Origin of the sequence: Duncaniella sp. (assembly GCF_029054785.1) — a bacterium.
Lineage (GTDB): Bacteria > Bacteroidota > Bacteroidia > Bacteroidales > Muribaculaceae > Duncaniella.
In genome coordinates, this window is record NZ_JAIDEN010000091.1 from 1 (window position 1) to 55,089 (window position 55,089).

Here is a 55,089-nt window from a genome sequence, read left to right on the forward strand (position 1 = left end):
ATATGACTTCCTGCTGAAGATCTACACCCGCAACATGCACGCCTATCAGGACTTCCTCCTCAGAATTCTCGGCGATCTCGACTGCATCGGCTCGCTCAACAGCTGTTTCGTGCTCGACGAAGTGAAAAGCACCCGTGAACTCCCCCTCAACGGACTGAGTAACGGATGATTCAGCAATTCTCAGTATATATTATAACGTAGACACATCCAATTTTAGAATATTATTCTATGGTATATTCTAACTAAAATCATTACATTTGCAAATCTCCTCACCGAAACCTGAAAAACTACCAAAACACTTAACCATTTCCATGGAAACACGAATCATCGAATGTGTCCCCAATTTCAGTGAGGGACGCGACAAGGCCGTCATCAAGTCAATCACTGATGCCATCGAAAGCGTCAAAGGCATAAGCCTTCTTGATGTCGATCCGGGCGAAGCGACAAACCGCACTGTGGTCACCTTTGTCGGAGAACCTGAAGCAGTTGTCGAAGCGGCTTTCAGAGGTGTCAGACGTGCCGCCGAACTGATCGACATGCGCAACCACCACGGCGCACACCCCCGAATGGGTGCCACTGACGTCTGCCCCCTCATCCCGATCTCAGGAATCACTCTTGAAGAATGCGCCGAGCTTTCCAGAAAACTTGCCAAGCGCATAGCCGACGAACTCGAAATCCCGACTTACTGCTATGAGGCGGCTGCCTTCACTCCCGAACGCCGCAACCTCGCCGTCTGCCGCGCCGGAGAGTATGAGGCTCTTCCCGAAAAAATGAACCATGAAGGCAAAGGTCCGGACTTCGGCGACCGTCCTTTTGACGAAAAGGCAGCCCGCACCGGCGCTACCACCGTCGGAGCCCGCGATTTCCTCATCGCAGTGAACTTCAACCTCAACACGACTTCAACCCGCCGCGCCAACGCGATCGCATTTGATGTCCGCGAAAAAGGCCGTCCGGTCCGCGAAGGCGGAAAGCCCAACGGCAAACCGCTGAAAGACGAAAACGGCAATACAATCATGCAGCCCGGAACCCTGAAAGCCACAAAGGCCATCGGATGGTTCATCGACGAATACGGCATCGCCCAGGTGTCAATGAACATCACCGACATCTCCACCACTCCCCTTCACGTCGCCTTTGATGAAGTCTGCCGCGCGGCAAACGCCCGCGGACTCCGAGTGACGGGCACCGAGATCGTGGGCCTCGTCCCGAAGCGCACACTCATCGAGGCCGGACGCTACTTCCTCCACAAACAGCAGCGCTCCACCGGCATTGCCGAAAGCGAGCTGATCCGCATGGCCGTGAAATCAATGGGCCTCGACGAACTCAGCCCCTTCCGCCCCGAAGAAAAAGTCATCGAATATCTCATCGCCCCAAAAGGGGAGTGCCGGAAACTGACCGACATGACCTGCACAGGATTCGCCGAAGAGACCGCATCCGAATCACCCGCTCCCGGCGGAGGCTCTATCTCTGCCTACATGGGTGCCCTGGCCGCCGCACTCGGCACGATGGTGGCCAACCTCTCAAGCCACAAGGCCGGATGGGACGACCGCTGGAAAGAATTCTCCGACCAGGCCGACAAAGGCCAGGAACTGATGCAGCGCCTGCTCCATCTCGTCAACGAAGACACCGAAGCCTTCAACCGCATCATGGACGCCTTCAAGATGCCGAAATCAACCGATGAGGAAAAAGCCGCGCGCGCCGCAGCCATCGAGGACGCGACCCTCTATGCGACGATGATCCCGCTGTCGACAATGGAAGCCGCAGCCGAGACCTTCCCGCTTCTTGAGTCTATGGCCCGCACAGGCAATCCCGCCTCAGTCAGCGATGCCGGCGTAGGCGCTCTGGCAGCCCGCTCGGCAGTCCTCGGCGCACAGCTCAACGTCCGCATCAATGCCGCCTCGCTGAAAAACCGTGAGGAAGCCGACCGACTGACAGCCCGCGCTGCCGAAATCGCAGCCAAGGCCGTGGCCGCAGAGGCAAAAGTGCTCGAAGTTGTCAATGAGGTCCTCTCAGCAAACAAATAACCCCCTCTTTCGCCTAATATATACCATGACTAAAGAAGAATTTCGTGCGGTCGTAGGCGCCGGTATCCCCGACACGCTGCCTCCCGCACCATCTTATGACACAAGCGTCAACCATGCGCCGAAACGCAAGGAAATCCTCACTCCTGCCGAAAAGCGCCTGGCCGTAAAAAACGCTCTGCGCTACTTCCCCGAACACCTCCACGCCGAACTTGCGCGCGAATTTGCCGGAGAACTTGAAACCTACGGACGCATCTACATGTACCGCTTCCGCCCGACCTATGAGATGTATGCCCGTCCGATCGAGGAATATCCTGCGCGCAGCCGTCAGGCCGCAGCCATCATGATGATGATCCAGAACAACCTCGATCCGCGTGTGGCCCAGCATCCGCATGAGCTGATCACCTACGGAGGCAACGGCGCCGTGTTCCAGAACTGGGCCCAGTATCTTCTGGCAATGAAATATCTCTCCGAGATGACCGACTCCCAGACTCTGGTCATGTACTCAGGCCATCCCCTCGGACTCTTCCCCTCGCATCCCGACGCGCCGCGCGTGATCGTCACAAACGGCATGGTGATCCCCAACTACTCCAAGCCCGATGACTGGGAACGCTTCAACGCTATGGGTGTGTCACAATACGGCCAGATGACCGCCGGATCATATATGTATATAGGTCCGCAGGGCATTGTCCACGGCACCACAATAACCGTGCTCAACGCAGGCCGCAAACGCCTCAAGGAGGGCGAACACGATCTGGGCGGCATGCTCTTTGTCTCCGCCGGTCTGGGCGGCATGTCGGGAGCACAGCCAAAGGCAGGCAACATAGCCGGAGTGGTCAGCATCGTTGCCGAAGTCAATCCAAAAGCCGTAGAGACACGCCACAGTCAGGGTTGGGTCGACGAAGTCTACACTTCGCTTGACGAACTCATGGCCCGCACCGAACAGGCCCGCAAAAACCGCGAGGCCGTCTCCCTGGCCTATCAGGGAAATGTCGTGGACCTCTGGGAGCGTCTGGCCGCCGACGGTGTCAGCGTGGACCTCGGCTCAGACCAGACCTCGCTCCACAACCCCTGGGCCGGCGGCTACTATCCCGCAGGACTCGGTTTTGAGGAAGCCAAGGTGATGATGGCTGAAAATCCTGAGGAATTCAAGGCAAGAGTGCAGGACTCGCTGCGCCGTCAGGTAGCCGCGATCAACACTCTGACCGAAAAGGGTATGTATTTCTTCGACTACGGAAACGCCTTCCTGCTCGAATCATCACGCGCGGGAGCCGATATAATGAAAGAGGACGGAACTTTCCGCTATCCGTCATACGTGCAGGACATCATGGGTCCGAGTTTCTTCGACTACGGATTCGGCCCCTTCCGCTGGGTCTGCACCTCAGGCGATCCCGCCGATCTTGCGAAAAGCGACGCCATTGCCGCCGATGTCCTTGAGGAAATTCTCCGGGAGGCACCGGAGGAAATCAAGGGCCAGCTGCGCGACAACATCCACTGGATACGCGAAGCCGGACGCAACAAGCTCGTGGTCGGTTCGCAGGCCCGCATCCTCTATGCCGACTCCGAAGGACGCACAAAGATCGCCCTGGCCTTCAACGACGCGATTGCCCGCGGAGAAATCTCGGCTCCTATCGTGCTCGGACGCGACCATCATGACGTGTCAGGCACCGACTCTCCCTATCGCGAGACCTCCAACATCTATGACGGATCGCAGTTCACGGCTGACATGGCCGTCCACAACGTCATCGGCGACTCGTTCCGCGGCGCGACATGGGTTTCGATCCACAACGGCGGCGGTGTCGGCTGGGGCGAAGTGATCAACGGCGGTTTCGGCATGGTCATCGACGGTTCCGCCGATTCCGGACGCCACATCGAAGAAATGCTCCTTTGGGATGTCAACAACGGTATAGCACGTCGCAGCTGGGCCCGCAACAAGGGTGCGATCTCAGCCATCAGACGCGAGATGGAGCGCACACCGCTTCTGCGTGTGACCCTCCCCAACATTGCTGACGACAGCCTGATCGACCGGGCATTCAGCCAGCTCTGATCCTAAACCGCTGTCTTTGGCCGGTCATATAGGACAGCTTGTTCTCCTCTCTCCTCCCAATAGCCTTAAAATCTAAGAAACCGGTCAATATCCGGTTCCAAAAAGCTGAAAAAGCTGTTAAATCCACTTGAAAAAACATCAGATATGGTTCATTATATCAGCCCCGAACGCCTCACCATCCAGCGTGTCGGCGAAATCATCGAAAACAACATCAAGATCGCGCTCAGCGAAGAGTCCGCAAACCGCATCAAGCGTTGCCGCCAGTATCTTGACGACAAAATCAGCGAATGCGACCACCCGATCTATGGCATCACAACCGGTTTCGGCTCGCTCTGCAACATATCAATCGACAGCCAGGACCTTTCCAAGCTCCAGGAAAACCTTGTAAAGTCACACGCCTGCGGCTGCGGTGACAAGGTTGATCCGCAGATCGTCAAGATCATGCTGCTGACCAAAATCATGTCGCTGTCATTCGGCAATTCAGGAGTGCAGCTCTCCACTGTCCAGCGCCTGGTCGACTTCTTCAATGAAGACATCCTCCCTGTCATCTATCAGCTCGGCTCATTAGGGGCATCCGGCGACCTCGCGCCTCTGGCCAACATGTGCCTGCCGCTTCTTGGTCTGGGCGAAGTGCTTTACAAAGGCGAGATCCGTCCGGCAGCCGAAGTGCTCGCCGAAAAAGGATGGGAGCCTGTGAAACTCGTCTCCAAAGAAGGCCTGGCACTTCTGAACGGCACCCAGTTCATGTCGTCACACGCAGTCCATGCGATCCTGCGCGCCCGCCGTCTGAGCGCTCTGGCCGACAAGATCGGCGCCCTCTCGCTCGACGCGTTCGACGGCCGCATTGATCCGTTCGGCGACTCTGTCAATGCCGTCCGCCCTCATCCCGGCCAACTTGCCACAGCCCGCGCCGTCCGCTCCCATCTTGAAGGCAGCGAACTGATCAGCCAGCCCAAAAAGCATGTGCAGGACCCCTACTCGTTCCGCTGCATGCCTCAGGTCCACGGGGCTGTGAAAGATGCTCTGACCTACGTCGGCAATGTGATCGAGACCGAAATCAACTCGCCGACCGACAATCCAACCATCTTCCCGGAAGAAGACATCATCGTATCGGCCGGCAACTTCCACGGCGAACCGATCGCCCTGCCGATGGACTATCTCGCACTTGCAATCGCCGAACTCGGCAGCATCTCCGAACGCCGCATCTACCGACTGATCTCCGGTGCCCGCAATCTGCCCCCCTTCCTCGTGGCAAATCCCGGTCTCAACAGCGGCTTCATGATTCCGCAATATGCCGCCGCCTCGATCGTCAACCAGTCCAAAGGCCTCTGCTGGCCGACAAGCTGCGACTCCATCCCCTCGTCGCAAGGCCAGGAAGACCACGTCTCTATGGGCGGCAACTCGGCAACCAAACTCTGCCGTGTGGTCGACAACACAGAGCGTGTGCTTGCCATCGAACTTTTCAATGCCGCCCAGGCTCTCGACCTGCGCCGTCCGATGAAATCCTCGCCCGAACTTGAAGCCTGGCACAAGGAATACCGCAAGTCAGTGCCTTTCATCGACAATGACACCGTCATGTCGCCCTACATCGCCGCATCAGTAGAATTTCTCCGCACTAACCATTGATTCATCCCATGCTGATCACCAATATCGGAGTCCTCGCCGGAATCGACGGCGGGGACACCCTTTTCCTCCGCGGAAAAGAAATGAACCGGCTCGGCCTCATCGAAAACGCATGGCTGCGCACTGAAAATGACCGTTTCAGCAGTTTCGGATCAATGGACAACTGTCCGCAGCCATTGCGCGGCGAATTGTGTGTCGACGCCAAAGGGGGCTACATCTTCCCCTCGTTCTGCGACTCCCACACCCACATCGTCTATGCCGGAAGCCGCGAACGCGAATTCATCGACAAGATCAACGGCCTGAGCTACGAAGAGATCGCCAGACGCGGCGGCGGAATCCTGAACTCTGCCGATCTCCTGCACCGGACTTCCGAAAAGGAACTCTACCGTCAGGCAATGGAGAGAGTCCGAGAAATCATGGGCATGGGTACCGGCTGCGTGGAGATCAAGAGCGGCTACGGTCTGACAACCGCCGATGAAATGAAAATGCTGCGCGTCATCCGCCGCATTGCCGAAAGCTCCCCGATGAAAGTCAAAGCCACATTCCTGGGCGCCCATGCCGTAGGCCGTGCCTACGCCGGACGCCAGGCCGATTATGTCACTCTGGTCTGCGAGGAGATGATCCCCGCCGCAGCCGCAGAGGGTCTGGCCGATTTTGTGGACGTCTTCTGCGATGCGGGCTTCTTCACGGTCGAGGAGACCGACCGCATCCTGACAGCCGCAGCCCGCTACGGCATGCGTCCGAAGATCCACGCCAACGAACTCGCCGTCTCAGGAGGAGTCCAGGTCGGAGTGGCCCGCGAGGCTCTCTCGGTGGACCATCTTGAACGCATCGGCGAGGAGGAGATCGAACTGCTCGCCGCAAACCGCACTGTGGCCACGATGCTTCCCGGTGCGTCGTTCTTCCTCGGAATGCCCTACGGACCGGCAAGAAAAGCCATCGACCGTGGAGCTGTCGTGGCTCTCGCTTCCGACTATAACCCCGGCTCATCGCCCTCCGGCAATATGCGCATGGTCATGTCGCTCGGCTGCATAAAGATGAAAATGACCCCGGCAGAGGCCTTAAACGCCACTACCATCAACGGAGCCTTTGCAATGGACGAGAGCAAGAACTATGGGTCGATCGCTCCCGGCAAGGTTGCAAATTTCTATCTCACGAAGCCTATGTCGTCGCTCGATTTCTACCCCTACGCCTACGCCACCCCGCTCATAAGCCGCGTGTGGCTACGAGGCCGCGAAGTCGAGGTCTGACAGAAGATCATATAATCCAGATTGCCAAGATTATACTATCTCTTAAGAGATTGCCGAAAAACAACCTCTGAATCCGGTATCGGGTTTCAAGCGTACACCCTGTACGGTCTTGGCCCGATGCCGTTTTTTTTCTGAATGAATTCCCACTACAAAGATAAGCACTCACCCCATGGGATCAAGTGCGATAATGCGGAGGAAGGGCAAAAAATTTTTCTTAGCGGTTGTTGAGCGACGGCAGAAAGGCGTCAGGAATGTGCTCGATGGTGTATGACTCAGGCGAACCGATGATGACCACTATGTCAAAACGGGGTTCAAGCGGGATCTCATACTGACGCATATAGGAATCTGCGGCTCTGACCAGCCGGCTGCGCTTGCGGCTGTCGACAGCCTCGGCGGGATCCACAAAATCGGTCGAGCGGGTTTTCACCTCGACAAAACAGATGAGATTGTCTTTGGTCGCTATGAAGTCAATCTCCACTCCTCCGATGCGGATATTCTCGCCGCATACGGCATAGCCGTCAGTGAGGAGAAGCTCGCGGGCTTTCTCCTCACCCCATCTGCCCAATTCGTTATGCGTGGCCACAGGACAAGATGCTCAGAATGTCAGAGACTGTAAAAAAACGGCTGGATGCAGACTGAATCCGGAGATACGGATCAGACATCAAAGTCATCTTCGTCAAGCATTTCATAGCCGTAGTCCTCACCGTCAAAATCCTCGTCGTCAAGGAATTCCTCTTCATCCTCAGCCGGAGCAGGCACATTTTCGAAGATAAACTCATCTTCCTCGCGCACACGGTGATGACCGTCGAGCGGACGATGGGTGATCGGTGCGACCTCAATGCGGTTGCGCTCGTCGGTGATCTCGCGCCAGAGCATGTCTTTGAGCTCTGTGAGCCCCATTCCGGTCACGGCAGAAATGAAAATGTGGGGCACACCCTCCGGCAGTGTGGCCTCGATCTCCGCCATGAGTTCCTCGTCAAGCATATCGCTCTTGGAGACAGCGAGCACACGGGGCTTGTCGGCCAGCTGGGGGTTGAAACGTTCGAGTTCGCCGACAAGGATGTCATACTGAGCCTTGATGTCATCGGCATCGGCAGGCACCATGAAAAGCAACACGGCATTGCGCTCGATATGGCGCAGGAAGCGCAGGCCAAGTCCCTTGCCCTCGCTCGCACCCTCGATGATACCGGGGATGTCAGCCATCACAAACGAGCTGTCGCCACGGTAGGAAACAATTCCGAGCTGCGGCTCCATTGTGGTGAAGGGATAGTCGGCGATCTTCGGACGCGCGGCGGAGATTGATGACAGAAGGGTCGATTTGCCTGCATTCGGAAAACCGACAAGACCAACGTCGGCAAGGAGCTTAAGCTCAAGAATGATGCTTTTCTCGATGGCCGGCTCGCCGGGCTGTGCATAGCGCGGAGTGCGGTTTGTGGCACTCTTGAAATGCCAGTTGCCAAGACCGCCGCGACCGCCGCGAAGCAGCTTCACCTCTTCGCCGTCGGAGGTCACCTCACACAGAAATTCACCGGTTTCGGCATCAAAGACAACAGTGCCGCAGGGCACGTCGACAATCACGTCCTCACCGTCCTTTCCGAAAGAGCGTCCGCCGGAACCGCTCTGGCCGTTTCCGGCAAAAATATGGCGGCGGTAGCGCAGAGGCAAGAGAGTCCACATGTGGCTGTTGCCACGGAGTATTATATGACCGCCACGGCCACCGTCACCTCCGTCAGGGCCTCCTTTGGGAATATATTTTGCTCGGTAGAAATGACGCGAACCGGCGCCACCCTTGCCTGAACGGCAGAGGACTTTGACATAGTCTATGAAGTTTGAATCAGCCATGGCTATACTAAGTAACTTATTATTTTTCTTTGATTAACAATCTTTGTCGGAAAACGTTTAACGAGTCTGACGCACATGGGCCATCAGCTCACGGGCATGGGCGAAATCGGCAGGAGAGCCGATGTCGATCCAGGTGCCGTTGATCGGACAGTAGGTCACCTTCCGTCCCTCCGCTATGGCCTGCTCGATCAGGTCTGTGGCATCCATACGGATGTCGGGGCTCAGGCCTGAGAGAAGACGGTTGGAGATGATGTAGATCCCCGCGTTGGCATAGTAACTGTAAGAAGGCTTTTCCACCAGCCCCGTCACACATTCTCCTTCAGTCGAAAGGATGGCATAGGGGACGGAGACATTGTAGGAGACAACGGCAATCGTGATGTCGGCCTTCTCGGACCGGTGACGCAGGTAAAGATCCTCGAATGAGACAGTGGTCAGCAGATCGGAGTTCATAACGATGGTGTCACCCTCGGCAGGCAGCCCGACAAGAGCGACGGAACCGATGGTACCGAGGGGCTTTGTCTCACGCACACACCTGACAGACACACCTCCGACCGGCGCTGAGAAGTGATCCTCAAGCTGTTCGGCGAGATAATTGACGGTCACGCTTATATCTGTGACACCAACCGCGGCCAGGGCCTCGATATTATAGTCTATAATTGCTTTGCCGCCGATCTCCAGCAGAGGCTTAGGGGTCTTGAGCGTCATCGGACGAAGACGCTCACCCTTTCCGCCGGCCATCAGAACCGCACTGACAGGCAGAACGGTACGGGTGACACAGGTGTCGATGAGCCTCACCACACGGCCATCACTGTCAAGAACCGGGATGAGTCTTATGCCGCGCTTGCGGATCTCACAGACCCTCAGCGGATCTATCTCACCTTCGCGCAGTGCGTGGAAGCCGCGGAACATGGCCGAGGCAACCGGGGCATCAAGAGCGATTCCGCCAAGGAGCGCCCGGCGGACATCTCCGTCGGTAAGAGTGCCTGTCATACGCCCGTCGGCGTCTATGACAATCAGGGTCATCACTCCGCCGGAAAGTTCGTTGAGCATACGCAGTGCCTCTGTCAGAGAGGCCTGTTCGGAAATGATGTGTCGGTCAATCCGCATGGCTTTCAAGAGTGTTGGTTATCGTTTCGGCTATTGTCCAGTCCAGCGGAGTGTCAAGGTCCACCGAACGCGAACGGGGCATTTCGTAAGGTATGCGCTTCGGGAACTCGCCAAGAGCCATCCGGCGGATTGACTCAGGGTTGATCACATAGACAGCGCCGTTGAACTGCCAGGCTTTCGGGGCGTCCTGACGCCTGGTCAGGCGACCCTCACCCTTGGAGACATGCAGAGTGCCGTCAGGCTGAGTCTCGAAGCAGTCATAGTATGGATTGCATGGAGCTTCAGCCACGCTGACCACCATGTCGCAGTCCGGGGTATAGAGTTTCAGACAGTCCTCGACATCACCGACAGTGCGCAAGGGGGAGGTCGGCTGGAGAAGCACCACCTTATTATATGTGATTCCGTTTCTGTCAGCCCAGTCCATCGCATCAAGGATCACCTCACGCGAACCGACCGTGTCGCCGCCAAGCGAGGCAGGACGCCGATAGGCGACCGGCAGGCCTGTACTTTCGGCACAGAGACGGATCTCCTCATCGTCAGTCGAGAGAATCACATTCGAATCCGGCGCGACGGCTCTGGCCACATCTATCGAATAGTGGATCAGAGGGCGCCCGCAGAATTCCTTTATATTCTTGCGCGGGATCCCCTTGCTGCCGCCACGGGCGGGAATTATTACAAGAGCCTGCTTATCGGTCATAGAATTTCTTTGTCTGAAGTGTTTGAAGAGGCGTTTCGGCAATGGCCCTGACAATCAGATCGAGAGTGTCGGGGCGGAAATATGGATTTTCGGCCTCGCGGGCAATGCGACGGCCTTCGTCGCCGAGCGCCCAAGCAAGAGCCGAGGCAATTTCATCTTCGCTGTCACCGCAGTGGATGACACTCTCGCCGCAAAGACGACCGCGCTGCCTGATGCCGATGTCGACAGTCGGGATGTGCATCGACGGAACCTCGACAATGCCACTCGAAGAGTTTCCGACCACGGCGCAGACACAGCGCAGAGCCGACAGGTAGCGGAGTTTGCCGAGCGAGGGGACAATCTTCACTCGTTCGGGCCGGGCGGCGGCATAGGCCTCGATCAGATCTATTATAACGCGTCCGCGAGGATCGTTGTTCGGGTAGGTCATCAGGACCTTGAAATCCGGGAAGCGGTCAAGGGCGGCGAGCAGCGCACGGCAGCGCACGGCAGGGTCTTCGTCGTCGAGCGTGGCGGGATGGTAGGTCACCAGCAGAGATTTCTCCGTCAGGCTGAAACCAATCGAATCTTCCAGCTCCCTGCATGACATCAGAGGCTCGTGAAGGATGTTATAAACACCGATGGCCCCTGTGTTGATAACCCTGTCTGGAGCCTCACCCATCGAGATCACTCTCTGTCGGTAAGGCTCTGTGGCCGTCAGATGAAGGGAGGCCATTTTTGTGATGGCATGACGGATGCTGTCGTCAATGGCACCCTCGGAGATCTCGCCTCCGGCAATGTGCACGATCGGCACTCTCGTCATCAGTGCGGCAGTCGCCGTGGCAAGCATCTCGAAGCGGTCACCCAGAATCACAAGCAGATCCGGACGCAGACGGGAAAGCTCATGAGCCATTCCGGTCATGCAGACTGCCATAGCCCCGACAGTCGATGTGTCGGTATCGGCAGCATCAGGCATCTCGACCCTCACGGGGTCGGCAAAGCCGTCGTCCACGATCTCGGAGATAGTGTTGCCGTAACGCTCGGACAGGTGCATGTTGGTAGCCAGAACCGTGACCTCACAGTCCTGACGGGCAGCCAGTCCGCGGGCTATCCCGCTGAGCAATCCCCAATCGGCACGTGTGCCAGTCGCTATGGCTATTTTCCTGCGCTCTGTCATTATTTTAATTAATAAGAGGGTTCAATATTCTCTTTCGCCGAAGATCGAGGTTCCGACACGGACCATCGTGCTCCCCTCCTCGACTGCAATGGGCCAGTCATGGCTCATGCCCATGCTGACGGTGTCAAATCGGGAGGAAGAAGCAAACACGGTTGTTTTCAGCCGGTCGAAAACGGCGCGGATCTCACGGAAATCCGCTCTGATGCGCTCGTCGTCGTCGACATTCGAAGCCATCCCCATCACTCCGCGGATCTCGACACCTTTCAGGGACTCTACAAGTCGGGGAGTGACAAAATCAAGGAGTTCAGCGGGAGTGAAGCCGAATTTTGTTTCCTCGCGGGCCACATGGAGCTGCAAGAGCACACCGGTCCGGCGACCGGCTTTCACCGCTTCGGCATCAATCGCCTGCAACAGACGGTCGGAGTCGACACTGTGGATCATCGCGGCGCGGGCCACCACCTTCTTCACCTTATTGGTCTGAAGATGGCCGATGAAGTGCCATTCGATATCCTCAGGCAGCTGCGCGGCTTTGGCATCAAGTTCCAAAGCCCGGCTTTCGCCAAACACACGCTGTCCGGCCTCATAAGCCTCGGCCAAGGCTTCCAGAGGATGAAACTTTGAAACAGCCACAAGGGTCACCCCTTGGGGGATGATCCGGTTGAGCTTTTGCAGATTTTCTGTTACTGAGCCTGCCATACGTGTGGGGAGTTTGTGGATGATATGTGAACAGATGTCAGACAGAGGCCCGATCAAGCTTCAGCGGGCTTGCTGTCGCCTGAGAGATCAGCGTCATAGACATCCATGATCAGTGTTTCCTGAATGGTGTTGATCTCGAAGTCGGCCATTGTGCCCTTCATGCCTTCCATGAAGTTGTCATAGGCCTCCTTGAACGAATCGGCGCAAACGAGGATCTGCGAGATGGATTTCTTCTCAACCGCAGTCTTCTCGTCGAGGGTGATGAAAGCCACCTTGACAAGATACCACTTGTCACCTGTCCTTTCACGGAAAATCTCGGCGATCTTTGTGCGCTTTACAGCAGACACAGAGAAATCAGAGGTGAAATGAGCGATCTCCTCGGAGATACGTGCCTCTGCCTCGGTGAATGAGAGAGCGTCAACCATATATGCTTCAGTCACTTTCTTGATAGCACCGTTGTCCATTGTCTTATCGTAGCGGACTTTCGTCTCGAACCAATTTGCCATTTTCTTATTTTTTTAATTAACCTATTGTTATAAATCATGCAAAATTACTCAAAATCCCTGAGCTTTCCCAAAAGAATCAGAAGGGGGAGTGATTTTTATTTCACATTGTTGACTGATATGTGAATTTTTGTTACCTTTGCATTATACCGAAAGTAGAGATAACCATTTTTTTCATAAACTTAACATTAATACTTTCTTACAATGTATCAGCTTCAACTTCCTTTCGGCGAGGCCGTGAAACGCGCTCTCACCGTCAACTATTGCAATTTCCAGGGTCGTGCATCACGTTCCGAATACTGGTGGTTCATTCTTTTCGCAGTCATTGCAAACATCGCTGCCAATGTTGTCTTCTGCTGGAGCTCAACACTCAGCGCTATCGCCAGCGGTATCGTGTGCCTCGGTCTGCTTCTCCCGAACCTCGGCCTGGCAGTACGCCGTCTGCACGACACCGGCCGTTCGGGATGGTGGTTCTTCATCAACCTCATTCCTCTGGTCGGCGGCATCATCTATCTCGTATTCGTAATCAAGGAAAGCGAACCCGCGCCCAACAAGTGGGGTGATGTTCCCAACCTTGTACAATAAGTCTATTCCCAATAAACCTGAATGACAAACGGATCATTTGACAGCCAACGGATCGACAATCCCGAAATATGCAACCTGCTGTTGCGTATAAGCAAGGATACAATCCACGCGGCCATATACTCTATCGTCGAGGACAATTCGCTGATCTACCGGCGGATTGTCCTCGATCCTAATACCTCTTCGAGACTTCAGGCCATCGAGAGCGTGATCTATGACAACCCGATACTTCTGAGCGACTTCCGCCAGGTCATCTGCGTCATCGAGACTCCGGAACTGACCGTGATCCCGGCTGAATGCAGCTGCGCCGCCGACCGCAAGCTGCTGTTCAAGGCCGCTTTCCCGGATTCGGAACTGACAATGGAGACCGACGAGACGGGGACACGCAACGCCACGATCCTCATGGGCATCGAGCCTGAGCTGAAAGGCTTCCTCACACGCACATTCCACCGGCTCAGAATCACGAGCCATCTCGGTGCGCTCTGCCGCTACTTCGCGACCAAAGGCGGACAGGGCAACAAGCTGAAAATGGTGGTGAACACACGGCAAAAATCGCTCGATGTGATCGTGCTTGACGGACACCGCCTGCTGATGGCCAACACATTCGAGGCCGACACAGCCGAAAACGCAGCATACTACATCCTTGCCTGCCGCGAGCGCCTCGGACTCGATCCCGCCACGGACGAGCTTCTGCTTTCCGGCGATCAGGGTTCAAAAGAAAGTCTCACAACAATACTCCGCACTTACATCGCGCGCGTGATGCCCGTGATCTTCCCCCCTCAGATGTTCAAGGCGGGAAAAGACTCGATGCTCGCGCCGTTTGATCTTATCGTCACACCAATATGCGAATAATCAGAGGAAAATACGGACGCCGGCGCTTCAACGTCCCGACCAATATCACCGCCCGTCCGACCACCGACTTTGCACGCGAGAACATTTTCAACGTGATCGAAAACATGGTAGACATCGAGGGGCTTCGCTGTCTCGATCTCTTTGCCGGGACAGGCGCCGTCAGTTTCGAACTGCTCTCACGCGGGGCGGCATCGGTCACGTCGGTTGAAAAGTCGGCCACACAGGCCCGTTTCATCGAGAAGGTGAAACAGGAACTGGGCGACCGCAACCTCTATCTGCTGCGCACTGACGCACTGCGCTATATCCGCGACTCGTCGACAGCCTTTGACTTCGTGTTTGCCGACCCGCCATACGATCTTGAGGGGTTCGGCGAAATCCCTGAAATGGTTCTGAATTCCCGGCTGCTCCATCCGGGAAGCATCTTCATCATCGAGCATTCCAAAAAGTTTGATTTCTCAGACCTGCCCCATTTCAGCGAACACCGCGCCTACGGCTCGGTCAATTTCTCGATCTTCGAAATTCCGGAAGAGTCCGATGACTCTGAAAACCAGGATCAGGAATAACCCACACTCAAAATCCGTCCGAAACAGGATTAAAAAGACAAAAAAACAGACACAGTTTCCCGGACTGACGCCGCGTTGTGACGGCAAGTTGGGAAACTGTGTCTGTTTTTATATCCTAAATGTCCGGCAGTGCGGAACTATTCGAAATTACGCGGGACTATTTGAAATTATAGGTGATGGTACCTGTCTGTGAGGCCGGGGCATCATTATCGACAGAGAATTGCGACATTCTGGCCGCGTTTATGCAGCTCTGGCGAGTGGCCTGGCTTGCGGCGGCGGCTCCCGTACCGGAGGCATAGGAGGCAGATGTCACCTTACCCTGACGGTTGACGGTCACGCGGATGGTGATGGTGCCGAGGGGTCCGGCCGAAGGTGTGTGCCAGTCGGCAAGCGAACGGCCTTTAAGGTTGAAGCCCGGACTGCCGCTGACAGCGCCTACCGAAGCATTTCCGTTTGGGCTTCCGGCTTTTCCTGAACCGCTGCCGCCGGTGCTTTTCTGTCCGAACTGAACTTTATTGGCAATCGCCTGACGGGCTTCCTGCTCACGCTTGGCCTTCTCGGCAGCCTCGATCTCGGCTTTCGTCGGACCGGACTTTTCAGGAGCCGGTTTAGCCTCGACCTTGGCAGGAGATGGACGCTGGCTGCTGATGACAGGAGCGGGCTGGGCCGGCTCGCCGGAATTGACCAGCGACTCGGCTTCAGGAGAGGGAGCTTCCTGAGCCTCGGCTTCGGCAGGAGCGGGTTCTCCGGTGTTCTGCGCGATCTCCGGGCGGTCACCTATCATCACATACTCGCCTCCGAACAGCACTTCGGAAGAGTCGACAGGGGGCCATGTGCGCTCGTTGCGCTCTGCGCCGGGATAGCGGAGGCAGAGAGTGAGCAGCACCACCACAATCACTGCGTGAAACAGGACCGTGGCCAGGAGGGCTATGAGCTGATTGCGGCGTGAACGCGCTGAATCGTCAGACATCTGTTTATTATTTGGGATTGAGAGTAGAGTTAAAGAAAGGCTTCCAAAACATCAGGATAGTCATTCCGAAAAGAAGCCCGGAATCACTGTTCCTGAGCCGCCGGACGTGCCGAAGCGGGAGCCGGTTTGGTGGCAAGCACCATCTTCAGGTTGTTCTGAGCGCCGAGATCGAGCACTCTGACAAGCGCACCATAGGTGACCTCTTCATCGGCATAGACTGCGATGTAGTTGTCGCCGTCGGCGGCTGCGGCGGCCTGACCGCGGAGGAAGTCAAGGAGCGATTTCTCATCCATCGCAACCGGTTCCGACTGGTCGGCAGTGGCATAGATCACACCTTCTTTATCTATATAGACCCTCGTCGAAGGCTTCAGGGCTGTCTGTTTGGAACTTTCCGGAAGATTGACTTCGAGAGCCGTCGGGAACACGAATGTGGATGTCACCATGAAAAAGATGAGCAGCAGAAAGATGACGTCGGTCATCGAAGCCATCGAAAAAGCGGCCATCATGGTGTTTTGTCGTTTCAGAGCCATAGCGTCAGTGTGGAGTGATGTTGGGGTTAAGCAGGCTCGTTGAGCAGGTCCATGAACTCCATTGTGCGGGCCTCAAGAGCGTTCATCACCTTGTTGATGCGGGCCACAAGATAGTTGTAGGCAAAGAGTGCGATGATACCCACGATCAGACCGGCCACTGTGGTGACAAGTGCGGCATAGATACCGTCGGCAAGCACGGCGATATTGGCGCTGCTTCCGGCAGAGGCAAGGTTATAGAAAGCGTTGACCATACCGATCACGGTTCCGAGGAAGCCGATCATCGGGCCGCCTGCCGCAGTAGTGGCAAGCCAGGGAAGACCTTTTTCGAGAGCGGCGATCTCGATATTGCCGGTATTCTCGATGGTTACAAGCACATCGTTCATCGGACGACCGATGCGGCTGATGCCCTTGCCGATAAGACGCGCATAGGGAGTGTCGGTCTTCTGGCAGAGACGGCGGGCGCTTTCAATCTCGCCCTCATGGATGTATTCGCGGATGCGTTCCATGAAAGAGCTGTCTTCCTTCTGCGCACGGCGGATGACCAGGCAGCGCTCCACGAAAATATAGATACACACGATAGAAAGGACAGCCAGCGGGATCATGATCCAGCCGCCACGCATTGTCAGATCCCAGACTGAAAGTTCCTGGACCATATCGGCGGCCTGGGCCTGCGCTGCATCATTGTAACTCATGGCAGCAGTGGCTACCGTGTCGACGAATTCTTGTTGAAACATATTTGAGAAGTGTTGTTTGAGTTTGAGAGGTGTTGTTTTTGGATTTCAGTTAATCAGATTCCATCAGTCAGACCAGAGGCGGAAGCGGCTCAGCCCTTGAGACATTCCTTGTAGCGGCGGATTGTCTCCTCCAGCCCCAGATAGAGCGCATCGCAGATAAGGGCATGGCCGATGGACACCTCGCTCAGACGCGGAATGTTGCGGTGGAAAAAGGCCAGGTTGACAAGGCTCAGGTCATGACCGGCATTCACTCCGAGACCGGCAGAGAAAGCAGCCTGTGCAGCCTCGACAAAAGGAGCGACGGCAGCTTCGGGATCTTTCGGATAGAGATCGGCATAGGGCTTGGTGTAGAGTTCGATGCGGTCAGCTCCGGTGCGGGCTGCAAGATGGATATTCTCCACATCCGTGCCTACAAAGATCGAGGAGCGGATTCCGGCCTCACGCAGACGGTCGACAACCGAGGTCAGGAAGTCCATGTGGTCAGCGACGTTCCATCCGGCGCTTGAAGTCAGAGCGTCAGGCGCATCCGGCACGAGGGTGACCTGTTCGGGCTTCACCTTCAGCACAAGATCAAGGAATTCGTCAGAGGGATAGCCCTCGATGTTGAACTCAGTTTTCACCAGCGGGCGCAGACGGTAGACGTCGTCGCGACGGATATGACGCTCGTCGGGGCGTGGATGCACAGTGATGCCGTCGGCACCAAAACTCTCACAATCGGCAGCCACCTTCAGAAGATCAGGCACATTCTCTCCACGCGCATTGCGCAAAGTGGCGATCTTGTTGATATTTACACTGAGATTTGTCATTTTTTAATAGTTCTGTAATCTTTTTGTCGGTCCGAGCAGTTCATTATATAGATGATTATTTGTAATTTTGTGGCTCATTCCGACCGATTTTGACCGCAAAATTAGTCAGAAAAACTAAAAAATAGAAATATTTTGCTCCGAAAAGACAGCACATCCATCCAAAACCTCGCCTTTCCGGCAGGCGCAGAGGCGACGCTTGAGCGGCTCTTTCCGAATATGGAGGAAAGCAGCACTCTGGTGGTCACCTGCCGCCGCGGCGATTACAGCGCCTCGCGGATAGCGCGCGCGGTGGAGGATGCCGACGCCCATCTGCTCAATCTCAATGTCACCGCCGACAGCGAGCGCAACGAAAACCGGATCATAGCCGAACTCCGCATCAGCCACCGCGACCCGGAAGCCGCCGCCCGTTCGCTCGAACGCTACGGCTATGAGGTCATCGGCGCCGAAGGGACTGCCGACACCGACGATTCCGTCATGCGCAGCCGCTATGAGGAACTGATGCGCTATCTCGGAGTATAATCATCCACCCCCTCACATCCTCCCCGCCAAGCCTATGAAAGTCGCTGTTTTCGGCAAACGCCGTCAGAGCCCGGATGACATCCCCCACATTCTTTCACTTCTGAACTCACTTGAGGCCGAAGGGGCCTTCATCAGCATCGACCGCCACTTTTTCGAGGCTATGTCGAGGATGACAGGCGAAACTCTCCCGGCCGACGACGTCTTCGAGGACGATGATTTTTCAGCCGACTTCTGTTTCAGCATCGGCGGCGACGGCACCTTCCTGCGCACTGCCCGGCGCGTGGCCTCCAAAGAGATTCCGATCCTCGGATTCAACACCGGCCATCTCGGTTTTCTCGCCGAACACTCGATTGCCGAAGGTCCCGGACTTGTGCGCCGGCTTTCCGAGGGGGACTACACGGTCGAATCGCGCTCACTGCTCGAAGGCAAAGGCATCGGCGAGGGGGTCAAGGCCGGGATTTCCGGCTGGGGCTTCGCCCTCAACGAAATAGCCATCCTCCGCCAGGACACTGCCTCGATGATCACAGTCAACACCCGTCTCGACGGCATGCCTGTTGCCTCCTATCAGGGCGACGGCCTGATTGTCAGCACCCCGACCGGATCGACAGCCTACAATCTCTCGGTCGGAGGACCGATCGTCCAGCCGACCGCTCCCTGCTGGGTACTCGCCCCGATAGCGCCCCACTCGCTGACCATGCGTCCGCTGGTCGTGGCCGACAGCCATGTGATCGACATCGAAGTCGAATCGCGCACCGACACCTACCGGGTGACGCTCGACGGCCGTTCGCTCATCCTCCCGATCTCAGTGCGTCTCCGTCTGCGGCGCGCACCATTTGTCACCAAGATCATCCACGCACCGGACCACAATTTCATCGACACCCTGCGCACCAAACTTCTCTGGGGCATCTCCAAACGCAACGAATGACGCGGCTTCGTCACATACAAGCTCAAACAAGAGCATGAGCAGTTTCCGCATCACTCATCCCACACTCGGACCGATCATCGTTGTCCGCCGCAGCGGCTCGCGCAAACTGTCGGCCCGATGGATCAACGGGCAGCTTCACATCAATATCCCCGCCGGTGTTCCTGACTTTGAGATCGGAAGAGCCATCGAGCGCCACAGACCCGACTTCGAAGCCATCCGCCCAAAGCCGCGCTATTCTGTCGGCCAGACAATCGACTGCCACAACTTCTCATTCTCCATAGCCAAAGCGGGCAAGGGCCAAGACGAGTTACAGATATATGTAGCATCAGATTCCACCGGGACTCACCCCCGCTTTGTGATCAGCGTTCCCGGCTCGGAGCCAACAGACACACCAAGAGTACAGCAGGCCATAAGCCGCTGTCTCCATCTCGCAGCCCGCAAACTCGCCCCGGCAATACTCCTGCCCAAAGCGCGGGAAACAGCCGAAAGACTCAATCTCAAAGTCGACAAATGGGAAATAGCCTCCGGAAAAACCACCCTCGGCACCTGCTACCCAAGCCAACGCCGCATCAGGCTTTCATACATGTGTGTGTTTCTCGATCCGGAACTCCGCAACTATATCATCTGCCATGAACTGGCCCATCTGACAGAACCGGGCCACACTCCGGCATTCCATCGGCTCTGTGACAGCTACTGCTCAGGCCGCGAATCAGAATTCATCAGCCGCCTCAGGAACTATCCCTGGCCGGTCGACCGCTAAAACGCACAGAAAATTTCCACCTTTATATATATAAGGATATATAGTACGGTTGGAATTTCGACTCATGCCACCGTCAGTCTGTCAAAACAATTATTAACACCAGCCTGGCAATTTCGCAAATTTACGTTAACATGCGTTAATAAGTTGGGGGGGGTAAAATTTTTTCTTATATTTGCCTCCGGAATTCCGTCAGACGGTATCCGCCCCCCTTTCCGGGAACATTGCTTCAAAAAATTTTTAAGGCAATGGCTTAATGTAGAGAGATATTGAAATAAGGACTTTTTGATTTGAAATTTGTAGAAATCGCCCTTTCCTATCTGTTTTGGGCACTATAATTGACGTGTGCACACTGTTAAAGACATCTGCAACCTAATTGTGCACCTTAAATCATCACCATCACCCTCCCCCTTTATTTCACAACGCTCCCCGCAGTCGGCCACTTGATCCCGACGGAAAGACGGCGTTGCCTCAACTGACGATCCGGATTTCGCCTCGTAGAACAAATATTTTTTAGAGATTTATCATATTTACTTAATTTTCAAAACAATTCGTGCATGAAGAACATTTGTTTTCAAATGACTCGGAAAGCGTGGTTAGTAGCCTTTATGGTCCTCTGCGCCGCTTTCCCCGCTTTAGCGCAGACAATTACGGTCAAAGGTTCCGTAGTTGACAAAGAGGGTGAGCCTCTGATCGGCGCAAGTGTAGTGGTCAAGGGCGAAACCCTCGGAACAGCCACTGACTTTGACGGTCTTTTCACCATCAGCGCCCCCTCAAACGGCACCCTCGTGGTATCTTACGTAGGCTACGAGACTCAGGAAGTCCCCGTCAACGGACGCAATGAAATCAACATCACATTAGCCGACAACTCAGTTCTCCTCGGCGAAGTCGTGGCTATCGGCTACGGTGTTGTCAAGAAAAGTGACGCCACCGGATCGGTTGCCACAATCAAACCGTCTGAAATCGAAGCCGGCCTTGCAACTTCGGCCCAGGATCTTCTCGTCGGCGCCTCTCCGGGCGTTGTCGTGACCACTTCAGGTAACCCCTCCGAAGGCGGCAACATCCAGATCCGCGGCGGTGCCTCGCTCGCTGCTTCAAATGCACCCCTCATCGTGATCGACGGTGTGCCTATGGACACCAAAGGCATCACCGGCTCTTCCAACCCCCTCGCACTCGTATCGCCGGAAAACGTTGAGTCGATGACCATCCTCAAAGACGCATCGGCAACAGCCATCTACGGTAGCCGCGCGTCAAACGGCGTCATCATCATCACCACCAAGACCGGTTCCAAAGGCAAGCCGCAGGTCAACTTCACCATGAACGGCTATGTCAACACCACCCGCAAATATCTCGACATGATGAGCGCAAGCCAGTTCAGCGACTTCATTGCCGAAGAATACGGAATCGAATCGGCTCAGTACGGACAGATCCGCGACTATGACACCGACTGGCAGAAAGCCCTCACACGCACCACTTTCTCGTCTGACTACAGCCTCAGCGTGGGCGGCACTGCCAAATGGCTCCCCTACCGAGTGGCCGTTTCCTACACCGACAACAACGGTATCGTCAAGAACACCGACATGGACCGCGTGTCGGCATCAATCAACCTCACTCCCAAGTTCTTCAACGATCTTCTCTCTGTCAACGCCAACCTCAAAGGCGCATACATCACCAACACCTACGGCGCCAACACCCTCCGTGCGGCAGCAGCCATGAACCCCACACTCCCCATCAAGGACCCTGACGGATCTCCCCTCTTCGGCTACTGGACCTCATTTGTCAACGGCGGTGTGCTCGCAGGCCCTGATGACGCAGGCGAGACAATCAACTCCACCGATGCCCCGCTCAACCCGATTGCCGACAACCAGGGCGCTATCTCCAAAGGCAAGGCCTATCAGTCTGTGGGCAACCTCCAGCTCGACTTCAAGATGCCCTTCCTCACCGACCTCCGCGCCAACCTCAACCTCGGCTACGACTATCAGCACGGTGAAAACCACAACAACCCCTTTGTGAACACCCCCAAAGCCTGGAACGACGGCTACTCAGTGCGTGAAGACGGCTCAACACGCATAATCAAGGACGGCGGCGTTTCACGCACCTATGAATTCCAGACCCGCACCAACCTGCTTCTTGACTTCTACCTCAACTACAACCACAACTTCAAGGACATCAGCTCGACCCTCGACGTGACCGCCGGTTACTCATGGCAGAAGTTCCACAACAAATACCGCAAATACAGCCGCGTCTACGAAGTTGTTGATCCCGAAAACGAACAGTTCCTCGGCAACCAGGCCAACCCGACCGAACGAAGCATCCATCCCCATCAGCTCGTGTCGTTCTTCGGCCGTGTCAACTTCACATTCCTCGACAAATATCTCGTGACAGCCACCGTGCGTCAGGACGGAACCTCACGCTTCTCCAAAGACCACCGCTGGGGCACCTTCCCCTCCGTGGCCCTCGGCTGGAAGATTCTTGAAGAAAGCTTCATGGAACCGGCCCGCGGCTACATGAACGAGCTCAAGCTCCGCGCAGGCTACGGTGTGACCGGCCAGCAGGATCTCGGTGACGACTACTTCCCCTATCTCCCCGTCTACAACCAGTGGACCGGCAGCGGCGCAGTCTATCCCTCGATCACAGGCAACCCCGAAACCGGCTCTTATCCGCTCTATCCCTCGGCCTACAACACTGAGATCAAATGGGAAGAAACCCACACCTGGAATGCAGGCGTTGACTTCGCATTCCTCAACAACCGCATCCTCGGTAGCCTCGACTACTACAAGCGCAAGACCAAAGACCTTCTCACCAAGTCGCCCTATCCCGCCGGATCAAACATCTCCAACGCCGGCAACATGAACCTCGGCGACCTTGAGAACACCGGTATCGAATTCAACATCACAGCCCGCCCCGTGGTGACCAAGGATTTCCGCTGGACATCATCATTCAACGTGGCATGGAACAAAAACAAGATCACCCGTCTCGCCGACGGAGCCGACACCGTGGTCGATGATTCAGGCATCTCGCTCGGCAAAGGCAACAAGATCCAGAAACACCAGGTAGGCTACCCCGCGTTCAGCTTCTACGTCTACGAACAGGTCTATGACGCCGACGGCAACCCTCTTGAAGGAGTCTACGTTGACCAGAACGGCGACGGCGAAATCAACGCCTCTGACAAGATCCTCTACCACAGCAGAGACCCGAAAGTCACAATGAATTGGTCAAACACCTTCAACTACAAGAACTGGGACTTCGGCATCACTCTCCGCTCAAGCCTCGGCAACTGGGTCTACAACGACGCCCAGGCAACCACTTCTGTGAAAGAGGTCAACAACACCCTGCCTCTCGCCAATCTCAACAACACCTCATATCTGTTCGAAAAGACCACCAACGAACTCGCCTGCAGCAGCTACTTTGTGCAGAACGCATCGTTCCTCCGCTGCGACAACATCACTCTCGGCTACACCTGGGACAATCTCCTCAACAACAATCTCCGCCTCCGTCTCTACGGTGCATGTCAGAACCCGTTCGTGATCACCAAATACAAAGGCCTTGACCCGGAAATCTTCTCCGGTATCGACAACAATGTCTACCCCCACCCCGTGACCTTCTCTTTTGGTATCGTGGCTTCATTCTAAACAGTTCATCACCCATATAAAGAAGAATCAACATGACATTTTCAAAATATATACTTTTCGGTGTCATCGCCCTCTCTGCGCCTGCTTTCACAGCCTGCGTCGGCGACCTTGATGTAGAACCGGAAAACCCGACAACCAAAACCGAGATCACAAGCGCCGACGATCTCTACAACGAACTTGCCGGCGTCTACGGAGGCCTGGTTTTTGAAGGCGGCATCACCGTTGACGACGGCGGCGCCGGTGTCTACACCCGCCAGCTCTGGAACCTCCAGGAACTCTGCACCGACGAAACCCTCATCGGCTCCAACTGGGGCGATGCAGGTCTCAGCGAACTCATCTACTCCACCTGGTCGACTGACAATCACTGGCTCTATGAATGCTTCTCGCGTTTCAACTACCAGATCTCCATCTCCAACCAGTTCCTGCGCGACCTCAAGAAGCACGCAGGCCTGCTCCCCGAATCAGGCAACCTCTCGGCTGAAGTGCTCGGAGCTGAAGCCCGCACAATCCGCGCCCTTTCATACTACCACATGATCGACATCTTCGGAAGAGGCCCCTGGTCTACTGAAGACTCCCAGGTAGGCATCACCCCTCCCACCTATGACAGCAAGGAACTTTTCGAAGCCGTGGTGAAAGATCTCAAAGATGCCATCCCAAGCCTCGTTCCCGCCTCTCAGCAGATCTACGGACGCCTCTCGCGCGAGGCCGGCTATATGCTGCTCGCCAAGCTCTACCTCAACGCCGAAGTCTACACCGGCGAAGCCCGCTGGCAGGACTGCGCCAACGCCTGCAACGAGATCCGCAAGACAATCGACAATCTCGCTCCCACTTACAAATACCTCTTCTGTGCCACTAATGACAAATACGTAGGCAACGGCGAGATCCTCTGGGCTATTCCTCAGGACGCAACCAGCCTCACAACCTACGGCGGCACCACCTACCTCTCAGGCGGCAGCTACCGCGGCGACTCAGATCTGCTCAAGACTCTCGGAGTGGCGGTTTCTGGCTGGGCCGGTCCGCGTGTGCGCGAAGAACTCGCCAAGGCATTTGCCGACGGTGACGAGCGCTGTCTGATGTACGAGGGCGACTACACTGCCGAAATCAAAGACCTCGGCGACCAGAATCAGGGCTACATGTGCGTCAAGTATGTCTACACCCCTGAAACCGACTACAAGAACGAAGCTCAGGATGCACCCTACTGCAACACCGTGTTCAACCCCACCGACTATCCCCTCTTCCGTCTGGCCGACGTATATCTCATGCTTGCCGAATGCGAGCTCAACAAAGCCACCGGCTGCAACGGTCTTGAGATGATGAACCGCGTTCGCCGCCGCGCCAATCTGGGTGATGTCAGCTCACTCACTGCCGAAAACATCCTTAAGGAACGCATGTGTGAACTCTATTGGGAAGGCCATCGCCGCTCCGACCTCATCCGTTTCGGCAAATTCGCCGGCTCTGACTACGTATGGTCATGGAAAGGCGGCACTCCCGCCGGCTCCAACACCCAGGCCTACCGCAACCGCTATTGCATCCCCACCCAGTTCATCTCAACCCTCGGACAGAACCCCGGCTACTAATCTCATAATACGATTCTATCAATGAAAAAGTTATATATTTTAGCATCACTTGCAGTAGCCGCTGCCTCCCTCACCTCATGTGAGGCTGACAAGGAGCCGGTCTACGTAGAACCCGCCGAAAAGGTATTCAGCCTTTCAGCTCCGGCAGAAGACGACAACATTGTCCTCGCCCCCGGCCAGGTTGTAGAACTTACAGCCGTAGCTCCTGACTATGGAGTCCCCCTTGTGACCACCTACTCTGTTGACCTCACCCTCGCCGACGAATTCACCGAAGCCAACGAGGAAACCGGCACAGAGGCCAACTACATCACACTCACCCCCAAGCAGCCCACCAAGACTGCAATCGAACTTGATGACAAGGACGTGACAACCGCCATCTGCCAGCTTCTCGGCATCAATACTTTCAATGAATTTGAAGATGCTGACGTTCAGCCGCAGAAAGTGACTGTACGCGCGAATGCCCGCATTCCATCGATCGCATCGAGCAACTGCGTGTCAAACAATGTGGTTCTCCCCTCCGTGACTCCCTACAATCCATTCCCGCAGGTTCCCGGCTATTGCTATCTTGTCGGCACCAACACAGGCTGGGCAGCTCCTGATGCGGCAAGCGCTGCGACTTATGCCAACTGGAGCATCGAAGAAACCGGCGTGGGTACCAACATCTACATCGGATCGCTCAACGTTCCTGCCGGCGAACAGTATTTCCGCATCTACACCGAACTTATCGGCTGGGACGGAGTATGTCTCGGAACTCCTTCAGGAGGTAATGAACTCATTACATTCACCGATGAGGAAACTCAGATCAACGTTGCCTATACTCAGGGTTGCTGGATGACAGATGCCTCATGGGAAGGCGGAGATGTTACTTTCACCATCGACCTTACCGACAAAGAAAATCCGAAACTTGCTGTGAAGAAAGGCGAATATCTGAAAGAGACATACGTCTATCTGATCGGAACTCCCAGCAACTGGACCGGTCCTCTGCCTGAAAACGAAAAGGCGCTTGAAGCATGGCGTCTGGTGGACCGCGGCGGAACAGGCATCTATTCTGCCACCTTCGATGTCCAGGCAAGCGATGTCTACTTCCGCGTATATCCGGAGCTTTCCGGCTGGGGTGCCACTCCTTATGCCGCAGAAGCCGGAACCGGAAATGTCAATATGACTCTCGGAAGCGCTTACAACTGCGTTGAAGGCGAAGGCTGCTGGACATTCCCCTGGGCAGGAGGCAAGCTCTCCTTTACGCTTGACACCAATGCCGGTACAATGACTGTCACTGCCGCAGAGGAATAATCAGCATCCTCAAGGAAATTACAAAGTCCCTTATTTCAATCTCAGCGCCGCCCGGTCCGACCCCTCCCAAGGGGAAAGGCCGGGCGGCCATATTCTGAGACATGGTGAAATTTCATCACCCTCGGCACTCCGCTCAAAGCCGACGGCAATCCGGATCTCGACTGCGACAACAGTCTTGAAGACCCGTCGCTCATCGTCCCGCCGGAAAACATTCTTTCTGTAAGCGGCAACCGGGTTCCGGTCACCATCCCGGCCAAAACATTTGCCGTCTGCCGCATCGGTGTGGCAGATACCCGGAAATAGTCTGACTGACGGCCACAACGGCCAACCCACAAAAAGCACCGGGCCTGATTCCGATTGTATGGAATCAGGCCCGGCGTTTTTAGAGGTTGTTAAAAAACAACCTCTTAGACATTCTGGCAACGGATTATTTCAGAGGCTGAAGCGTTCCGCTGTTGATCTTTAGATTGGAGAAGCGGACATCAGCGGTCTGGCCATTGAGAAGGAAAGCACCGTCTGTCACACCGTCGAACACCGAGTTCTTGACCTCAACATTGTAGACATTGCAGATGTCCTTGAAACCGTCGATACGCACACCGTATTTGCTCTTGCGGCAGTTGACATTTTCAAGGAAGACATTGCGCACTGTCGGGTTGAAGTCGCGCTGGCAGACCTCACGCTGTTCGTAAACCAGATTGATTTTCAGAACGGCTTCCTTGCACTGGCCGACTTCTACGTTGCGGACATAGATGTTCTCGATCACACCGCCGCGGCAGTTGTTGGTCTTGATGCGGATCACACGGTCAAGCTGCGGGCTGTCCATCTCGCAGTCCTCGACAAAGAGATTGCGGAAACCGCCTGAGATCTCGCTGCCGACAACCACACCGCCGTGGCCGTTTTTCATCTTGCAGTTGCGCACAATGATATTTTCAGAGGGGATGTTGGCGGTGCGTCCGTCGCGGTTACGTCCGCTCTTGATTGCGATGCAGTCATCGCCGGTGTCGAAATAGCAGCGCTCGATCAGCACATTCTTGCATGATTCGGGGTCGCAGCCGTCACCGTTGGGACCGTCGTTCTGGATGTGTACGCCACGCACTGTCAGATTCTCGCACAGCAGGGGATGGATCACCCAGAAAGGCGAACGCAGCAGAGTGACATCCTCGATCAGCACATTCTTGCACTTGACGGGGTTGACCAGCTGGACGCGCATACCGTAGCCGTCGCCCATACGGCGCTCCTCGACAGGTACGCCCTTTTCGTTCCACTCCATGAGCAGCGGACGGCCGATACGCTGCGAAATGATGCCTTTGCCGTCTTCCCAGCCGTAGCTCTTGGCACCGCACATGCGCCACCAGTTTTCAATCTCGGCACCACCGTCGATTGTACCCTTGCCGGTGATGGCGATGTTCTCCTGCTCATAGGCATAGATCATCGGCTGATAGTTGTAGCAGTCCATACCTTCCCAGCGGGTGCGCACAAGGGGATATTCCTTGAGATCGGGGGTGAAAAGCAGAGTCGCACCCTCTTCAAGGTGGAGATTGACATTGCTCTTGAGTGTGATGGGGCCTGTCAGCCATGTGCCGGCAGGAATCACGACGCGGCCTCCGCCCTCACGGGAGCAACGGTCGATCACCTTATTGATAAGCTGAGTGTAGAGATAGCCCTGAGTCTTGGACTTCTTGCCGTATTTGAACAGCGGATAGTCCTTCTCGCGGAATGTCGGAGCTTTGATTGATTTTTCAATCTCAGGATAAAGTTCGTTCCAGGCCTTTGCAACCTCGTCGGATGCTGAAGCCTTCTTCTGCGCCTGTGCAGGCACACTGACAAAAGCCAGTGCGAGCGCAAGCGCCATCAAAGTTTTCTTCATGGTCTTCATATAAATTAAATTCAACAATTATTTTTCTCAAAATCGAAACATGATCGGCCTACAAAGGTACTCAGAATTGACCACAATGCAAAATCCGTGTCATTTTTCATCTATCTTGCAGATATTTAGAAAAAAATGCTTACCTTTGCAGCCTGAAACGAAAAACTACATAGTAATTAAAGAATGGACAAAACACCTGCTGTATCACAGGTCGATCTCCTCTTCGAAGTAAGTTGGGAGGTATGTAACAAGATTGGCGGCATCTACACCGTCTTGTCCACAAAGGCCAAGACTCTCCAAAAGCTATTCAAAGACAAAACTATCTTCATCGGTCCCGATGTCTGGACCGCAGAAAATCCCTCTCCCTGGTTTTCAGAATGCAAGATCCCCGGACTCTCCGAGTGGGCGCTCGACGCCAAACTGCCTGACGGCGTGAACGTCAGAGTAGGCCGATGGGAAATCCCCGGACGCCCGATCGCAGTCCTTGTGAAATTTGACGGCATGTATGCCGTAAAAGATGAATTCTATGGAGAAATGTGGAACCGCTTCGGAGTGGACTCGCTCCACGCCTATGGCGACTATGACGAAGGCTGCGCTTTCGCCCACGCATCCGGAATTGTTATCGAATCGATCATAAAATCCGGCTACGGACAGCCCGTCCAGCCCGCCGGAAAGCGCGGACGCAAAAAGCAGAGCCGCATCGTGGCCCACTTCGACGAATGGACAACCGGCATGGGACTCCTCTATGTCCGCTGGAAACTGCCTAAAGTCGGCACGGTCTTCACCACCCACGCCACAAGCATCGGCCGCAGTATCTGCGGAAACAACAAACCGCTCTACGACTACCTGAAAGGCTATAACGGCGACCAGATGGCCCGTGAGCTGAACATGGAAGCCAAGCACTCTCTCGAAAAAGCCGCGGCCCACGCCGCTGATGCGTTTACAACCGTCAGCGAGATCACGGCCACCGAGTGCGAGCAGCTGCTTGAACGCCGACCGGACGTCGTGACCCCCAACGGTTTTGAAAAGAACTTTGTTCCCGCCGCGACCAAACTTCCGGCTGCCCGCAAAGCCGCCCGCGACAGAATGCTCTCGACAGCATCAGCCCTGACCGGCAAGAAAATAGATCCCAACACATTTATTGTCATCACCAGCGGACGCTGCGAATACCGCAACAAGGGACTCGACCTGTTCCTTGATGTCTGCGACGAGCTCAAACGCTGCAAACCGGCACGCAACATCCTCGCATTCGTAATGGTTCCCGCATGGCCCAAAGAAGCCCGCGCCGATCTGGCCGGACGCCTCGCCGATGTGGAAAAAACTCCGATTGTCAGCGATGAAACACCGCTCTGCGATCCTATAATCACCCACTGGCTCAACAATCCGGACTCCGACGCAGTCAACTGCCGTATCCACCAGCTGGGCCTTAACAACCTTGACAGCCATGTGGAAGTCATCTATGTCCCCTGCTATCTCAACGGGACTGACGGCATCCTCGACATGAGCTATTATGATCTCCTACCCGGCGCCGACGCCACAGTCTTCCCCTCTTACTACGAACCTTGGGGCTATACACCACTTGAAAGCGTTGCCTTCGGTGTACCGACTGTGACCACCTCTCTTTCGGGATTCGGCCAATGGGTTCTCCAGGCGTTCGACAACTACTTTGACGAATGTGGCGTCAATGTCATCGGCCGCGGTGACTCCAATTACCGTTCGGTTGTTGAAAATATCGCCCACTCGATCGAATATCTTGCCGGCATTGACCAGAAAGAGGACAAAAAGATCCGTAAAGCAGCCATGCAGACCGCATCCGAAGCCGCATGGTCAAAATTTATCAGCTACTATGACACAGCCTATCAGCTTGCCCTTGACAAAGCGGCCAAGCGAAAGGTCGGCCAATGACAACCTGATTTTTAAGACTGACTTACCTTAAGTTAAATAATTCAATTTACACAAATATGAAACTGCCTGTAAGCAAAACTAATGCCCCCGTATGGCGCGACATCACAGTGAAGTCCGTGCTCCCTGAGGCATTGAAACCTCTCGAAACACTCTCCCGCAACCTCTGGTGGGTATGGAACAGCGCGGCCAAGAACCTCTTCCGCGACCTCGACGCCGATCTGTGGCGCGCCACCGGCGAAAATCCCGTCATGCTCCTCCAGCAACTCTCTTCCGAACGCCTCGAAGAGATCATGAACGACAGCGAACTGATGGAACGCATCAAGGGTGTGTTTGCAATGTTCCAGGAATACATGGCCAAACCCATGCGCAAGGACATCCCTTCTGTCTCTTACTTCTCTATGGAGTACGGTCTATGCAACTGCCTCAAAATCTATTCCGGCGGTCTTGGTGTACTCGCCGGCGACTATATCAAGGAAGCATCCGACAGCTGCGTCGACATGACCGCCATCGGTTTCCTTTACCGTTACGGCTATTTCACCCAGTCACTGAGCGTTGACGGCCAGCAGATCGCCAACTACGAGCCTCAGAACTTCAACCAGCTCCCCATCGAGCAGGTCACTGACGAAAACGGCCATCCGCTCATCCTCGAAGTCCCCTACCCCGGCCGCATCATTTACAGCCACATCTGGCGCGTCAACGTAGGCCGCATGAAGCTCTACCTCCTCGACACCGACTTCGACATGAACAGCGAGTTTGACCGCTCAATCACCCACCAGCTCTACGGCGGCGACTGGGAAAACCGCATCAAGCAGGAATATCTTCTCGGCATCGGCGGTGTGCTCGCGCTCAAGAAACTCGGCATCAGCAACACCATCTATCACGCCAACGAAGGCCACGCCGCACTGCTCAACCTCCAGCGTCTTGTCGACTACGTACAGTCAGGTCTTGATTTCAACACCTCGCTCGAACTCGTACGCTCGTCAAGCCTCTACACAGTCCACACTCCGGTGCCCGCAGGCCACGACTATTTCGACGAAGGCCTCGCCCACAAATATCTCAACGAATTCCCCGCACGCTTAGGCATCAGCTGGCAGGACCTCATGAACATGGGCCGCGAAAATCCCGACAGCCAGGACCGCTTCTCGATGAGCGTATTCGCCCTCAACACCTGTCAGGAAGCCAACGGTGTCAGCTGGCTCCACGGCGAAGTCTCCAAGAAGATGTTTGCCGGTGTCTGGAAAGGCTACTCATGGGAAGAAAGCCACGTCGGCTATGTGACCAACGGCGTACACATGCCGACCTGGGCCGCAAGCGAATGGAAGGCCTTCTACACCGAGAAACTCGGCGAACAGGTGTTTGACCACCAGAGCGACCCCAAGGCATGGGACGGCATCTTCAAGGTCAAAGACGAAGAGATCTGGGATCTTCGCACCACAATGAAGAACAAGTTCATCAACTTCGTCAAGCGCGATTTCAAGGCCAAGTGGCTTGCCAACCAGGGCGATCCCTCAGCCGTGATCAAGATCCTTGAAAAGATCAACCCCAACGCTCTCATCATCGGTTTCGCACGCCGCTTCGCAACCTACAAGCGCGCACACCTGCTCTTCACTGACCTCGACCGTCTGGCCCGCATCGTCAACAACGAGCAGTTCCCCGTACAGTTCATCTTCTCCGGCAAGGCTCACCCCGCCGACGGCGCAGGTCAGGGTCTGATCAAGCGCATCATGGAGATTTCGCGCATGCCTCAGTTCCAAGGCAAGATCATCTTCCTTGAAGACTACAACATGATCGTCGCCAAGCGTCTTGTCACCGGTGTCGACATCTGGCTCAACACCCCGACCCGTCCGCTCGAAGCATCTGGTACTTCAGGCGAAAAGGCTGAAATGAACGGTGTGCTCAACTTCTCAGTGCTCGACGGATGGTGGTATGAAGGCTACCGTCTCGACGAAAAGGCCGGCTGGGCTCTCACCGACAAGCGTACTTTCACTGATCAGGGCCAGCAGGACAAGCTCGACGCAGCAACCATCTACTCGATGCTCGAAAACGAGATCATCCCCCTCTACTTCGCCAAGAACTCGAAGGGTTACTCTCCCGAATGGATCCAGTATATCAAGCGTTCGATCGGCCACATCGCTCCGCAGTACACAATGCAGCGTATGATCGAAGACTACATCGACCGCTTCTATCTCCCCGAATCAAAGCGCTTCGAAAAACTTTCGGCCAACGGCGACAAGCTTGCCAAAGAGATCGCCGCATGGAAAGAAAAAGTCGCTGCCGCATGGGATGGCATCCAGGTTCTTGAAGTAAACACCAACGAGGATCTCAACCAGAACAACCACAGCGGTCAGACGTTCGTCACCACTGTCAAGATCGATGCCAACGGCCTCGCCGATGACCTCGCACTTGAGCTCGTCATCGACAAAGTCCAAGACAATCAGGAAAGCCGCGCCGGTTCAGTGCCTTTCAAAGTTGTAGCCAAGGAAGGCAACACCGTAACCTACCAGCTTGAAGACAAACTCCGCGATCCGGGTGTGTTCCGCTACTCTTATCGTCTCTATCCTTCGAACCCGAACCTGCCCCACCGTCAGGACTTCGCGTTCGTCCGCTGGATCTAATAACAGACCGTTCACAGACATCCGATATAACTCCGGGGGCTCACGAGCCTCCGGAGTTTTTCTTTACATACAAAGACTCCGGCACCGGGAACCGCCCCTTCCGCTGCCGGATATGAAAGCGGTCCCTGCCTCAACACCAAGCTGAAGCAGGGACCATTACAGATAAGTATAAGAATAGATGAATATACCTGAGAAACTGACTGACCGCAGGCAGGCGTTCCCGTCAAAAAGCTGAGTGCCGCCGTGGATCAGATGAGTTATTTTGAAGTCATTATCTTGAGAACCAGACGGTCGGTCTCATTCATGGCCTCACGTCCGATGGATGTCAGATTGCGGATTGTCGCGTCAACGTCGTCACTGATGATGCCTTCGGTCGAGGTCACGCATTTGCCGTTCATGGCAAGCATGGCCGACATCATGGCAGTCGAGACTCCTGAGGATATCTTCAGGGCACATGAGGGTTTGGCGCCGTCACAGATCATGCCGGTCAGATTGGCGACCATGTTCTTGACAGCGGCACACACTTCGGGATATTCGCCGCCCATGAGATAGACAATCGCCGCAGAGGCTCCAGTCGAGGCCACCACACATCCGCAGAGCGCCGACAGACGGCCAAGACTCTGCTTGATGTAGATGCTTGTCAGATGGCTGAGCACAAGCGCACGGATGGTCTGCTCTTCAGAGGCCTCCATGTCGGCTGCGAAGCTGACAACGGGCATTGTCGCAGTGATGCCCTGGTTGCCGCTGCCTGAGTTTGACATCACAGGCACAGGCGCTCCGCCCATGCGGGCGTCGCAGGCCGCGGAGGTGTAGGAGATCATGTGTTCGACGGGGGTGTCGCCGTAATATTTCAGACCGTATTTCTTTATCGTAGCGCCCAATGAATGTCCGTAGTCACCGGAGAGAGCTGTCTGGGCGGCTGCCATGTTGAGTTTCTTAGCTTCCAGAATAAAAGAGATCTCTTCAAGCGGAGTCTCAGTTGCAAATTCATAGACGGTGGCAAGATCAAGCGCTATGTCGTCGGTTGCTTCCGCAGCATCGCCGGCAGCGCTTTCTTCAAACATGGTCTCGCCATTTTTCTGGAGAAGGATGAAGTGGGTGTGCTCACAGGAGATCACCGCACGGGCGCTTCCGCCATCCTCAGAGGTTGCGAGCACATCTATATGGAGTTTCGAGGGTGCGTTTTCTTCAAGTCTGATAGAGATACGGCCTTCGTCAATGAACTTGCGGCCACGCTCTACGGCTTCCGGATCCACATCGCGCAACACTTCGAGACCATAGGCCGACTTGCCGACCAATGCACCGAGAGCCATAGCGATCGGAAGCCCGATCATACCCGTGCCGGGAATGCCGACTCCCATTGCGTTCTTAAGCATGTTGCTGCTCAGGGCCACTTCGATACGAGAGGGGAGCGAGCCGAGAATCTCGGTCGCCTTGGCGACACAGAGCGCTACGGCAACCGGCTCGGTACATCCGATGGCCGGAACTACTTCCCGATTGATGAGAGCTATGATTTTCTCTCTTTTAGACTTGTTTACCATACACTGTTTTTCTTAAATGGGTAGCAGAATTTAGAGGTTAGATGTTCGGAGAGAGCAAAGTTACAGCATTTGGACTGCTTCTACAAGCGAATCGGGAGAGAATATTTTAGCAAACAATAAAAATTTACGCATCAAAAACGCGATGCCGGGAGGAGAAATCGCCTCGCGACATCGCGTTTTGATGCAGTCATACTCATGTCAGCCCTGAGGACGCGACATGTGTCCGGCAGGCCGGACCTGTCTATTCCATGTAACCGAAGGAGCGCAACTTGTTTTCGCGGTTGCGCCAGTTCGGCTCCACTTTCACAAAGAGTTCAAGGAAGACACTCTTGTCGAAAAATTTCTCGATATCCTTTCGGGCTTCCATGCCGACTTTCTTGATCTTGCTGCCCTGATGGCCGATGATGATGCCTTTCTGACTGTCGCGCTCGACGTAGATGACGGCCATGATGTGGATCGAGTTTTCTTTTTCCTCGAACTTCTCGACTATGACTTCAACGGAATAGGGGATCTCCTTGTCATAGAGAGTCAGGATCTTCTCACGGATTATCTCTGTGACGAAGAAGCGGGCCGGTTTGTCGGTCAGGGCGTCTTTGCCGAAGTAGGGGGCTGATTCCGGAAGAAGCTCCACGATTCTGTTCAGAAGATTGTCGACATTGAAGTGTTCCTTGGCTGAGACAGGAAAGATCTCAGCCTGCGGAAGCAGTTCCTGCCAGCGCTGTGTCAGTTCCTCCAGCTCCACCTGGACTTTGACAAGGTCGATCTTGTTGATGACAAGCAACACGGGGATCTTTTCCTTTGCTACCTTGGCAAGGAAGTCGGCGTTTTTTGACGGATCCTCGACCACGTCGGTCACATAGACCAGAACGTCGGCATCGACCAATGCACCTTCGCTGAAGTTGAGCATGCTTTCCTGAAGCTTGTATTTCGGCTGAAGCACACCGGGAGTGTCGGAAAACACAATCTGATAGTCAGGAGTGTTGACAATCCCCATGATGCGGTGGCGTGTGGTCTGGGCCTTGGAGGTTATGATGCTGATGCGCTCCCCGACGAGGTCGTTCATCAGAGTGGACTTCCCGACATTCGGGTTGCCGACTATATTGACAAATCCGGCTTTATGTTCCATATATTCTTTCAGTTGTTTAAAATGTATATATCAGAGACAGGGATAATACCTGCTGCAAATATAAACAAAAATAGCACCTTAAAAGATGCTATTTTATAAAAAAGTTTCATCTGTCGACCGACAGGTCTGATCAGAGATCCCAGATGATATACATTGCGCCCCAGGTGAAGCCTGCGCCGAATGCGGTAAGGATCAGGCGGTCACCCTTTTTGAGCTTGTCCTTGTGTTCGTCGAGACAGAGGGGAACCGATGCGGCCGATGTGTTGCCGTATTTCTCGATGTTGACAAGCACCTTGTCGTTGTCGATGCCGAGGCGAGAGCCGACAGCTTCGATGATTCGGAGGTTTGCCTGGTGGGAAACAAACCAATTGATGTTGTCGACTGTAAGGTCGTTGCGGTTCATGACTTCCAGTGATGACTCAAGCATGTCAGTCACGGCGTTCTTGTAGACATTGCGTCCGTCCTGGATGACGAAGTGCTGCTGGGCGTCGACAGTCTCATGAGAAGCGGGAAGCACAGAGCCTCCGGCGGGCATCCAGAGATGTTCGAGGCCTTCACCGTCGATGTGGAACACGCCGTCGATAATACCGACATTCTCTTCAGTCGGTTCGAGAAGCATGGCGCCGGCACCGTCACCGAAAAGGGGACAGGTCGCACGGTCCTGATAGTTTGTCATTGACGACATTTTCTCGGCAGCCACTACGACCACCTTTTTGCGCAGACCCGAACGAATGTAGGCTGAGCCGTCTTCAAGCGCTACGAGGAAACCGGCACAAGCGGCCTGGATGTCATAGGAATAGGCGTTTTTCAGTCCGAGCTGATGAGCTATGATAGAACCCGTTGAGGGGAAACGATAGTCAGGGTTAGAGGTGGCACAGATCAGAAGATCGATTTCTTCAGGTTTTGTACCGGTTGATTCGAGGAGTTTTTCAACGGCTTTGATGCCGAGAAATGAGGAGCCTTTTCCGGGCTCACGGAGGATTCGACGTTCCTTGATGCCGACACGGGTAGTGATCCACTCATCGTTAGTGTCGACCATCTTCGACAACATTTCGTTATCGAGGATATCATCTGGGGCATAGGAAGCGATTCCAGCGATGCGAGCGTTAAGCATAACAGAAATTTTCTTTGAATAAAAACTTAGGGGGTGAGGAGGAAGTGTGTGCGGTATAGATACAAAAGTCCACGCACGGGCCGCGTTAAGTGACCCGTGCGAGATTTTTGTTACCTTTCCGCTTAGACAGCAGCGGTCTTTTCGATGGCGATACGTCCGCGGTAGTAGCCACATTCACCACATACAGTGTGGTAGAGATGCCATGAACCGCAGTTGGGGCAGAGGGCCAGGGTGGGAACTACAGCCTTGTCGTGAGTACGGCGTTTAGCTGTGCGGGTCTTTGATTGCTTGCGTTTAGGATGTGCCATGATTTATTTATTATTTTTTGTTTTCTTAATGAAATGTGAAAATATCTCTTTTTTCTTTGGTTCTGTTCTGTCTCAGTCTTCTTTGCTGTCGGAACTCAGCTTTTTGAGTGCGTCCCAACGCGAATCGGTCTGCTGCGGCTCTTCGCCGGGCGAATCCGGCGCGGAATCCATTGAATCCATCTCGTCCATGAGCTGATCGGTCAGCTCGGCATCCTCATCGTCGATTTTGGTCGCACGGTGCTTGCGGAGCAAGGCGCTCATCGCACGGTTGCATTTTCCGAGCGGATGGACGTGCTTGACCGGAATGGCCAGTGAGGCTGTGTCGAAGATCATGTACGACACGTTGAGATAGTTGTCGCTTTCGGGAATGATCAGAAGTTCGTCGGTTTCGGAATAGTCGTCGCCATACTTTACGGCGATCTCATATTTAGCCTCGATAGGCTGGATCAGATCGTCGAGACAACGGTCACAGATGAGGGTCACTGTCCCGGCCACGTTGAAAGCAAGATCATAAATATCATGCTTGTGGGTGACTGTGAGCTTCACCTGAAGATCGGCATCGTGTATGTCGGCGCTCTCCATGTTCACAAAAAACTGTTTGCCCAAGTGATATTCAAACTCTTGAACTCCCTCAGGTATAGTTTTCAATGGAAGGCGGAATTCTGAAAATTTTCCCACGACTGTATTGATTGAAAAAACTGCGCAAAGGTAGTCAAAAAGTTTCAGAAATCAAAACAATAATCCCCAAAACCTTGCTTTTCCTCTCAGCAGAAGATGATTTTAGCCCGAAAAGCAGCAAATTCACTTGAATAAATCAGTCTCGCATCACATTGTCGGCCTTGTCATTGAGCATATCGAGCATCAAACGGTCTCCTCGTTTCTTTACAGTTTGTCAGTAAGCGAATTTCATGTGTTTTGTTCGGGTTCTGTTCCGATGATTGCTTTCACTTCTGCTTTCAGAAGAGGAATGTCTTTGATCACAATCGCCCAAAGAATCTCATATCGCAGACTATCATAACCGTGGATCAGATAATTACGGGTATTTACAATTTTACGTGCATTTGTAATCGAAATATCATCCCTGATTTTGAGAATCCGATTTGTGGCTTCTCCAATAATTGCGATATTCATTTGCACAGCCCTTATCAATATCGGGGTAGCGCAAAACACATCGTAACGACAGGGATACTGACTAACAAATGATTCTATCTCATCTATCGCGTTTAAAATATCATCAAGATATTTTTTCAGTTCCCTATCCATAAATCAGCAGCCGTTTTTCGTTCAGCTCTTCACGGAAATACGGATTGCGCACAGCGCTGTCATCTGTTATGTCAACCTTACGACCGAATACGTTTTCAAGAGCATTTTGAAAATCAAAGAAGTTGTCGGCGGCTTCCATCAATGGGATATTTTCCCACTCAAAATCCACACACAGATCAACATCGCTTTTGTCATTAAAACGATTTGTCAAGATCGAACCGAAAACCCACAGCTTGCGCACATGGAATCTTTTGCAAAGTTCGACGATTTTCTCGATGTTCAACTCTATCAGTTTCATGCGTTGTCCCGTTTTTGTCCCGTTAATCACCTGCAAATATACGAATAAAACGCTAATTTCCATGTGGTTGTTGCGTCTAAAAACTTTTATTGAAAAACAAGCATGTCCCGTTTTTGTCCCGGCTATTCAATAAAAATGGGCTTAACCCATTGAGTTAAGCCCATTTACCAAAAATTTGTCGGGGTGAGAAGAAAGAAAAACCTCTCATAGTAACACCTCTCGGCCTGTTTAAAGGGTTATTATATGTTATTATTTTATAGGTGTTGTCCCGTTTCCGTCCCGATATTCAATCCAGACGCGGCTAACAACACTTGAATCAATCGCTCCTTTTCCGCAAGTAGGTCCAGGAGCGATTTTTGTTCCGACCCGATCATCACAGTGGCTGGACCGACCACTGTGTGTGCTTGTATATCGGAGTAATTTTTGTTGCCTCCAACTGGGATATCAAATGCCGCGGAGGGATTCAGCCCAGATCCGGCACATAGTTTCTCCCACAACAAACAATCCATTGTCTCTTTGTTAAATAGTGTTGACAGATAGTTGTATGTTATACCCGCGGCGTTGGCAACGTCGCGTTTCTTTATATTGTTGGTTTCTATGTGCTTTTTGAGCAACTGACCGAGATGTTTCATGTTCTGCAAATGTTAAACATTATTAAACTAATCAAGAATGACATTCTCAGATAGTTTAACTTTCAATAATTCTTCGTTACTTTGCTGTTGCTAATTTACAACAAATAACTAAAACCAACAAGAATATGACCGCAAATCACGCTCTTGACAAGTACCTAAGCTCTCTTGACGCCAAGGAGCAAATCGCTAAATCTCGTGATATTCGTGAGTTATGCCGAATTTCAAGATTTGTGCTTTGTGCTTGGCGACGTGGTCGCACTCCAATTCCTTGGGTTTTTCTTGACAAAATTACTGAAGCTATTGGCGAAAATATCTTTGAAAATGTCACAAATTGATTAAATTGACATCTACATGTCATTAACTAATATTGAATTTTTCGCCTATGAGGGTGAGGTCTGGTATCAGTCATCAGATGGTTCAATCGAAAAGTTACAAGAATCCAATTCTGAAATAATCGATGAACTAATAGACCACATAGCTACCTTTTATCCCAAGGCTCACAACGCTCTTTGCTCCGAGTACAAAGGGTGCGCCCTCAACAGATCATATTATCGCTATCGCATAGTCTCGCGCTTTATACGCTGCAATTTTGCGAAGCTCGATAATATCCCCGATTTTTCCCCTAATTGTCGATGTTCGTTTGAATTCGTTCCGTGCCCCCTTCGTGGAGAGTGTCGCCATGAAAGAGTTATTTGTCGCCCGGAGTTTGACCATAAGCTGTCTGCGGCAGAAATGCCGGTTCTCCGGCTATGGTTCAACGCCCTTTCTATTGATGATATCGCAGACCGGCTGTGCCTCTCTCCTCACACTGTTAACAATCACATTCGTCATGCGTATCAACGTCTCAACATTCACTCCAGGGCTGAATTTGTTCGGTATGCCTCTCAAAACCATCTGTTCTCATGAATTCAGACAATCATAAATACAGCAAATGGGAGGTGCAGAAGGTCAAAGACCTCGACATTCGTTTGTTTATTCCCGGCTGCGACCAACGCAAAGTATCACAAGACGTAGAGTGCCCTTTCTGCGGCAAGACAAAGTTTAACATCAGCCGCAAAAAAGGTTACAACAATGCCAAATGTTGGGCGTGCGGCCAAGGCTTCTCTGGCCCGATTGCGGCTGTTGCCTACTATCAAGGCATAAACCTTGACACTGACTGGCTACATGCTCTCGAAGAGACCGCCCGCCAAGGTGGTATTGTCATCACTCCGGAGGAACGCCGGCGCGAGGAATCCATTGCCGCTGCTGTCAAGTCGAATCACTCCTCTTTCTTGCGTCAGCAACTCGAATCATCAGGATTGACGGAGGCCGATGTCATGGCCTCGATTATAGAGGGCGGTCAGGATTTATTCCGCTCTCCTTTCCGAAAAGGCCGAGTAAATGAGTCTTTCATTCCGGACGACGCCGGCGACGAAATGCTCATTTACTACTATGACCTTAACGGACGGCCTATGATGTACACGGCAAAAGGGTCGGCAAAGCCTCGTCAGTATGTGCGTGTACGTTGGTCTAACCCGGCTCTCCATCGAGGGGCCAACGGCAAAGAAATGAAATATCAGACTCCCGCCGGAGCTTCTTGCCGTGTTTATATACCGGAGAAGATCCGCCGTCTGTATAAAAGTAAAACCCACATCGACACACTGTTCCTTCAGGAAGGCGAAAAGAAGGCCGAAAAGGCCTGCAAGCACGGTATGTTATCTATCGGCATACAAGGTATAAATAACTTCGGCTCGCAACAGGAAGGTCTGTTGCAAGACATTCAGGACATTGCCAAAATTTGCTCGATAGCCAACATCGTTCTTGTCATGGATTCAGACTGGAACGACCTACACAGAGATATTATCGTCGGCGACCGTGCCGATAAACGCCCGAACTCATTCTCTAAAGCTGTCATCAAGTACCGCCAGTATATGAAGACATTCAACACCATTGGCCTGTCAGTAAATATCTGGTGGGGCCATGTGAATGAGAATGAACACGGCGACAAGGGAGTCGATGACCTCCTTTGTGGTTCCCTGCTCGGTCGAGAGTCTGAGCTGATGGAGGACATTGAGCGCACGATGAACTCTCACGATGGCCGGGGAAAGTGGCTCAATATCCACAAGATTACAGAGGAATCCGACACTAAAATTCGCGATTTTTGGTCGCTCAATGATGTTCAGGCGTTCTATGAAATCCACAAAGAGCGTTTGACCGGGATTGATACTTTCAAGATTGGCAATATCCGCTACAAGGCAGAGAACGGCGCTCTCGTGCCTGTGAGCCGGTATTCTTCGTCAACAGACATATACTCAATCACCCAAACATCTAAGGGCGAGGATAAAGTGGAGTTTAACGACGTCGAAGCATTCCGCTTCCTTGCGGCCAGTGGTTTTTACCGACTGCGCAATAGCGACGAAGCGGCCACCGGCTATGAGTTCATTCGCATTGATGACGGTATCATTGACCGTGTGGCCTCTTATGAAGTGCGAGACTTTATCCGAAGCTACATTACGGCCAACTGCAAGAATGATTTGGTTCTCAGATTTTTCAAGAAGAAACTGTCAACAATTATGTCGGATAAGCAACTTGAAGAGCTCGATATTATTTCTGATGATTTCAATAATTTCACTTCGGGCGTTCAGCGTACCTGCTACAACAATGGTCAAGTCGAGATAACGGCCAACGCTATCACTCCTAATAAGCCGATTAGTCAGGTATGGCGCAGCCGTATTGTTCCCCGGCGTTTTACTCGTGTGCCTATCATCAAGGATATCCAGAAAATCGGCGATAACTTTTATATAGAATACACGCCGGAGGCGGCAAAGTGTGAGTTCCTTTCTTTCCTCGTCAATACCTCCAACAACTTTTTCGCACATGACGCAGAGCGCGAGTTATCCGATTCTGAAACATTCGAGTGGATTCACCATATTGTCAACAAAATCACCACGCTTGGATTCTTGCTTTGTGATTATAAATATGCCTCGGAACGCAAGGCCGTGATTATTCAGGACCACCTCATGTCTGAGGTCGGCCAGAGTCACGGCGGCGCCGGCAAGTCTATTGTCGGAAATGCTATCGGTCATGTCGTGAACCAATTCTTCATCGATGGCAAACAGATGAAGCGAGATGACGAGTTTCTTCTATCCGGCGTTACCAAGGCAACACGGAATATATTCATCGACGACGTAAAGACAAACTTTGCGTTTGAGAATCTTTTCGCTATGGTAACCGGCCCAATGTATGTCAATCCCAAAGGCAAAGATCGCTACTGCATACCTCTTAAGGACTCGCCGAAAATATTGATCACCACAAATCACGCAATCAACAAGGCCAATGAAGCCGCCACGAAGCGTCGAATCATCTACATGGAGTTCTCGACTTGGTATAATCCTGATCACACTCTCGTCGATGATTTTCACCACATGTTTTTCGACGATTGGAACGAAGAGCAATGGAATCTATTTGACAATCTCATGGCCGAGTGTGTCATGTACTATTTCCGCTCTTTTGAGAACTGTTGGGCGCGTGAAGGCGCTGGAGCTGTTCCACCGCCCATGAAGAACATTGAGCTGCGCACTCTCCGTCAGGAGATGTCTGAAGTGCTATATCAGTGGGCCGAGGAGTATTTTGACCCGTCAGGCTCTCATCTTAACGAGCGCATTAAACGCGCTGACCTCGTAGCTTCATTCTTCGAGTATGCCGGTGGTCCTGCCGGCCACGGTGTCACTCGAACCAATTTCAAAGGCAAGATACAGGCCTATTGTAAGTTTAAGGGGTACGATTTCAATATCGACCGCCCTAATGCCGAGAAAGCATATTACTCAGACTGGAAACCGTTACACCCTGAAGAATCGTTCATCGGTTCAGACGATAAATCTGGCGGCGCCGAATATTTCAAAGTTTACTCTCCGGCAAAAGAAAAAGAACTCAAACCATTCTAATTTACCTATATGGATAACAAGGAAATCGCTCTCACTGTGGTAAGTAAGGTTACAGGTGTGGCAAAATCAACAATTCTTTCCCGGACGCGGATATGGCCTGCCGTTGAAGCTCGGCAGCTCATAATCCTTTTGTTATATCGCGACGGCGCCACCGACGAGTCAATCTCATGGATATTGAAACGTGGCCGGTGTGCCATTCTTAAATCCCGGCACACCGCAACAGACTCCCTCCGGCTATCAAAATTATTCCGTGCCAAATTCGACAAAGCCTCAGAACTATATGAACACCAAAAATCCTTACGAGTATCTTAAAATTGACTGTCTCGCCGATGTTGATCCAGTCGAAGCTCAGTCAACCTGGTGCGTTACCGATGGCCGCGACGAAACCGTCACAATCTTCTCGTCGCCACTCCAAGATGGCTCTTGGGTTTATGGCTATCTCGTTCACTGGGCCAATGGCCGGACATCAGTGCAACAGCCGACTGCAGCCCTCGGCCGTTTTCACTCACAGCGCGAGGCCAAATTGTATGCAATCGGTTTCATGCTCCTGTATCTGGACTATTTCCTGGAAGAAACCCGTGCCGACCTTCGCCGAGCTGAAGCGGCTCTTATTCAAGCAGAACTATTCTAATTCCCCAAAATATGGTTTACAAACTTTCCATTCTTCTTGCCCTCGCTCTTGTTGGCTGCTCTCAGCCTAACAACGAGCTTTCCGGATCATCGGCTCAGCCTCATGCAGCCGTCGCCTCTGTGTCAATTCCTGCCGGGTTCTCCGTCATCGAGCAGCACCCCGACGGATATTTCATTCGTCTTGCCTCCGCGGAACGTGCCTCTGCCGCCACGATCCGCTCAATCGCCGACACATTCAATGGCGAATTTGACCGTGTCGACCTATGTCTCGACGTCGCCCATGAGCGCGGCGATGAATACGCCTCGATCATCGGCTTTCAGGTGTTCGACCACGAAAATGATAACATCTACTCACTTGAATGACGACAAATCCGACAAAGGCCGTGCTGCTGCGCTCTCTGACGATCGGCTGTCTCCACATTCAGAAAGGCGTTGAAGTTGATTTGTTCTCAATCGGTGAAACCGGCGCTTTTATATCCGTCGACCGCAACTCCTTCTGTGTTCCGCAACACTTTATAACCATCATACCTCCCGACTCGACACGAGTCCATAAACGTAAGAAGAAACAAACTAAACGTAAGAAAAAATGAAACTAATAACCCCCGGCCTCATGTACTGGTGTCTCCCACCGGTGCTCGCCATCTCTGACGCTGCAATAGCGTATGCCCTCGACCTCGCCAATGGCGACATCGAGGACGAGAGAGAAATCATCGATGTCGAATACGAAGACATAACTGACATTAAGGAAGAAGTCCCGGGCGAGGAGGCCTTTGTTAGTTAATATGATCGCTTCCTTCAATCACATCGTATTTGTGAAGTATCCAAATGTAAGAAACGTGCAACCGGGCACAATATACATCGATGCGCCGGGACACACCGCTATGTGGCAATGCCCTTGCGGTTGTGGGAACATCGCCAAGGTCAAAATCAGAAAATGTAAGGTTTTTGACCCTTACGATAGCGTTTCCGTACCGTCAGATGAAGTGGGATATGAATTAAGCGATGACGGCGAGTTTTCAGCGTCTCCACTATTTGTGGACCCAAAATGTCCTAACGGCCTTGTCTATGGTATTGAACACAATAAGGTAATTATTCATCAAGCAAATATTTAATTTGTATGAATATAGTGACGGATCCTGCTCGGTTGATTTCCGAACATTCGATGACCCCTTATTGGGTTGAATTACGTCGACGTGAGGCTCTGCTTAAGGCGTACATACGTATGGAACGCAAAATAATTGCTATCCTGCGTGATTTCCATACGAAAGTCTGGATTATCCCTCGTGGGATAGATAAATGTCCATATCGGTGGGAATATGTCGCCCATGACAATATAACTGAATCTTTCGAGGATTTTGAAGACACTGTCTGTCATGCCCTCGAAGATTTGGAAGAAGTCGCTGGCCAAAATTTATCTGATTTATGTACTTTCTTCAGCTTAGATGACACCGAGGTAGAACATGAAAGAAAAGCCGCTGCAGATTTGAGTAAACTATCCATAATCAGATACGCCTTTGACGCAGACCTCAGACATCTTATAGATCCGAGCTTTGACCCAAACGCTGACCTCCCATTCTAACCCACTTATAACAACGCTATGCAGTTTGATTTGCCAATGGTTCCGACAATCAATGAGATTGTCTACAACCGACCGGAACCGACGGAGCGGCGAGACTTCAGTTTCTCGACCGACTCTGGCCGATTTCATGTCGGCGACATCGTGCGCTTCTTTTTCGGATCGGTTATCCGTTCCGGGCGCGTAACTACCTCCTTCCGCCGCGGCCTCACTCGGATCTACCATATCGAGTCTGCCGACCACACTTGGTATCGTGGTATCATCGAGGCCAACATCATCACCAACCTTGAACCACAATGACTTTCAAAGAACGTGTAACAATCGCAGTCCACTACCATTATTATTGCTTGAATAGAGCAAATTGTGACCCGGTGGGCGGTTTTGAAGACATCAATCAGTTGTTCAAAGACTTAGCAGCTGATGATGAAAGGCTTAAAGAAATGTTGGAAGAAGAATATGAATCAGTTTTTTCAGACAACGACGAATAACTAATCCCACAACCCAATGAAAAAGAACAAAACCCCAATCATCGTCGCCGTGTTCCTCGTGGCATGGCTCCTATCGACCGTCGCCTTCATCGTGCTCAAATGCTTCGGCGTTATTTCCTGGTCATGGTGGTGGCTGCTCGCGCCAATCTTCGGCACTCCGCTGCTCGCACTCCTGGCAGTCGGCACTGTGGCCTTCTGCACAATCTTCCTCTCACTTACATCAAAAGTCAATAAGCTATGATTTTCAAAGTTTTCTTCTGCGTCGTGAACCCAAAAGGGTCGCCGACGCAACCATTCCGCATTTGTAAGATTCTGTCGGTCGAGAACGGCCCTATGCTTGAATCTCGCATAAACAGCATAATCACCAACCTCAAAGCTGATGGCTATGAAGTGGCCGAGGTCGAGGACTGCTGGAACATCTCGGAACCTTCCATTATTGACCCTCGATGACCCGCACTTACTCCAAATCACTGATTGCGGCTTACTCCTCAGCTCTGGCACTCGCTTCTACATCGAGCCTGCCTGAGCTGAGGGCTGTGGCCGTTGCTCTTGATGGTTTTCGCGAGGCGGCTGCCGCAGCCAATCGCTTTTCAGCTATGGCTCGGATTGCTCCACCTCCGATGACTATAACGGTAACTCTGAAAGCTAATTTAGACAAACTTTCGAGAGACATTCGTAGACTGGCACAATCAACTTGCGACTGTTGCTGTCACTATCAGGCCCACCCGCCCCGATGTCAGCTCTCCAAGCGCTCCATCTCCCCTAAACAATTCTCATGTAAGAAATACTCACCTAAACACAACCCACGAAAATGAATATTGAAATTTTACAAAACGACTCCTCCGTTGACCATCAGCGCAAGCTCGTAGCCGAAGCTTTGCCGGAGCTGGAGCAGTTCATCATCATCGGCAGAAGGGCTGAAGGGTCAGAGAAACTTCGTAATTTCGCCTCCTGCTCATTCTCTGAACCTGACCTCGCTAATGCTGTTGCGAACTTCCTCATCGGACACCCTCAGGCAATTAAGCCTTTTGTAATTGGTTCAAGAGCCGCCATTCATCATATGGCCCAAGTTGCTAAAAATGAAAAAGTGTAGCCTCCTTGTCAGTAAGGAGGAACGCGAGCTGTGCCGACTGTGTCCGGATTCACTCGGCGCTCAGATCGTGCAATATCGGCTCGCAACACTCCGCCTGAGGCGCGAATTTTTACGCTCCACCTTCCGACAATATTACTATCTACTCAATTAGTTATGAAACAGTACCAGCATATCACATTGCACGAGGGCGACTGCCTGGACATTTTGCCCAGTATAGCGAGCCAGTCTTTTGACCTCGCCATAGTCGACCCGCCATATTATAGCGGACCGGAGCGCCGACAATTTTATGGCCGCAAGGTCTCTACTATCGGGGTTGCCCGGCATGACTACCCGATAGCAGAAAAGTGGGTTGTGCCGTCCACTGAATACTTCGATGAACTGCAACGTGTAGCGAAATATTACATCGTATGGGGGTGTAACTATTTTGACTATATTTTCGCTCATGGTCGCATTGTTTGGGATAAATGCAACAGCGCGTCATCTTTTTCTGACTGCGAAATTGCCGCAACCAATCTCATTGAGTCCGTCCGTCTGTTCCCTTTCATGTGGAACGGTATGCTTCAGGGCAAAAGTGTATCCGATGGACGAACAATGCAAGGAAACAAAGCTCTCAATGAGAAACGTATTCACCCAACGCAAAAGCCGGTCGCCCTTTATGCCTGGCTGCTTAATACTTTCGCTCAAAAAGGTTGGACTATCTTAGACACCCATTTAGGCTCTGGCAGTTCGGCAATTGCTTGCTATGAGTTGGGGTTTCCAATGCTCGGCATAGAAATAGATCATAATTATTACAAGGCTGCCGAAAAGCGGCTCATAGAGTATCAACGACAACTTAAATTATTTTAAAATGCCACAAATTCTAATCTCAAAAATCAACGGCGTCGACATCGTAACCGTTGACCGTGACGGAGAAATCTTCGTACCTATCAAACCAATCTGCGAGGCAATCGGCATTGACGCAAAAGCTCAACGTGCCAAACTCCAGGAAGACGAATTTTTCGCTTCAACTGGGGCGATTATCACCTCAGTTGCCGCCGATGAAAAGGAGCGCGAGATGTACTGCATTCGTCTCCGCGATGTCTACGGTTGGCTCGCCACCATCAACCCCGGAAAGGTCGCCCCGGAAGCTCGTGAGGCGGTCACTCGCTACCGTCGCGAGTGCTATGACGTGCTTTATGAGCATTTCACCGGCTCAATGCGGCGCACCATCGAGACCAACAACGCCGAAATTGAACTGCTGCAACAGATCAATTCGGCTATCTCTGACGAGAAGGAGGCTAAAGGCCGTCGCAAGAAAGCCGAGGAAGCCCTCGGCAAGCTCCGGGCCGAGCGTCTGAACCCACAACCGTCGCTGTTCTAACTATGAGAGTGATTAAATTCCGAGGTAAGCGCATTGATAACGGTGAGTGGGCTTATGGCCACTATGCTCAGGTTGATACTGCTCAACACACTATTTTCTGGTTTAAAGAAGACGGTGCTCCATGGTGGGCTGATGTTAATCCGGAAACCGTCGGTCAATTCACAGGCCTTCTCGATAAAGAAGGCAAAGAGATTTACGAGGGTGACGTTCTCAAGGGAACTACCAATAAATGGGTAATGGAAGATAAGCCTGAACCACACGATTTTGTTGGATATGTTCGATGGGAGTCTCAATGCGATGTTGGTATGGAGTGGGTTCTAACTACAATGGATTCAACCGCCTCTGACTCGCTAAATGTGTACGTTCACTGCGTCGCAATCGATTATTCGACCGGGGTAATTATAGGTAATATACATGACAACCCTGAACTATTAAAAAATGATTGAATTACTAATTTTTACACTTGGCTGCGTTGCCGGCCTTGCTCTTGGCTTCATGTGGGGCCATCGTCGCGGATTCGTTACCGGAGCTAAAACTGTTCCATTTCCGTTCTCTTCTCCATCCGGAGCTGTGTTACCACCGTTTCAATATTCCGAGTCCGCATTGCCGAGATTTCAATGTATTCATCGGCTATCGGTAGTTCGTACTCCGGAGGAAAGAATGTGGCAATCGACTTATGCAGTGAATCAGATGTGTGATAAAATAGCAAAGCAACTGCTCGCCGGCCGAATCATTCGCCCCGTTATATTAGAAGAAGACGAACCTGACGGATCCCCCTTGGTGATTGGCTGCTCGTTTTACGCTGTTGCCGACCCGTTTTATGAGCACTATCCCAATCTGACATTCTTCGAGCAGCCATTGTCTTCGGATTGATCTTATATAAAACAAAACCCGACTCCGTGCCGGGAGTCGGGAAGAAAGCGTCTGTGTGCTTTGCGTGTCAAACAAAAAGAGTCATGGACGCTTGTTTTTTTGTCATACGCGCTGTGTGAATGAAGCCAACTGCAGACCGATTTCTTGAAGTGCCTTTATAAAAGTGGCTTCCTCTGATTCCGTAAATGCTGCGGGCTTTCCATTTACCACCTGCCCCTTAAGGCGCTGATAAAGCCACTGGCGCGTTTTTCCGAAATAGTGCCGGGCTATGTAGGCGAGATTGACAACTTCGGTCAATGCTCCCATACGCTCATGCATTGTGTAGTTAGCCAATGAACTCTCTACATTGTCGAGGTGCTTGTCGGCTGACGCCATGAGGAATTGCAACGCCTCGTTCATTTCCTGAATTTTGCCCTCGGCCTGAGCCTGAGCGGTTATCTCTTTCAGATAGTCTGTTGCGGCAGGATCTCCGGCAGCTTCCATCTGTTTCCATTTTTCTATACGTTCTTTCATCTTCGTTTTGGTTAAAGGAAGGGGGTTGCCCCCCTCCCTAGGTTTTACTTCTGTTTGCGAACTTCCTCGATCAACATTTCCAGATGTTTCTTTCTGTCGAGCATGCTGTCGAGATGTCGTTCAATCTCTCTTGTAGGCTTGACGCCTGACTGCAAGAGAAAGGCGATTTTTTCAAGCTCCATTTTGACCGCGATTAACTCTCCGGCCCAGTACTGTAAAAGTGCTTGTTTGTCCATAATGTTAATTAACTCTTTTGGTTTGACACTGCAAAGATAATACACTTTTGTGAATTAACAAAGTTTTCAAGCAAAAAATTCACTTTTGGTTATTTTTTCTTAGAATGACTGAGTACACCTCTAAGCGCGGTTTGCCTGTGTTACCTTTTTGTTGTAAATTTGCGGGCATGAAACATATAATACCAATCATGTTTTATTGCATATGCAATACCATATGTTTTGCTGACGTTCCAGTTTCTACAATAGACGCCTTTATGATTAAAGGTCGCCTTAATAATAATAAATATACGGAAAATGTGCCTGACAGTTTTTATCTGCATATTAAAGATAAATTTGTTGGCAAACGTTTCATACAGAAACATGATGAACCGTTACCATATTTATATCGTACTTTCGATTGTGCAAAGTATAGCATAAATAAAAACGACACATTGGCATGTGTTGATGTTCGCAGAGTTATCAATTATCCGCTGCTAATTACGGAAACTCCAGTTGCATTAGTGTTTAGATCTTCAGAAGGTGAGATTTGTTGGACGGTATTAGAACATAGCCACCTTTACATAGAGGATTTAGAAGTTCGAGCTGCAAAGGAAACAAAACGCAAAGCCGACTATGCAGCAAGAGAGTCTGCTATGATAAAAAAGTACGGTAAGCGTAACGGCTCTCTAATCGCCAATAGACGGGTCGCCATAGGCTTTACGAAACAAATGTGCATAGATTCGTGGGGTAAACCTAAAACCATTCATACAACTACAACAAGATATGGTGTAAATGAGCAATGGGTTTACAACGGTGGTTATCTATACTTTGAAAATGGCAAATTGAGTGCTATTCAAAATTAAAATTCTCTCCGAAAATTTGGCACTGTGAGTTTATTGTCGTAAATTTGCAGTGCGATACTCACAGACGTTAGTCGTCTCCGCAGAGCGCGGTTAATGCTCGACATCTCAAAGCGGGCTTTTTTTATGCCCGAACATATAAGCCATACGCGGCTGTTACCGACCCATTTTAGGCGCTCTTTGGAGTAGACTACTGTGAGTATCGCAACGGTAACAGCCGCTTTTTTTTATTCACAGCGATACTCACAGTAGTTATGCAACAATCCATTCTCTTTAAGGTTCCGGGCAAACCTTCAACCTCGCCCCTCGTGATTCTCACAGGCCCCGCAATCGGAGCCCGGTATTCAACTCCGGCCAGTGTCCGCCTCTCCCGCGCCCTCTCGATGGCATGGCGTTGGACGCGGTGCAACTGTACGCCCCGGCGTATCGTCAGCGCCCTGTTCTCGGCCAAAGTGTCTACCGTCGTGGCCGTCATCTGCGTCTGCGCCATGTGGTGGCACAACATCTCTATCACCGACACTATCGAGGCCCAGGAGGCCGTCGGCACCGATTGCCTTTTCGGCATGCCCTGGGCCATCGTGTGGACAATCCGTTCCACCTTCGCCGATATCAAATCAGCCAAGAAAGGAGGTCACAATGTACGGTTTTAAGGAAGATCTGCTCAATGTTGTGGCCCGGTGCGTCGTCGAGGATTGGGAGCTGACTGATGGTAACGTCAAATATTGCGCCAATAGAGTCCGTAAATCCGGACTCTCCACCGCTGAACTGGCCGACTATCTTGCTGAACGCGGTAAAGTGTGCCCGGTCTGTGTTACTACCGTTTTCAATGCAATCGTCCACCCCATCGAGGACGAGGAAGGAGGCGAGGCATGATGTTCTTCTTCGATACCGTGCAGACATTCTCGATTTCGGGAAAGTCTGCCAAAGGCAAATTCTTTCAAGAGATGGCAAAGCGCTTTGAGAATGTGCTTGTGCATGGCGATGACGCTCCTATCAAAATAGCTATCGCCATGCAGGAGCAAGCACGAATTGTCGATAGTAAGATTACTCGTGGACGCGCAACTTTCGTCGATCATGTTATTGCCCGCTCCGGAGAATACGGCCAAATCTCCGCATATCCAGTTTCTGACGGCGTCGATTTCGATAAGCAGCCATATTTCCGCTTATTCTATCATAAGGTAGCTCGCACGGTCACCATTCCGGAGGCCGAGGCCCTGACGAAAGGAGGTGGTTATGAGCCGAAACACTCCAGTCCCGGAGATCGACATTGCGGCTAACATCATTGCCGACAGTGAATCCGGAGTAAACATCGCCAATATCATCATCGATGTTAAAGCCGGTAAATATTCCAATGGTTTTGTCGTTCTCGACGAACCGGGAGATTTATTTATTCTCCGCAACGCTATTGATGACTTCATCGCCCATAATAACATCAAAAATCCATTCCTATGACCACAGAAGACAACAGCAAAGATCCGGGCATGGCGCCCGATTCAAACAAGCCCAAATTCCTCGGCGTAATCGAGGGCTTCATCAACACTCAGTACCGCCCATCAAGAGGATATAATCCTGATGACCGCCGGAACTTTCGGATTATGACCTCTCAGGAAATAATCCTCGATCTGGCCGACATGGTCGATATGGGGCTGAACGACGTTGCCGAGGCTATGATATATCTCGGATATCGTACAATCATCTATGACGGCAAAGTCGGTTGGCTACTGCAGCGCCGGAGCGAATAAACATTTCTTTCAAAGCAAGCGGCACATCGTTTCACAACGGTGTGCCGCTTTGATTGCTTGTGGCATTTCAAACAATCCATTCTATATCTTCTTTACCTTATGGTACCTTTAGAGGTCGGTATTCTTTTCCAGGGCGACGGTGCTGCTCTATATATAATACGTTTCTGCGTATCGCGTATACGCATTATGCGCCCATTATAAGTGCAAAGTTAGGCATTGTCAAGTAGATTAACAAACGTTCTGCAATCGAGTTAGTAACACCTATTCCACGGGCCGACTTTTGGCCCCCCCCGCCCCCCGATGGTAGGATTTCGGTGATGAGGGTGCGGTCGTGCGCCCCGGCACAGGTGCACATCGGCTATTCCCGGTGCGGTGGGGCAGGGGGAGGCGTCCGACCGCCACCCATGCCTGCATGCTTGAAAATCGGTCGTAATAAATTGATTTATAATATTTTATGTTTCACGTGAAACAATCTCTATAATTATTTTTTTCTCCCGCCTATTGTAAGAGAAAAAAAGAGTACATTCGTACAGATAGGCCGTTTACATTTGCAAATCAGCAGTTTAGATGGCGCACTATTTTCGCACTTTTGCGCACGATTGCACCTTTGTACAAATTCCCCTGCCGGAGGCACAGTCTGACCGTACTTTTTGCACGAATTTTGTGCGCTCATAATTGCCTGACATTCTGATATGTATAATTAAGCGCACTCTTGCACGGTAGATTTGTGCCTGCCTGATTGGAAACTCCCGCACAAATTAAACTATTTGAGAATGCAAACTTTAACGATTGCAGAATTTTTCCTAATTTTGCGCCCATAATCCGTTAACTTAAACCATAGTATATCACATGTCACAATTCTCCGTCTACATCAATCCGCCCGAATATCTTGAACAATGGCTTCGTCATGACTTTTGGGATTCTGAGTCGGGGAGAGTTGTGTTTCCTCGTGGCTCGGCTCCTCGCGCTGTTCTGCGATCACTCCTTCGCAAGCCTCCGCATGGCTCTCGCCCCTGCGACACCTCCGGCCTTCTCCCGGTGGAGGTGCCGACTTTCAAGGGAATCAATCCGGCCTCGTTCAACTACCTCTCCCCGACTGGGCAGACTGCCCTGATTTCTGCCTGCAAAAGTCTGTTTCAGGCAACCATGTCTAACGAGCTGCATGAACTTTTCAGTTATGACGTTCAGATTACCAATATAGTCTATGACTTTATGGACCGACACGGTATTGACCGTTCTGAACGCAACTGGGAAGCGATCCGTCAGATGTATTATCGTCTGCGCAAAAAAAGTCAAATATAAGACGGTTAAAATACGTTAAATCTCGTTGACTTCAGAATCAAAAATTACCAAACCGCACATTCCGTCCATTTCAACCAAAACGCCCAAACCGCACACTGCTATGAGTCGCTATTCCATTCCCGGTCTCAGAAAAATTCAAATCATTCGTTGCAAAGATCTTCCGTCAGGGCTGATGTTGCATTCCATCTGTGGCTGCATTGTCGCCATTGTTGCTCCGGCGGTTTCGGTCGAATTTGTCGGTCGGCCTGTGTTACGTTGGGAAGGTTCAAAGGTCAATGGCACACGCCAGGAAAATTCTACATTGGAGTTTTCCACTGTCAATCCGTTACCCGAAGGCGAAAAACTTGCCTTCGTGGTAACGACTGCCGCAGGCAAGCAATATCTGATCGGTGCACGTGAAGGGTGTGCACCTATTATCAACTATTCGGACTCAACTGGCGAGCCGGGAGGCAGCGCCGCGGTCCGCTCCTATAAAATCACCCATGTCGCACAAAAATCAGTGCTCCCATGCGTTTTGTGATGATTTTATAGTCTTTTATCACGTTTTCCTCTCCCCGTAATTTTGCGGCATAGACAATCAACCGCTATGCCTAAAAATTACAATCTCTACCTCAAAGGCTATGTCGGCGACTGGAATTTCTCCGCCGACATGGTCAATGCTGTTCTTGACAAGCACAAGGATAAAGAGGTTTGCGTCTTGATTGACTCAACCGGGGGGCGTGTCGATACCGCCCTCTCTATTTCCTCTCTCTTTAAGCTTCATGGTAACGTTCATTGCCACTATGTCGGCATGAATGCCTCGGCAGCCACCATCGCCTCGATGGGGGCTAAGCACGTTTCCATAGACGCAAACGCCCTGTTCCTCGTGCATAAGTGCATGAGTGTGGTTTTCGAGTGGGATTACATGAACGCGGACGAACTCGCCGCTCATATAGCCGACCTCGAAAAACTCAAAAAGGACAACGAAACCATCGACGGCTGTATCGCCGGCATGTATGCCTCGCGGTGCAAGAAACCGAAAGAGGACCTGCTTACCCTCATGAAAGAGGGGGCATGGCTGACCGCCAAGCAAGCTCTCGAATGGGGTTTTGTCGATGAAATCACCGATGATCCGGAGGACGCTGCCCCCGAAATCACCGATGTTGTGGCTGACGCACTTGCAAAAGAGGGAA

Annotated in this window: 65 protein-coding genes (1 of these 65 only partly in view); 43 read left to right on the top strand and 22 right to left on the bottom strand. The window is 52.4% G+C overall.

Annotated features, from left to right (window positions below; genetic code table 11):
- Positions 1-13: 13 nt before the first annotated feature.
- The 5 genes from K2H17_RS11220 to hutI all read left to right on the top strand — a co-directional run bounded on the left by K2H17_RS11220 (position 14) and on the right by hutI (position 6,938).
- Positions 14-169, top strand: coding sequence for an Lrp/AsnC ligand binding domain-containing protein (locus K2H17_RS11220; RefSeq protein WP_363319927.1), 156 nt, complete (start codon positions 14-16; stop codon positions 167-169).
- A 142-nt stretch (positions 170-311) separates the two neighbouring features.
- Complete coding sequence (gene ftcD / locus K2H17_RS05750; protein WP_300132471.1) at positions 312-2,021, top strand: glutamate formimidoyltransferase; 1,710 nt, start codon at positions 312-314, stop codon at positions 2,019-2,021.
- 25 nt (positions 2,022-2,046) lie between these two features.
- Positions 2,047-4,065, top strand: coding sequence for a urocanate hydratase (locus K2H17_RS05755; RefSeq protein ID WP_300132474.1), 2,019 nt, complete (start codon positions 2,047-2,049; stop codon positions 4,063-4,065).
- Between the two features lie 144 nt (positions 4,066-4,209).
- The gene (hutH, locus tag K2H17_RS05760; RefSeq protein ID WP_300132477.1) at positions 4,210-5,691 is read left to right on the top strand and encodes a histidine ammonia-lyase; all 1,482 of its coding nucleotides are present in this window, start codon (positions 4,210-4,212) and stop codon (positions 5,689-5,691) included.
- An 8-nt stretch (positions 5,692-5,699) separates the two neighbouring features.
- Positions 5,700-6,938, top strand: coding sequence for an imidazolonepropionase (gene hutI, locus K2H17_RS05765; RefSeq protein ID WP_300132480.1), 1,239 nt, complete (start codon positions 5,700-5,702; stop codon positions 6,936-6,938).
- A gap of 214 nt (positions 6,939-7,152) precedes the next feature.
- Here the strand turns inward: hutI and K2H17_RS05770 are convergent, their stop codons facing one another.
- The 7 genes from K2H17_RS05770 to K2H17_RS05800 all read right to left on the bottom strand — a co-directional run bounded on the left by K2H17_RS05770 (position 7,153) and on the right by K2H17_RS05800 (position 12,939).
- Positions 7,153-7,521 (bottom strand): YraN family protein, encoded by a 369-nt coding sequence (locus K2H17_RS05770; protein ID WP_300132483.1) that lies wholly within the window; start codon positions 7,519-7,521, stop codon positions 7,153-7,155.
- A 71-nt stretch (positions 7,522-7,592) separates the two neighbouring features.
- Positions 7,593-8,780, bottom strand: a complete 1,188-nt coding sequence (obgE, locus tag K2H17_RS05775) for a GTPase ObgE (protein ID WP_300132486.1) — start codon at positions 8,778-8,780, stop codon at positions 7,593-7,595.
- A 57-nt stretch (positions 8,781-8,837) separates the two neighbouring features.
- The gene (locus tag K2H17_RS05780; RefSeq protein WP_300132488.1) at positions 8,838-9,887 is read right to left on the bottom strand and encodes a sugar phosphate nucleotidyltransferase; all 1,050 of its coding nucleotides are present in this window, start codon (positions 9,885-9,887) and stop codon (positions 8,838-8,840) included.
- A complete protein-coding gene (locus K2H17_RS05785) occupies positions 9,877-10,584 on the bottom strand; it encodes an acylneuraminate cytidylyltransferase family protein (RefSeq protein ID WP_300132491.1) in 708 nt (235 codons plus the stop codon). The genes K2H17_RS05780 and K2H17_RS05785 overlap by 11 nt, the downstream gene beginning before the upstream one ends.
- Positions 10,574-11,737, bottom strand: coding sequence for a UDP-N-acetylglucosamine 2-epimerase (gene neuC / locus K2H17_RS05790; RefSeq protein WP_300132494.1), 1,164 nt, complete (start codon positions 11,735-11,737; stop codon positions 10,574-10,576). Before neuC ends, K2H17_RS05785 begins: the two co-directional genes overlap by 11 nt.
- 21 nt (positions 11,738-11,758) lie before the next feature.
- Positions 11,759-12,433 carry a YggS family pyridoxal phosphate-dependent enzyme gene (locus K2H17_RS05795; RefSeq protein ID WP_300132497.1) on the bottom strand — a complete coding sequence of 225 codons (675 nt, stop codon included), beginning with the start codon at positions 12,431-12,433 and terminating at the stop codon, positions 11,759-11,761.
- A 53-nt stretch (positions 12,434-12,486) separates the two neighbouring features.
- Positions 12,487-12,939: a DUF4494 domain-containing protein gene (locus K2H17_RS05800; protein WP_300132500.1), complete on the bottom strand. Its 453-nt coding sequence runs from the start codon at positions 12,937-12,939 to the stop codon at positions 12,487-12,489.
- 201 nt (positions 12,940-13,140) lie between these two features.
- Here K2H17_RS05800 and K2H17_RS05805 point away from each other — a divergent pair, with 201 nt between their 5' ends.
- The 3 genes from K2H17_RS05805 to K2H17_RS05815 are packed head-to-tail and all read left to right on the top strand — an operon-like array spanning position 13,141 to position 14,933.
- Complete coding sequence (locus K2H17_RS05805; RefSeq protein ID WP_300132503.1) at positions 13,141-13,521, top strand: DUF805 domain-containing protein; 381 nt, start codon at positions 13,141-13,143, stop codon at positions 13,519-13,521.
- Between the two features lie 21 nt (positions 13,522-13,542).
- On the top strand, positions 13,543-14,370 hold the full coding sequence (locus tag K2H17_RS05810; RefSeq protein ID WP_300132505.1) for a DUF3822 family protein: 828 nt from the start codon (positions 13,543-13,545) through the stop codon (positions 14,368-14,370).
- The gene (locus tag K2H17_RS05815) at positions 14,361-14,933 is read left to right on the top strand and encodes an RsmD family RNA methyltransferase (protein WP_300132508.1); all 573 of its coding nucleotides are present in this window, start codon (positions 14,361-14,363) and stop codon (positions 14,931-14,933) included. Before K2H17_RS05810 ends, K2H17_RS05815 begins: the two co-directional genes overlap by 10 nt.
- A 157-nt stretch (positions 14,934-15,090) precedes the next feature.
- On the opposite strand, the gene K2H17_RS05820 is transcribed toward K2H17_RS05815, so the two are convergent.
- The 4 genes from K2H17_RS05820 to K2H17_RS05835 form a co-directional block, all read right to left on the bottom strand.
- Positions 15,091-15,903: a hypothetical protein gene (locus K2H17_RS05820; RefSeq protein ID WP_300132511.1), complete on the bottom strand. Its 813-nt coding sequence runs from the start codon at positions 15,901-15,903 to the stop codon at positions 15,091-15,093.
- 83 nt (positions 15,904-15,986) lie between these two features.
- On the bottom strand, positions 15,987-16,433 hold the full coding sequence (locus K2H17_RS05825) for a biopolymer transporter ExbD (RefSeq protein WP_300132514.1): 447 nt from the start codon (positions 16,431-16,433) through the stop codon (positions 15,987-15,989).
- 26 nt (positions 16,434-16,459) lie between these two features.
- Positions 16,460-17,125 (bottom strand): MotA/TolQ/ExbB proton channel family protein, encoded by a 666-nt coding sequence (locus K2H17_RS05830; RefSeq protein ID WP_300132689.1) that lies wholly within the window; start codon positions 17,123-17,125, stop codon positions 16,460-16,462.
- A gap of 131 nt (positions 17,126-17,256) precedes the next feature.
- The gene (locus K2H17_RS05835) at positions 17,257-17,973 is read right to left on the bottom strand and encodes a pyridoxine 5'-phosphate synthase (protein ID WP_300132516.1); all 717 of its coding nucleotides are present in this window, start codon (positions 17,971-17,973) and stop codon (positions 17,257-17,259) included.
- A 132-nt stretch (positions 17,974-18,105) separates the two neighbouring features.
- Here K2H17_RS05835 and K2H17_RS05840 point away from each other — a divergent pair, with 132 nt between their 5' ends.
- From K2H17_RS05840 to K2H17_RS05865, 6 genes are all read left to right on the top strand, one after another.
- The gene (locus K2H17_RS05840) at positions 18,106-18,492 is read left to right on the top strand and encodes a hypothetical protein (RefSeq protein ID WP_300132519.1); all 387 of its coding nucleotides are present in this window, start codon (positions 18,106-18,108) and stop codon (positions 18,490-18,492) included.
- Between the two features lie 34 nt (positions 18,493-18,526).
- A complete protein-coding gene (locus K2H17_RS05845; protein WP_300132522.1) occupies positions 18,527-19,417 on the top strand; it encodes an NAD kinase in 891 nt (296 codons plus the stop codon).
- A gap of 34 nt (positions 19,418-19,451) precedes the next feature.
- On the top strand, positions 19,452-20,177 hold the full coding sequence (locus K2H17_RS05850) for a YgjP-like metallopeptidase domain-containing protein (protein ID WP_300132525.1): 726 nt from the start codon (positions 19,452-19,454) through the stop codon (positions 20,175-20,177).
- A gap of 575 nt (positions 20,178-20,752) precedes the next feature.
- A complete protein-coding gene (locus K2H17_RS05855; protein ID WP_300132528.1) occupies positions 20,753-23,806 on the top strand; it encodes a TonB-dependent receptor in 3,054 nt (1,017 codons plus the stop codon).
- A gap of 32 nt (positions 23,807-23,838) precedes the next feature.
- Entirely contained in the window at positions 23,839-25,383 is a 1,545-nt protein-coding gene (locus K2H17_RS05860) for a RagB/SusD family nutrient uptake outer membrane protein (protein ID WP_300132531.1), read from the top strand.
- 21 nt (positions 25,384-25,404) lie between these two features.
- Positions 25,405-26,673 carry a SusE domain-containing protein gene (locus tag K2H17_RS05865; protein WP_300132534.1) on the top strand — a complete coding sequence of 423 codons (1,269 nt, stop codon included), beginning with the start codon at positions 25,405-25,407 and terminating at the stop codon, positions 26,671-26,673.
- A gap of 427 nt (positions 26,674-27,100) precedes the next feature.
- On the opposite strand, the gene K2H17_RS05870 is transcribed toward K2H17_RS05865, so the two are convergent.
- Positions 27,101-28,540, bottom strand: coding sequence for a glycoside hydrolase family 28 protein (locus K2H17_RS05870; RefSeq protein ID WP_300132537.1), 1,440 nt, complete (start codon positions 28,538-28,540; stop codon positions 27,101-27,103).
- 183 nt (positions 28,541-28,723) lie between these two features.
- Between K2H17_RS05870 and K2H17_RS05875 the strand changes: the two genes are divergently transcribed.
- Entirely contained in the window at positions 28,724-30,445 is a 1,722-nt protein-coding gene (locus K2H17_RS05875) for a glycosyltransferase (protein WP_300132540.1), read from the top strand.
- 56 nt (positions 30,446-30,501) lie between these two features.
- Positions 30,502-33,060 carry an alpha-glucan family phosphorylase gene (gene glgP, locus K2H17_RS05880; RefSeq protein WP_300132543.1) on the top strand — a complete coding sequence of 853 codons (2,559 nt, stop codon included), beginning with the start codon at positions 30,502-30,504 and terminating at the stop codon, positions 33,058-33,060.
- Positions 33,061-33,317: 257 nt separating this feature from the next.
- On the opposite strand, the gene K2H17_RS05885 is transcribed toward glgP, so the two are convergent.
- The 8 genes from K2H17_RS05885 to K2H17_RS05920 all read right to left on the bottom strand — a co-directional run bounded on the left by K2H17_RS05885 (position 33,318) and on the right by K2H17_RS05920 (position 39,342).
- Positions 33,318-34,601, bottom strand: a complete 1,284-nt coding sequence (locus tag K2H17_RS05885; RefSeq protein WP_300132545.1) for an L-serine ammonia-lyase, iron-sulfur-dependent, subunit alpha — start codon at positions 34,599-34,601, stop codon at positions 33,318-33,320.
- A 241-nt stretch (positions 34,602-34,842) separates the two neighbouring features.
- A complete protein-coding gene (era, locus tag K2H17_RS05890; RefSeq protein WP_300132548.1) occupies positions 34,843-35,727 on the bottom strand; it encodes a GTPase Era in 885 nt (294 codons plus the stop codon).
- A gap of 130 nt (positions 35,728-35,857) precedes the next feature.
- Entirely contained in the window at positions 35,858-36,841 is a 984-nt protein-coding gene (locus K2H17_RS05895) for a beta-ketoacyl-ACP synthase III (RefSeq protein WP_300132551.1), read from the bottom strand.
- 122 nt (positions 36,842-36,963) lie between these two features.
- Positions 36,964-37,149 (bottom strand): 50S ribosomal protein L32, encoded by a 186-nt coding sequence (gene rpmF / locus K2H17_RS05900; protein ID WP_107032267.1) that lies wholly within the window; start codon positions 37,147-37,149, stop codon positions 36,964-36,966.
- A 72-nt stretch (positions 37,150-37,221) separates the two neighbouring features.
- Positions 37,222-37,827 (bottom strand): DUF177 domain-containing protein, encoded by a 606-nt coding sequence (locus K2H17_RS05905; RefSeq protein WP_300132554.1) that lies wholly within the window; start codon positions 37,825-37,827, stop codon positions 37,222-37,224.
- Positions 37,828-38,055: 228 nt separating this feature from the next.
- Positions 38,056-38,412, bottom strand: coding sequence for a HepT-like ribonuclease domain-containing protein (locus K2H17_RS05910; RefSeq protein ID WP_300132557.1), 357 nt, complete (start codon positions 38,410-38,412; stop codon positions 38,056-38,058).
- Positions 38,405-38,773 carry a nucleotidyltransferase domain-containing protein gene (locus K2H17_RS05915; RefSeq protein WP_300132560.1) on the bottom strand — a complete coding sequence of 123 codons (369 nt, stop codon included), beginning with the start codon at positions 38,771-38,773 and terminating at the stop codon, positions 38,405-38,407. Before K2H17_RS05915 ends, K2H17_RS05910 begins: the two co-directional genes overlap by 8 nt.
- Before the next feature lie 191 nt (positions 38,774-38,964).
- Positions 38,965-39,342 carry a hypothetical protein gene (locus tag K2H17_RS05920; protein WP_300132561.1) on the bottom strand — a complete coding sequence of 126 codons (378 nt, stop codon included), beginning with the start codon at positions 39,340-39,342 and terminating at the stop codon, positions 38,965-38,967.
- 125 nt (positions 39,343-39,467) lie between these two features.
- Between K2H17_RS05920 and K2H17_RS05925 the strand changes: the two genes are divergently transcribed.
- The 18 genes from K2H17_RS05925 to K2H17_RS06005 all read left to right on the top strand — a co-directional run bounded on the left by K2H17_RS05925 (position 39,468) and on the right by K2H17_RS06005 (position 49,285).
- Positions 39,468-39,677, top strand: coding sequence for a hypothetical protein (locus K2H17_RS05925; protein ID WP_300132563.1), 210 nt, complete (start codon positions 39,468-39,470; stop codon positions 39,675-39,677).
- Between the two features lie 16 nt (positions 39,678-39,693).
- Positions 39,694-40,248 (top strand): helix-turn-helix transcriptional regulator, encoded by a 555-nt coding sequence (locus tag K2H17_RS11225; RefSeq protein ID WP_363319926.1) that lies wholly within the window; start codon positions 39,694-39,696, stop codon positions 40,246-40,248.
- Positions 40,245-43,265 carry a hypothetical protein gene (locus K2H17_RS05930; RefSeq protein WP_300132566.1) on the top strand — a complete coding sequence of 1,007 codons (3,021 nt, stop codon included), beginning with the start codon at positions 40,245-40,247 and terminating at the stop codon, positions 43,263-43,265. Before K2H17_RS11225 ends, K2H17_RS05930 begins: the two co-directional genes overlap by 4 nt.
- Before the next feature lie 250 nt (positions 43,266-43,515).
- Entirely contained in the window at positions 43,516-43,896 is a 381-nt protein-coding gene (locus K2H17_RS05935; RefSeq protein ID WP_300132568.1) for a hypothetical protein, read from the top strand.
- An 11-nt stretch (positions 43,897-43,907) separates the two neighbouring features.
- Positions 43,908-44,258, top strand: a complete 351-nt coding sequence (locus tag K2H17_RS05940; RefSeq protein ID WP_300132571.1) for a hypothetical protein — start codon at positions 43,908-43,910, stop codon at positions 44,256-44,258.
- Positions 44,255-44,485: a hypothetical protein gene (locus K2H17_RS05945; RefSeq protein ID WP_300132573.1), complete on the top strand. Its 231-nt coding sequence runs from the start codon at positions 44,255-44,257 to the stop codon at positions 44,483-44,485. Before K2H17_RS05940 ends, K2H17_RS05945 begins: the two co-directional genes overlap by 4 nt.
- Positions 44,482-44,676 carry a hypothetical protein gene (locus K2H17_RS05950; RefSeq protein ID WP_300132576.1) on the top strand — a complete coding sequence of 65 codons (195 nt, stop codon included), beginning with the start codon at positions 44,482-44,484 and terminating at the stop codon, positions 44,674-44,676. Before K2H17_RS05945 ends, K2H17_RS05950 begins: the two co-directional genes overlap by 4 nt.
- Before the next feature lies 1 nt (position 44,677).
- The gene (locus tag K2H17_RS05955; RefSeq protein ID WP_300132578.1) at positions 44,678-45,007 is read left to right on the top strand and encodes a hypothetical protein; all 330 of its coding nucleotides are present in this window, start codon (positions 44,678-44,680) and stop codon (positions 45,005-45,007) included.
- 110 nt (positions 45,008-45,117) lie between these two features.
- Positions 45,118-45,474, top strand: a complete 357-nt coding sequence (locus K2H17_RS05960) for a hypothetical protein (RefSeq protein ID WP_300132580.1) — start codon at positions 45,118-45,120, stop codon at positions 45,472-45,474.
- Positions 45,475-45,492: 18 nt separating this feature from the next.
- The gene (locus K2H17_RS05965) at positions 45,493-45,771 is read left to right on the top strand and encodes a hypothetical protein (protein WP_300132583.1); all 279 of its coding nucleotides are present in this window, start codon (positions 45,493-45,495) and stop codon (positions 45,769-45,771) included.
- Entirely contained in the window at positions 45,768-45,959 is a 192-nt protein-coding gene (locus K2H17_RS05970) for a hypothetical protein (RefSeq protein WP_300132585.1), read from the top strand. The genes K2H17_RS05965 and K2H17_RS05970 overlap by 4 nt, the downstream gene beginning before the upstream one ends.
- A 16-nt stretch (positions 45,960-45,975) precedes the next feature.
- Positions 45,976-46,200: a hypothetical protein gene (locus tag K2H17_RS05975; RefSeq protein WP_300132587.1), complete on the top strand. Its 225-nt coding sequence runs from the start codon at positions 45,976-45,978 to the stop codon at positions 46,198-46,200.
- The gene (locus K2H17_RS05980) at positions 46,197-46,409 is read left to right on the top strand and encodes a hypothetical protein (protein WP_300132590.1); all 213 of its coding nucleotides are present in this window, start codon (positions 46,197-46,199) and stop codon (positions 46,407-46,409) included. The genes K2H17_RS05975 and K2H17_RS05980 overlap by 4 nt, the downstream gene beginning before the upstream one ends.
- Positions 46,410-46,770: 361 nt before the next feature.
- Positions 46,771-47,052: a hypothetical protein gene (locus K2H17_RS05985; protein WP_300132592.1), complete on the top strand. Its 282-nt coding sequence runs from the start codon at positions 46,771-46,773 to the stop codon at positions 47,050-47,052.
- Positions 47,053-47,205: 153 nt separating this feature from the next.
- On the top strand, positions 47,206-47,898 hold the full coding sequence (locus K2H17_RS05990) for a DNA methyltransferase (RefSeq protein ID WP_300132593.1): 693 nt from the start codon (positions 47,206-47,208) through the stop codon (positions 47,896-47,898).
- A 1-nt stretch (position 47,899) separates the two neighbouring features.
- Positions 47,900-48,412: a phage antirepressor N-terminal domain-containing protein gene (locus tag K2H17_RS05995; RefSeq protein WP_300132595.1), complete on the top strand. Its 513-nt coding sequence runs from the start codon at positions 47,900-47,902 to the stop codon at positions 48,410-48,412.
- A gap of 2 nt (positions 48,413-48,414) precedes the next feature.
- Complete coding sequence (locus K2H17_RS06000; protein ID WP_300132596.1) at positions 48,415-48,858, top strand: YopX family protein; 444 nt, start codon at positions 48,415-48,417, stop codon at positions 48,856-48,858.
- On the top strand, positions 48,851-49,285 hold the full coding sequence (locus tag K2H17_RS06005; RefSeq protein ID WP_300132597.1) for a hypothetical protein: 435 nt from the start codon (positions 48,851-48,853) through the stop codon (positions 49,283-49,285). Before K2H17_RS06000 ends, K2H17_RS06005 begins: the two co-directional genes overlap by 8 nt.
- Positions 49,286-49,387: 102 nt before the next feature.
- Here the strand turns inward: K2H17_RS06005 and K2H17_RS06010 are convergent, their stop codons facing one another.
- On the bottom strand, positions 49,388-49,798 hold the full coding sequence (locus tag K2H17_RS06010) for a DUF5053 domain-containing protein (RefSeq protein WP_300132598.1): 411 nt from the start codon (positions 49,796-49,798) through the stop codon (positions 49,388-49,390).
- 44 nt (positions 49,799-49,842) lie between these two features.
- Positions 49,843-50,034: a hypothetical protein gene (locus K2H17_RS06015; RefSeq protein ID WP_300132599.1), complete on the bottom strand. Its 192-nt coding sequence runs from the start codon at positions 50,032-50,034 to the stop codon at positions 49,843-49,845.
- 254 nt (positions 50,035-50,288) lie between these two features.
- Here K2H17_RS06015 and K2H17_RS06020 point away from each other — a divergent pair, with 254 nt between their 5' ends.
- The 9 genes from K2H17_RS06020 to K2H17_RS06060 form a co-directional block, all read left to right on the top strand.
- Complete coding sequence (locus K2H17_RS06020; RefSeq protein ID WP_300132600.1) at positions 50,289-50,876, top strand: hypothetical protein; 588 nt, start codon at positions 50,289-50,291, stop codon at positions 50,874-50,876.
- Positions 50,877-51,127: 251 nt separating this feature from the next.
- Positions 51,128-51,523: a hypothetical protein gene (locus K2H17_RS06025; RefSeq protein WP_300132603.1), complete on the top strand. Its 396-nt coding sequence runs from the start codon at positions 51,128-51,130 to the stop codon at positions 51,521-51,523.
- Between the two features lie 19 nt (positions 51,524-51,542).
- Entirely contained in the window at positions 51,543-51,746 is a 204-nt protein-coding gene (locus K2H17_RS06030; protein ID WP_300132606.1) for a hypothetical protein, read from the top strand.
- Entirely contained in the window at positions 51,743-52,150 is a 408-nt protein-coding gene (locus K2H17_RS06035; protein ID WP_300132607.1) for a hypothetical protein, read from the top strand. The genes K2H17_RS06030 and K2H17_RS06035 overlap by 4 nt, the downstream gene beginning before the upstream one ends.
- Entirely contained in the window at positions 52,107-52,325 is a 219-nt protein-coding gene (locus tag K2H17_RS06040) for a hypothetical protein (protein WP_300132609.1), read from the top strand. The genes K2H17_RS06035 and K2H17_RS06040 overlap by 44 nt, the downstream gene beginning before the upstream one ends.
- Complete coding sequence (locus K2H17_RS06045) at positions 52,322-52,615, top strand: hypothetical protein (RefSeq protein ID WP_300132611.1); 294 nt, start codon at positions 52,322-52,324, stop codon at positions 52,613-52,615. The genes K2H17_RS06040 and K2H17_RS06045 overlap by 4 nt, the downstream gene beginning before the upstream one ends.
- Positions 52,616-53,464: 849 nt before the next feature.
- Positions 53,465-53,917 (top strand): hypothetical protein, encoded by a 453-nt coding sequence (locus tag K2H17_RS06050; protein ID WP_300132613.1) that lies wholly within the window; start codon positions 53,465-53,467, stop codon positions 53,915-53,917.
- Positions 53,918-54,017: 100 nt separating this feature from the next.
- Complete coding sequence (locus K2H17_RS06055) at positions 54,018-54,437, top strand: hypothetical protein (protein WP_300132614.1); 420 nt, start codon at positions 54,018-54,020, stop codon at positions 54,435-54,437.
- Positions 54,438-54,503: 66 nt separating this feature from the next.
- Positions 54,504-55,089, top strand: partial view of an ATP-dependent Clp protease proteolytic subunit gene (locus K2H17_RS06060; RefSeq protein WP_300132615.1) — the 5' portion only. It continues 452 nt past the right edge of the window; 586 of the gene's 1,038 nt are visible here — the first part of the coding sequence; its start codon is at positions 54,504-54,506; its stop codon lies beyond the right edge, outside the window.

What these genes read in the sequence shown, in the direction of transcription:
- ftcD (WP_300132471.1), top strand. Translation starts at nt 312, where the DNA reads ATGGAAACACGAATCATCGAATGTGTCCCCAATTTCAGTGAGGGACGC.
- K2H17_RS05755 (WP_300132474.1), top strand. Translation starts at nt 2,047, where the DNA reads ATGACTAAAGAAGAATTTCGTGCGGTCGTAGGCGCCGGTATCCCCGAC.
- hutH (WP_300132477.1), top strand. Translation starts at nt 4,210, where the DNA reads ATGGTTCATTATATCAGCCCCGAACGCCTCACCATCCAGCGTGTCGGC.
- hutI (WP_300132480.1), top strand. Translation starts at nt 5,700, where the DNA reads ATGCTGATCACCAATATCGGAGTCCTCGCCGGAATCGACGGCGGGGAC.
- obgE (WP_300132486.1), bottom strand. Translation starts at nt 8,780, where the DNA reads ATGGCTGATTCAAACTTCATAGACTATGTCAAAGTCCTCTGCCGTTCA.
- K2H17_RS05780 (WP_300132488.1), bottom strand. Translation starts at nt 9,887, where the DNA reads ATGCGGATTGACCGACACATCATTTCCGAACAGGCCTCTCTGACAGAG.
- K2H17_RS05785 (WP_300132491.1), bottom strand. Translation starts at nt 10,584, where the DNA reads ATGACCGATAAGCAGGCTCTTGTAATAATTCCCGCCCGTGGCGGCAGC.
- neuC (WP_300132494.1), bottom strand. Translation starts at nt 11,737, where the DNA reads ATGACAGAGCGCAGGAAAATAGCCATAGCGACTGGCACACGTGCCGAT.
- K2H17_RS05795 (WP_300132497.1), bottom strand. Translation starts at nt 12,433, where the DNA reads ATGGCAGGCTCAGTAACAGAAAATCTGCAAAAGCTCAACCGGATCATC.
- K2H17_RS05800 (WP_300132500.1), bottom strand. Translation starts at nt 12,939, where the DNA reads ATGGCAAATTGGTTCGAGACGAAAGTCCGCTACGATAAGACAATGGAC.
- K2H17_RS05805 (WP_300132503.1), top strand. Translation starts at nt 13,141, where the DNA reads ATGTATCAGCTTCAACTTCCTTTCGGCGAGGCCGTGAAACGCGCTCTC.
- K2H17_RS05810 (WP_300132505.1), top strand. Translation starts at nt 13,543, where the DNA reads ATGACAAACGGATCATTTGACAGCCAACGGATCGACAATCCCGAAATA.
- K2H17_RS05815 (WP_300132508.1), top strand. Translation starts at nt 14,361, where the DNA reads ATGCGAATAATCAGAGGAAAATACGGACGCCGGCGCTTCAACGTCCCG.
- K2H17_RS05820 (WP_300132511.1), bottom strand. Translation starts at nt 15,903, where the DNA reads ATGTCTGACGATTCAGCGCGTTCACGCCGCAATCAGCTCATAGCCCTC.
- K2H17_RS05825 (WP_300132514.1), bottom strand. Translation starts at nt 16,433, where the DNA reads ATGGCTCTGAAACGACAAAACACCATGATGGCCGCTTTTTCGATGGCT.
- K2H17_RS05830 (WP_300132689.1), bottom strand. Translation starts at nt 17,125, where the DNA reads ATGAGTTACAATGATGCAGCGCAGGCCCAGGCCGCCGATATGGTCCAG.
- K2H17_RS05835 (WP_300132516.1), bottom strand. Translation starts at nt 17,973, where the DNA reads ATGACAAATCTCAGTGTAAATATCAACAAGATCGCCACTTTGCGCAAT.
- K2H17_RS05845 (WP_300132522.1), top strand. Translation starts at nt 18,527, where the DNA reads ATGAAAGTCGCTGTTTTCGGCAAACGCCGTCAGAGCCCGGATGACATC.
- K2H17_RS05850 (WP_300132525.1), top strand. Translation starts at nt 19,452, where the DNA reads ATGAGCAGTTTCCGCATCACTCATCCCACACTCGGACCGATCATCGTT.
- K2H17_RS05855 (WP_300132528.1), top strand. Translation starts at nt 20,753, where the DNA reads ATGACTCGGAAAGCGTGGTTAGTAGCCTTTATGGTCCTCTGCGCCGCT.
- K2H17_RS05860 (WP_300132531.1), top strand. Translation starts at nt 23,839, where the DNA reads ATGACATTTTCAAAATATATACTTTTCGGTGTCATCGCCCTCTCTGCG.
- K2H17_RS05865 (WP_300132534.1), top strand. Translation starts at nt 25,405, where the DNA reads ATGAAAAAGTTATATATTTTAGCATCACTTGCAGTAGCCGCTGCCTCC.
- K2H17_RS05870 (WP_300132537.1), bottom strand. Translation starts at nt 28,540, where the DNA reads ATGAAGAAAACTTTGATGGCGCTTGCGCTCGCACTGGCTTTTGTCAGT.
- K2H17_RS05875 (WP_300132540.1), top strand. Translation starts at nt 28,724, where the DNA reads ATGGACAAAACACCTGCTGTATCACAGGTCGATCTCCTCTTCGAAGTA.
- glgP (WP_300132543.1), top strand. Translation starts at nt 30,502, where the DNA reads ATGAAACTGCCTGTAAGCAAAACTAATGCCCCCGTATGGCGCGACATC.
- K2H17_RS05885 (WP_300132545.1), bottom strand. Translation starts at nt 34,601, where the DNA reads ATGGTAAACAAGTCTAAAAGAGAGAAAATCATAGCTCTCATCAATCGG.
- era (WP_300132548.1), bottom strand. Translation starts at nt 35,727, where the DNA reads ATGGAACATAAAGCCGGATTTGTCAATATAGTCGGCAACCCGAATGTC.
- K2H17_RS05895 (WP_300132551.1), bottom strand. Translation starts at nt 36,841, where the DNA reads ATGCTTAACGCTCGCATCGCTGGAATCGCTTCCTATGCCCCAGATGAT.
- rpmF (WP_107032267.1), bottom strand. Translation starts at nt 37,149, where the DNA reads ATGGCACATCCTAAACGCAAGCAATCAAAGACCCGCACAGCTAAACGC.
- K2H17_RS05910 (WP_300132557.1), bottom strand. Translation starts at nt 38,412, where the DNA reads ATGGATAGGGAACTGAAAAAATATCTTGATGATATTTTAAACGCGATA.
- K2H17_RS05915 (WP_300132560.1), bottom strand. Translation starts at nt 38,773, where the DNA reads ATGGAAATTAGCGTTTTATTCGTATATTTGCAGGTGATTAACGGGACA.
- K2H17_RS05920 (WP_300132561.1), bottom strand. Translation starts at nt 39,342, where the DNA reads ATGAAACATCTCGGTCAGTTGCTCAAAAAGCACATAGAAACCAACAAT.
- K2H17_RS05925 (WP_300132563.1), top strand. Translation starts at nt 39,468, where the DNA reads ATGACCGCAAATCACGCTCTTGACAAGTACCTAAGCTCTCTTGACGCC.
- K2H17_RS11225 (WP_363319926.1), top strand. Translation starts at nt 39,694, where the DNA reads ATGTCATTAACTAATATTGAATTTTTCGCCTATGAGGGTGAGGTCTGG.
- K2H17_RS05930 (WP_300132566.1), top strand. Translation starts at nt 40,245, where the DNA reads ATGAATTCAGACAATCATAAATACAGCAAATGGGAGGTGCAGAAGGTC.
- K2H17_RS05940 (WP_300132571.1), top strand. Translation starts at nt 43,908, where the DNA reads ATGGTTTACAAACTTTCCATTCTTCTTGCCCTCGCTCTTGTTGGCTGC.
- K2H17_RS05945 (WP_300132573.1), top strand. Translation starts at nt 44,255, where the DNA reads ATGACGACAAATCCGACAAAGGCCGTGCTGCTGCGCTCTCTGACGATC.
- K2H17_RS05950 (WP_300132576.1), top strand. Translation starts at nt 44,482, where the DNA reads ATGAAACTAATAACCCCCGGCCTCATGTACTGGTGTCTCCCACCGGTG.
- K2H17_RS05955 (WP_300132578.1), top strand. Translation starts at nt 44,678, where the DNA reads ATGATCGCTTCCTTCAATCACATCGTATTTGTGAAGTATCCAAATGTA.
- K2H17_RS05960 (WP_300132580.1), top strand. Translation starts at nt 45,118, where the DNA reads ATGGAACGCAAAATAATTGCTATCCTGCGTGATTTCCATACGAAAGTC.
- K2H17_RS05965 (WP_300132583.1), top strand. Translation starts at nt 45,493, where the DNA reads ATGCAGTTTGATTTGCCAATGGTTCCGACAATCAATGAGATTGTCTAC.
- K2H17_RS05970 (WP_300132585.1), top strand. Translation starts at nt 45,768, where the DNA reads ATGACTTTCAAAGAACGTGTAACAATCGCAGTCCACTACCATTATTAT.
- K2H17_RS05975 (WP_300132587.1), top strand. Translation starts at nt 45,976, where the DNA reads ATGAAAAAGAACAAAACCCCAATCATCGTCGCCGTGTTCCTCGTGGCA.
- K2H17_RS05980 (WP_300132590.1), top strand. Translation starts at nt 46,197, where the DNA reads ATGATTTTCAAAGTTTTCTTCTGCGTCGTGAACCCAAAAGGGTCGCCG.
- K2H17_RS05985 (WP_300132592.1), top strand. Translation starts at nt 46,771, where the DNA reads ATGAATATTGAAATTTTACAAAACGACTCCTCCGTTGACCATCAGCGC.
- K2H17_RS05990 (WP_300132593.1), top strand. Translation starts at nt 47,206, where the DNA reads ATGAAACAGTACCAGCATATCACATTGCACGAGGGCGACTGCCTGGAC.
- K2H17_RS05995 (WP_300132595.1), top strand. Translation starts at nt 47,900, where the DNA reads ATGCCACAAATTCTAATCTCAAAAATCAACGGCGTCGACATCGTAACC.
- K2H17_RS06000 (WP_300132596.1), top strand. Translation starts at nt 48,415, where the DNA reads ATGAGAGTGATTAAATTCCGAGGTAAGCGCATTGATAACGGTGAGTGG.
- K2H17_RS06005 (WP_300132597.1), top strand. Translation starts at nt 48,851, where the DNA reads ATGATTGAATTACTAATTTTTACACTTGGCTGCGTTGCCGGCCTTGCT.
- K2H17_RS06010 (WP_300132598.1), bottom strand. Translation starts at nt 49,798, where the DNA reads ATGAAAGAACGTATAGAAAAATGGAAACAGATGGAAGCTGCCGGAGAT.
- K2H17_RS06015 (WP_300132599.1), bottom strand. Translation starts at nt 50,034, where the DNA reads ATGGACAAACAAGCACTTTTACAGTACTGGGCCGGAGAGTTAATCGCG.
- K2H17_RS06020 (WP_300132600.1), top strand. Translation starts at nt 50,289, where the DNA reads ATGATTAAAGGTCGCCTTAATAATAATAAATATACGGAAAATGTGCCT.
- K2H17_RS06025 (WP_300132603.1), top strand. Translation starts at nt 51,128, where the DNA reads ATGCAACAATCCATTCTCTTTAAGGTTCCGGGCAAACCTTCAACCTCG.
- K2H17_RS06035 (WP_300132607.1), top strand. Translation starts at nt 51,743, where the DNA reads ATGATGTTCTTCTTCGATACCGTGCAGACATTCTCGATTTCGGGAAAG.
- K2H17_RS06040 (WP_300132609.1), top strand. Translation starts at nt 52,107, where the DNA reads ATGAGCCGAAACACTCCAGTCCCGGAGATCGACATTGCGGCTAACATC.
- K2H17_RS06045 (WP_300132611.1), top strand. Translation starts at nt 52,322, where the DNA reads ATGACCACAGAAGACAACAGCAAAGATCCGGGCATGGCGCCCGATTCA.
- K2H17_RS06050 (WP_300132613.1), top strand. Translation starts at nt 53,465, where the DNA reads ATGTCACAATTCTCCGTCTACATCAATCCGCCCGAATATCTTGAACAA.
- K2H17_RS06055 (WP_300132614.1), top strand. Translation starts at nt 54,018, where the DNA reads ATGAGTCGCTATTCCATTCCCGGTCTCAGAAAAATTCAAATCATTCGT.